Origin of the sequence: Amycolatopsis sp. NPDC051758, from assembly GCF_044453095.1 — a bacterium.
Lineage (GTDB): Bacteria > Actinomycetota > Actinomycetes > Mycobacteriales > Pseudonocardiaceae > Amycolatopsis.
On the sequence record NZ_JBITCJ010000006.1, the window covers coordinates 583,570 to 641,240 of the forward strand.

Annotated in this window: 47 protein-coding genes, 1 tRNA gene and 2 pseudogenes (2 of these 50 only partly in view); 16 read left to right on the top strand and 34 right to left on the bottom strand. The window is 69.9% G+C overall.

The window, feature by feature from the left end; genetic code table 11:
- The 4 genes from ACIA5G_RS29975 to ACIA5G_RS29990 form a co-directional block, all read right to left on the bottom strand.
- Positions 1-298 carry the 5' end (the start) of a hypothetical protein gene (locus ACIA5G_RS29975; protein WP_395929098.1) on the bottom strand. The gene continues 323 nt to the left of window position 1, outside the view, so 298 of the gene's 621 nt are visible here — the first part of the coding sequence; the start codon lies at positions 296-298; its stop codon lies beyond the left edge, outside the window.
- Between the two features lie 57 nt (positions 299-355).
- A complete protein-coding gene (locus tag ACIA5G_RS29980; RefSeq protein WP_395929100.1) occupies positions 356-1,087 on the bottom strand; it encodes an ABC transporter permease in 732 nt (243 codons plus the stop codon).
- Positions 1,084-1,992, bottom strand: coding sequence for an ABC transporter ATP-binding protein (locus ACIA5G_RS29985; RefSeq protein ID WP_395929102.1), 909 nt, complete (start codon positions 1,990-1,992; stop codon positions 1,084-1,086). Before ACIA5G_RS29985 ends, ACIA5G_RS29980 begins: the two co-directional genes overlap by 4 nt.
- A gap of 157 nt (positions 1,993-2,149) precedes the next feature.
- Positions 2,150-3,712 (bottom strand): alpha/beta hydrolase, encoded by a 1,563-nt coding sequence (locus tag ACIA5G_RS29990; protein WP_395929284.1) that lies wholly within the window; start codon positions 3,710-3,712, stop codon positions 2,150-2,152.
- A 313-nt stretch (positions 3,713-4,025) separates the two neighbouring features.
- Here ACIA5G_RS29990 and ACIA5G_RS29995 point away from each other — a divergent pair, with 313 nt between their 5' ends.
- Positions 4,026-5,198, top strand: coding sequence for a macrolide family glycosyltransferase (locus ACIA5G_RS29995; protein ID WP_395929104.1), 1,173 nt, complete (start codon positions 4,026-4,028; stop codon positions 5,196-5,198).
- Here the strand turns inward: ACIA5G_RS29995 and ACIA5G_RS30000 are convergent.
- Genes ACIA5G_RS30000 through ACIA5G_RS30025 form a run of 6 tightly spaced genes read right to left on the bottom strand, consistent with a single transcriptional unit; the run spans position 5,186 to position 11,498 of the window.
- The gene (locus ACIA5G_RS30000; RefSeq protein WP_395929106.1) at positions 5,186-6,772 is read right to left on the bottom strand and encodes a caspase family protein; all 1,587 of its coding nucleotides are present in this window, start codon (positions 6,770-6,772) and stop codon (positions 5,186-5,188) included. The two genes, ACIA5G_RS29995 and ACIA5G_RS30000, sit on opposite strands and share 13 nt — an antisense overlap.
- Before the next feature lies 1 nt (position 6,773).
- Positions 6,774-7,154: a hypothetical protein gene (locus tag ACIA5G_RS30005; protein WP_395929108.1), complete on the bottom strand. Its 381-nt coding sequence runs from the start codon at positions 7,152-7,154 to the stop codon at positions 6,774-6,776.
- 53 nt (positions 7,155-7,207) lie between these two features.
- Positions 7,208-8,926 carry an aminotransferase class V-fold PLP-dependent enzyme gene (locus tag ACIA5G_RS30010; protein WP_395929110.1) on the bottom strand — a complete coding sequence of 573 codons (1,719 nt, stop codon included), beginning with the start codon at positions 8,924-8,926 and terminating at the stop codon, positions 7,208-7,210.
- On the bottom strand, positions 8,923-9,690 hold the full coding sequence (locus tag ACIA5G_RS30015) for an amino acid ABC transporter ATP-binding protein (RefSeq protein ID WP_395929112.1): 768 nt from the start codon (positions 9,688-9,690) through the stop codon (positions 8,923-8,925). The genes ACIA5G_RS30010 and ACIA5G_RS30015 overlap by 4 nt, the downstream gene beginning before the upstream one ends.
- Positions 9,683-10,561, bottom strand: a complete 879-nt coding sequence (locus ACIA5G_RS30020) for an amino acid ABC transporter permease (RefSeq protein ID WP_395929115.1) — start codon at positions 10,559-10,561, stop codon at positions 9,683-9,685. The genes ACIA5G_RS30015 and ACIA5G_RS30020 overlap by 8 nt, the downstream gene beginning before the upstream one ends.
- Positions 10,548-11,498, bottom strand: a complete 951-nt coding sequence (locus ACIA5G_RS30025) for an ABC transporter substrate-binding protein (protein WP_395929117.1) — start codon at positions 11,496-11,498, stop codon at positions 10,548-10,550. The genes ACIA5G_RS30020 and ACIA5G_RS30025 overlap by 14 nt, the downstream gene beginning before the upstream one ends.
- A 96-nt stretch (positions 11,499-11,594) precedes the next feature.
- Here ACIA5G_RS30025 and ACIA5G_RS30030 point away from each other — a divergent pair, with 96 nt between their 5' ends.
- Complete coding sequence (locus ACIA5G_RS30030) at positions 11,595-12,581, top strand: Gfo/Idh/MocA family protein (protein WP_395929119.1); 987 nt, start codon at positions 11,595-11,597, stop codon at positions 12,579-12,581.
- Positions 12,582-12,674: 93 nt separating this feature from the next.
- Here ACIA5G_RS30030 and ACIA5G_RS30035 read toward each other — a convergent pair.
- Positions 12,675-12,776 (bottom strand): annotated as a pseudogene (locus ACIA5G_RS30035) (DUF1768 domain-containing protein); the annotation flags it as partial.
- 21 nt (positions 12,777-12,797) lie between these two features.
- Here ACIA5G_RS30035 and ACIA5G_RS30040 point away from each other — a divergent pair.
- Positions 12,798-13,034 (top strand): annotated as a pseudogene (locus tag ACIA5G_RS30040) (CocE/NonD family hydrolase C-terminal non-catalytic domain-containing protein); the annotation flags it as partial.
- Positions 13,035-13,084: 50 nt separating this feature from the next.
- Here the strand turns inward: ACIA5G_RS30040 and ACIA5G_RS30045 are convergent.
- Entirely contained in the window at positions 13,085-14,290 is a 1,206-nt protein-coding gene (locus tag ACIA5G_RS30045) for a glycosyl hydrolase family 8 (protein WP_395929121.1), read from the bottom strand.
- Between the two features lie 156 nt (positions 14,291-14,446).
- Here ACIA5G_RS30045 and ACIA5G_RS30050 point away from each other — a divergent pair, with 156 nt between their 5' ends.
- Positions 14,447-14,839, top strand: coding sequence for a TIGR03618 family F420-dependent PPOX class oxidoreductase (locus ACIA5G_RS30050; protein ID WP_395929123.1), 393 nt, complete (start codon positions 14,447-14,449; stop codon positions 14,837-14,839).
- Here ACIA5G_RS30050 and ACIA5G_RS30055 read toward each other — a convergent pair.
- Positions 14,836-15,378 (bottom strand): TetR/AcrR family transcriptional regulator, encoded by a 543-nt coding sequence (locus tag ACIA5G_RS30055; RefSeq protein WP_395929124.1) that lies wholly within the window; start codon positions 15,376-15,378, stop codon positions 14,836-14,838. The two genes, ACIA5G_RS30050 and ACIA5G_RS30055, sit on opposite strands and share 4 nt — an antisense overlap.
- Positions 15,378-16,922 carry a long-chain fatty acid--CoA ligase gene (locus ACIA5G_RS30060; protein WP_395929125.1) on the bottom strand — a complete coding sequence of 515 codons (1,545 nt, stop codon included), beginning with the start codon at positions 16,920-16,922 and terminating at the stop codon, positions 15,378-15,380. Before ACIA5G_RS30060 ends, ACIA5G_RS30055 begins: the two co-directional genes overlap by 1 nt.
- A 158-nt stretch (positions 16,923-17,080) precedes the next feature.
- Here ACIA5G_RS30060 and ACIA5G_RS30065 point away from each other — a divergent pair, with 158 nt between their 5' ends.
- Positions 17,081-18,475: a glycoside hydrolase family 28 protein gene (locus tag ACIA5G_RS30065; RefSeq protein ID WP_395929126.1), complete on the top strand. Its 1,395-nt coding sequence runs from the start codon at positions 17,081-17,083 to the stop codon at positions 18,473-18,475.
- An 8-nt stretch (positions 18,476-18,483) separates the two neighbouring features.
- On the opposite strand, the gene ACIA5G_RS30070 is transcribed toward ACIA5G_RS30065, so the two are convergent.
- The 3 genes from ACIA5G_RS30070 to ACIA5G_RS30080 form a co-directional block, all read right to left on the bottom strand.
- Entirely contained in the window at positions 18,484-19,686 is a 1,203-nt protein-coding gene (locus ACIA5G_RS30070) for a GTPase (RefSeq protein ID WP_395929127.1), read from the bottom strand.
- Complete coding sequence (locus ACIA5G_RS30075; protein ID WP_395929128.1) at positions 19,683-21,461, bottom strand: dynamin family protein; 1,779 nt, start codon at positions 21,459-21,461, stop codon at positions 19,683-19,685. The genes ACIA5G_RS30070 and ACIA5G_RS30075 overlap by 4 nt, the downstream gene beginning before the upstream one ends.
- Positions 21,462-21,562: 101 nt before the next feature.
- Positions 21,563-22,579: an IniB N-terminal domain-containing protein gene (locus ACIA5G_RS30080; protein ID WP_395929129.1), complete on the bottom strand. Its 1,017-nt coding sequence runs from the start codon at positions 22,577-22,579 to the stop codon at positions 21,563-21,565.
- Between the two features lie 302 nt (positions 22,580-22,881).
- Between ACIA5G_RS30080 and ACIA5G_RS30085 the strand changes: the two genes are divergently transcribed.
- Together ACIA5G_RS30085 and ACIA5G_RS30090 are read left to right on the top strand one after the other, a co-directional pair.
- Positions 22,882-24,012 carry a molecular chaperone DnaK gene (locus ACIA5G_RS30085; protein WP_395929130.1) on the top strand — a complete coding sequence of 377 codons (1,131 nt, stop codon included), beginning with the start codon at positions 22,882-22,884 and terminating at the stop codon, positions 24,010-24,012.
- A complete protein-coding gene (locus tag ACIA5G_RS30090) occupies positions 24,009-26,390 on the top strand; it encodes a LuxR C-terminal-related transcriptional regulator (RefSeq protein ID WP_395929131.1) in 2,382 nt (793 codons plus the stop codon). The genes ACIA5G_RS30085 and ACIA5G_RS30090 overlap by 4 nt, the downstream gene beginning before the upstream one ends.
- Before the next feature lies 1 nt (position 26,391).
- Here the strand turns inward: ACIA5G_RS30090 and ACIA5G_RS30095 are convergent, their stop codons facing one another.
- From ACIA5G_RS30095 to ACIA5G_RS30120, 6 genes are all read right to left on the bottom strand, one after another.
- Positions 26,392-27,294: an NAD-dependent epimerase/dehydratase family protein gene (locus ACIA5G_RS30095; protein WP_395929132.1), complete on the bottom strand. Its 903-nt coding sequence runs from the start codon at positions 27,292-27,294 to the stop codon at positions 26,392-26,394.
- 9 nt (positions 27,295-27,303) lie between these two features.
- A complete protein-coding gene (locus tag ACIA5G_RS30100; protein ID WP_395929133.1) occupies positions 27,304-28,569 on the bottom strand; it encodes an FAD-binding oxidoreductase in 1,266 nt (421 codons plus the stop codon).
- A gap of 509 nt (positions 28,570-29,078) precedes the next feature.
- Entirely contained in the window at positions 29,079-29,912 is an 834-nt protein-coding gene (locus ACIA5G_RS30105) for a helix-turn-helix domain-containing protein (RefSeq protein ID WP_395929134.1), read from the bottom strand.
- A gap of 38 nt (positions 29,913-29,950) precedes the next feature.
- Positions 29,951-30,694, bottom strand: a complete 744-nt coding sequence (locus ACIA5G_RS30110) for a ferredoxin reductase (protein ID WP_395929135.1) — start codon at positions 30,692-30,694, stop codon at positions 29,951-29,953.
- Positions 30,664-31,263 carry a sulfite oxidase-like oxidoreductase gene (locus ACIA5G_RS30115; RefSeq protein ID WP_395929136.1) on the bottom strand — a complete coding sequence of 200 codons (600 nt, stop codon included), beginning with the start codon at positions 31,261-31,263 and terminating at the stop codon, positions 30,664-30,666. The genes ACIA5G_RS30110 and ACIA5G_RS30115 overlap by 31 nt, the downstream gene beginning before the upstream one ends.
- A gap of 28 nt (positions 31,264-31,291) precedes the next feature.
- Positions 31,292-31,900: a pentapeptide repeat-containing protein gene (locus ACIA5G_RS30120; RefSeq protein ID WP_395929138.1), complete on the bottom strand. Its 609-nt coding sequence runs from the start codon at positions 31,898-31,900 to the stop codon at positions 31,292-31,294.
- Positions 31,901-31,945: 45 nt separating this feature from the next.
- Between ACIA5G_RS30120 and ACIA5G_RS30125 the strand changes: the two genes are divergently transcribed.
- The 3 genes from ACIA5G_RS30125 to ACIA5G_RS30135 all read left to right on the top strand — a co-directional run bounded on the left by ACIA5G_RS30125 (position 31,946) and on the right by ACIA5G_RS30135 (position 34,345).
- Complete coding sequence (locus tag ACIA5G_RS30125) at positions 31,946-32,839, top strand: ornithine cyclodeaminase family protein (protein ID WP_395929140.1); 894 nt, start codon at positions 31,946-31,948, stop codon at positions 32,837-32,839.
- A 357-nt stretch (positions 32,840-33,196) separates the two neighbouring features.
- On the top strand, positions 33,197-33,451 hold the full coding sequence (locus tag ACIA5G_RS30130; RefSeq protein ID WP_395929142.1) for a hypothetical protein: 255 nt from the start codon (positions 33,197-33,199) through the stop codon (positions 33,449-33,451).
- An 81-nt stretch (positions 33,452-33,532) separates the two neighbouring features.
- Positions 33,533-34,345, top strand: coding sequence for a hypothetical protein (locus ACIA5G_RS30135; RefSeq protein ID WP_395929144.1), 813 nt, complete (start codon positions 33,533-33,535; stop codon positions 34,343-34,345).
- 85 nt (positions 34,346-34,430) lie between these two features.
- Here the strand turns inward: ACIA5G_RS30135 and ACIA5G_RS30140 are convergent, their stop codons facing one another.
- The 10 genes from ACIA5G_RS30140 to ACIA5G_RS30185 all read right to left on the bottom strand — a co-directional run bounded on the left by ACIA5G_RS30140 (position 34,431) and on the right by ACIA5G_RS30185 (position 47,343).
- Positions 34,431-34,997, bottom strand: coding sequence for a hypothetical protein (locus ACIA5G_RS30140; RefSeq protein WP_395929146.1), 567 nt, complete (start codon positions 34,995-34,997; stop codon positions 34,431-34,433).
- Complete coding sequence (locus ACIA5G_RS30145; protein WP_395929148.1) at positions 34,994-36,607, bottom strand: substrate-binding domain-containing protein; 1,614 nt, start codon at positions 36,605-36,607, stop codon at positions 34,994-34,996. Before ACIA5G_RS30145 ends, ACIA5G_RS30140 begins: the two co-directional genes overlap by 4 nt.
- A complete protein-coding gene (locus ACIA5G_RS30150; protein WP_395929150.1) occupies positions 36,604-37,737 on the bottom strand; it encodes a toxic anion resistance protein in 1,134 nt (377 codons plus the stop codon). Before ACIA5G_RS30150 ends, ACIA5G_RS30145 begins: the two co-directional genes overlap by 4 nt.
- A 1-nt stretch (position 37,738) precedes the next feature.
- Positions 37,739-38,818: a hypothetical protein gene (locus ACIA5G_RS30155; RefSeq protein WP_395929152.1), complete on the bottom strand. Its 1,080-nt coding sequence runs from the start codon at positions 38,816-38,818 to the stop codon at positions 37,739-37,741.
- An 81-nt stretch (positions 38,819-38,899) separates the two neighbouring features.
- Positions 38,900-40,393 carry a carboxylesterase/lipase family protein gene (locus ACIA5G_RS30160; RefSeq protein ID WP_395929155.1) on the bottom strand — a complete coding sequence of 498 codons (1,494 nt, stop codon included), beginning with the start codon at positions 40,391-40,393 and terminating at the stop codon, positions 38,900-38,902.
- Positions 40,393-41,814, bottom strand: a complete 1,422-nt coding sequence (locus ACIA5G_RS30165) for an ATP-binding protein (RefSeq protein WP_395929157.1) — start codon at positions 41,812-41,814, stop codon at positions 40,393-40,395. The genes ACIA5G_RS30160 and ACIA5G_RS30165 overlap by 1 nt, the downstream gene beginning before the upstream one ends.
- Entirely contained in the window at positions 41,811-43,463 is a 1,653-nt protein-coding gene (locus tag ACIA5G_RS30170; RefSeq protein ID WP_395929159.1) for an FAD-dependent oxidoreductase, read from the bottom strand. The genes ACIA5G_RS30165 and ACIA5G_RS30170 overlap by 4 nt, the downstream gene beginning before the upstream one ends.
- 10 nt (positions 43,464-43,473) lie before the next feature.
- Positions 43,474-44,400 carry a ribonuclease Z gene (locus tag ACIA5G_RS30175; RefSeq protein WP_395929161.1) on the bottom strand — a complete coding sequence of 309 codons (927 nt, stop codon included), beginning with the start codon at positions 44,398-44,400 and terminating at the stop codon, positions 43,474-43,476.
- 13 nt (positions 44,401-44,413) lie between these two features.
- On the bottom strand, positions 44,414-44,983 hold the full coding sequence (locus ACIA5G_RS30180) for an HdeD family acid-resistance protein (protein WP_395929163.1): 570 nt from the start codon (positions 44,981-44,983) through the stop codon (positions 44,414-44,416).
- 149 nt (positions 44,984-45,132) lie between these two features.
- Entirely contained in the window at positions 45,133-47,343 is a 2,211-nt protein-coding gene (locus ACIA5G_RS30185) for an RICIN domain-containing protein (protein ID WP_395929165.1), read from the bottom strand.
- A gap of 280 nt (positions 47,344-47,623) precedes the next feature.
- On the opposite strand from ACIA5G_RS30185, the gene ACIA5G_RS30190 reads away from it, so the two are divergent.
- From ACIA5G_RS30190 to ACIA5G_RS30200, 3 genes are all read left to right on the top strand, one after another.
- A tRNA-Ala gene (locus ACIA5G_RS30190) sits at positions 47,624-47,696 on the top strand.
- Between the two features lie 776 nt (positions 47,697-48,472).
- Positions 48,473-49,075 carry a helix-turn-helix domain-containing protein gene (locus tag ACIA5G_RS30195; protein WP_395929167.1) on the top strand — a complete coding sequence of 201 codons (603 nt, stop codon included), beginning with the start codon at positions 48,473-48,475 and terminating at the stop codon, positions 49,073-49,075.
- Between the two features lie 2 nt (positions 49,076-49,077).
- Positions 49,078-49,683 (top strand): putative toxin-antitoxin system toxin component, PIN family, encoded by a 606-nt coding sequence (locus ACIA5G_RS30200; protein ID WP_395929169.1) that lies wholly within the window; start codon positions 49,078-49,080, stop codon positions 49,681-49,683.
- Between the two features lie 371 nt (positions 49,684-50,054).
- Here the strand turns inward: ACIA5G_RS30200 and ACIA5G_RS30205 are convergent, their stop codons facing one another.
- Positions 50,055-50,474, bottom strand: a complete 420-nt coding sequence (locus ACIA5G_RS30205) for a hypothetical protein (protein ID WP_395929171.1) — start codon at positions 50,472-50,474, stop codon at positions 50,055-50,057.
- Positions 50,475-51,544: 1,070 nt separating this feature from the next.
- On the opposite strand from ACIA5G_RS30205, the gene ACIA5G_RS30210 reads away from it, so the two are divergent.
- The 3 genes from ACIA5G_RS30210 to ACIA5G_RS30220 all read left to right on the top strand — a co-directional run.
- Complete coding sequence (locus ACIA5G_RS30210) at positions 51,545-54,988, top strand: tetratricopeptide repeat protein (RefSeq protein WP_395929173.1); 3,444 nt, start codon at positions 51,545-51,547, stop codon at positions 54,986-54,988.
- 391 nt (positions 54,989-55,379) lie between these two features.
- Entirely contained in the window at positions 55,380-55,733 is a 354-nt protein-coding gene (locus ACIA5G_RS30215; RefSeq protein WP_395929175.1) for a hypothetical protein, read from the top strand.
- A gap of 53 nt (positions 55,734-55,786) precedes the next feature.
- Positions 55,787-57,671: the start of a hypothetical protein gene (locus ACIA5G_RS30220; RefSeq protein ID WP_395929177.1), read on the top strand. The gene runs 2,075 nt beyond the window's last position; 1,885 of the gene's 3,960 nt are visible here — the first part of the coding sequence; it begins with the start codon at positions 55,787-55,789; the stop codon falls past the right edge of the window.

Genomic DNA, 57,671 nt, shown 5'->3' on the forward strand with positions numbered 1-57,671 from the left:
CGTACATCGCGCCGACCGTCTTGGACGGGCCGCGGATCCCCCGCCCGGCCCGGGCGCTGACGACGCCGGTGTAGACCATCGCGGCCACGAACAGCACCGCGACGACCACCCCGCCGACCCAGCCGGGCACGGTGTCGGTCTGCGTCGTGAAGTACGTGAAGCCCCAGCCCACGATCCAGGCGAAGGCCCAGGCCGCGAGCATGCGCGCCGGGCCCCCGCCCAGTTCCCGGCGCATCCGCCGGTTCTGCTGGGCGATCAGGTTCAGCGACTCCTCCGCCGACAACGGCTCGTCGTCCACCCGTCCCGCCCTTCGTCCGCGCAGACCCCTCAGTACTGCACGGAGGTTAACAAGCATTCACAGCCTGGCCGTGTCCAGCCGGAACCGGCGCACCACGATCAGCGCCGGGACGACCAGCCAGCCCGCGAGCACGAGCGCCGCCAGGCCCGTTCCGCCGGTGTGCGCCAGCGGTTCGAGACCCACCAGGCCGAGCCAGTACGTCGGGAAGAAGTGCGCCAGGGTCGCCATCCACTCCGGGAGGACGTAGAGCGGGATCCACAGGCCGCCGAGCATGCCGAGCGGCATCATCAGCGCGCCGGTGACCGCGCCGACCGTGTCCCCCTTGCCGAACAGGCCGATGGCCAGGCCCAGCACGGCGAACGGGAGCACGCCGAGCCACAGCGACACCAGCACCAGGCCCCACTGCGCGGCGCTCAGGTGGATGCCCATCGCCAGTCCGGCGAGGAACACCACCACGAGTACCGGCAGCGCCACCGCCATCGCCGAGATGACCTTGACGACCAGGTAACCGGGGCCGCGCATCGGCGTCAGCCGCAGCTGCCGCTGCCAGCCGTCGGTGCGTTCCTGCGCGACGCGGGTGCCGGTGAACAGGGCGCCGCCGCTCGCGCCGTACGCGGCGAGCTTGATCATCGTCTCGACGTCCGCCGGGATGCCGCTCGGCGTGGCGAGCTTGCCGAAGATCGAGCCGAACAGCACGAACATCGCCACCGGCATGCCGATGGTGAAGATCGTGAACTGCGGGCTGCGGACGATCCGCTTGATCTCCAGGCTCAGGTAGGTGGTGTTCACGCGGCCGCCCCTTCGGTCTCGTCTGCGGTGAGCGCCAGGAAGGCCTCTTCGAGGCCCAGCGCGGTGATTTCGATGTCGGCGGCCTGCGGGTACTCCGCCAGCAACGCACGGATCGCGGCGTCCGAGTCGGCGCAGGCAAGCTCGGCGCGACCGGCGCGCAGCTGCACGGTCGTGACGCCTGGGAGCCGCGCCAGGTCGGCTTCGGCGGCGCCGGGCACGGCGGCCTTGAGCACCCGCCCGGACACCGCGGCCCGGACCTCGGCGACCGGGCCGTCGGCGACCACGGCGCCGTGGCGCATCAGCACCACGCGGTCGGCGTAGTCCTCGGCTTCGGCGAGGTAGTGCGTCGCGAAGAGCACGGTGCGGCCGGTGGCGGCGAACTCGCGGATCGCCGTCCAGAAGGCCCGCCTGCCCTCGACGTCCATCGCGGCGGTGGGCTCGTCGAGGACGAGCAGCTGCGGGTCGCCGGCCAGGGCGAGGGCGAACCGCACCCGCTGCCGCTCACCGCCGGAAAGCTTGCCGCAGCGGCGTTTCACGAGCTTCTCGAGGCCTGCCCGGGCGATCACCTCGGCGGCGGGCAGCGGCTTCGCGTGCGTCGAGACGACCAGGTCGACGATCTCGCCGACGGTGGCGTCCGGCAGCAGCGCGCCGTTCTGCATCATCGCGCCGAGCAGGCCCTGGTCGACGGCCTCGCGCGGAGTACCCCCGGCGACCGTGACCTCCCCCGCGTCCGGCTTGGTCAGGCCCAGCAGCATGTCGACGGTGGTCGACTTGCCCGCACCGTTCGGCCCGAGCAGCGCGACGACCTCGCCGGGCGTGACCTCGACGGTCACCCCGTCGACGGCCGTGACCTGACCGAACCGCTTGGTCAGGCGGTGGAGTGTGAACGCCGGTCCCCCGGTCATGGCGCTCTCCCTTCGTTCGTGGACTTTGCATCGCAAAGTCGATACGCACTTTGTAACACAAAGTCCGCGCATCTTCAAAGCCCACGGTGCTGGAAAGCATGAAAAACGGGGTGCCGGGCACTGGGCCCGACACCCCGTCTCTCCGGGTTACTGCAGGTCAGCCGGTAAACCGCCCGGCGACCAGCCCCTGGGTGGCGCCCAGGTCGGCCTTGGCCGCGGCCGGCGCCGGGGGTGTCGGCTGCGGCAGCGGGGCGCACTCGACGTCGGACGTGCGGCCCGGCTTGCGGGCCGGGAGCGCGCCCGTCGCCAGGTAGTCCGCGATCTTGTTGTCGACACACGCGTTGCCGCGCGGGGTGATCGCGTGGCTGGTGCCGCCCGGCTCCGCGATCAGCGACGCACCCGGGAAGCGGCTGCGGACCTCGAGGCTGCCCTCGTACGGCGTCGCCGCGTCGAGCGTCTCGTCGATCATCAGGACGCTCTTGACACCACTGCCGTCGATCTTGGTGGGCTTGCCGGCCTTCGCGGGCCAGTACAGGCACGGCGCGTTGAACCACGCGTTCTGCCAGGTGAAGTACGGCGCCTTGGTGAAGGTCTTCCAGTTGTCGCGCTTCCACTGGTTCCAGCTCTGCGGCCACTGGACGTCGCTGCACTGGACGGCGAGGTAGACCGCGTAGCCGTTGTCGTCACCACGGCCGCCGAAGGCCTCGAACAGCGACTTCCAGTTCTGCCAGTCACCCTGGTTGACGAACCGGGAGAGCGCGTCGCCCAGCAGCGTCCACCGCAGCTGGTAGTAGCTCGCCTGCTGGATGACGTCGAGGATCTCGTCCGGCCCGATCACGCCGCCGGCCGGGTTGAACGATGCCTTGAGCAGCTGCTCGTTGACCACGCGCTGCACCGCGGACTGCGTCTTGCCGAGGTGGTAGACGTCGTCGTGCTGGGCGAGCCAGCCGAACCAGATCAGGATGTTCTTGTCGAACGCGACGTCCTGGTCGAGGTTGTCGCCGTACCAGACGCCCCGCGGGTCGACGGTCGAGTCGAGCACCATCCGGCGGACGTTCTGCGGGAACAGCGAGCCGTACACCTGACCGAGGTAGGTGCCGTAGGAGTAGCCGTAGAAGTTCAGCTGCTTCTGCCCGAGCGCCTTCCGGATGGAGTCCATGTCCTTGACCGTGTCGGTCGTCTTCATGTTCTCCAGCAGCGCGCGCGAGTTGTTCTTGGCGCACGCCTCGGCGTACCCCTTGGCGCGGTTGAGCCAGGTCCGCTCGAGCTGCGGGGTGAACGGCGCGTACTCCGGCCGGTCGTAGTCCATGTAGTTCGGGTCGCAGCTCAGCGCGGGCTTGCTGGCCCCGACCCCACGCGGGTCGAAACCGACCCAGTCGTAGGCGTCCCCGGCGTGGTTGGGGACCCGCGGACCGCGAGTGGCGAGCAGCAGGCCGGAGCCGCCGGGGCCGCCCGGGTTGGTCAGCATGACGCCCTGGTACTGCGCGTCCGCGACCTTGTGCTTGACGCGGCTGACCGCGAGCTGGACCTGCTCGCCGTTCGGCTTCGAGTAGTCGAGGGGGACCCCCAGGTAACCGCACTCGGCGCCGGCGGCGACCAGCGTGGGATCGGCACACGGCCCCCAGGCGATCGTCGCCTGTTTCGCGGCTGCGGCAGCTGCGGGCGCGGCGGTCGCGGCCGGCGCGGCCACGAGCGCGGACGCCACCGCGGCGGCGGCCACCGCGGCGACGGCCACCCGGGAAAAACGGGCACGTCTCACTGTTTTCTCCCTATTTCTGCTCCGACGAAGCGGGTGAACCCTAGACCCGCGCGCGCCGGGCGGGGACGGCAAACGGGGGTGTGACCGTGAATGCCCTACGAAAGGTGGAAATCGGGTGGCGCGGGCGTTCCGGGACGCCGTACGGTGTCCGTCATGATCTACTTCATCCGGATCCGCTCCGTCTGAGACGGCGTGACCGCCGGACCGCCCGCGTACCGGGCCTGGTCCCCTCTTCTGCGCGCCGTCGGTTCTTTCTCCCCTTGAAGGAGCTTTCATGCTGCGCAAACACATCGTCATGGTCGGCTGCACCGCGCCGAGCCACGTCTACCCGTCGCTGGGCGTCATCAGTGAGCTGGTGCGCCGCGGGCACCGGGTGTCCTACGTCGTCGGCGAACCGCTGGCCGGGCTCGTTTCCCCGACCGGCGCGTCGGTGGTCGCCCACCCGACGATCTTCCCGCTCGGCGAGGCCGCCGTCTGGCCGGACGACCCGGCCGACGCGATGCGCGTCTTCCTCGACGAAGCGATCGCGATCCACCCCCGGCTGACGGCGGCGTTCGACCACGACCGGCCCGACCTGCTGCTGTACGACATCGGCGGGCTGGGCGCACCCCTGCTCGGCGCGCGGTACGACGTGCCCGCCGTGCAGCTCTCGCCGACGCTGGTGGCGTGGGAGGGTTACGACGAAGACATGGCGCCGGTGATGGACCCGATCAAGGCGTCACCGTCCGGTGTGGACTATGTCGCGACGTTCACCGCTTGGCTGCGCGCGAACGGGATCGACGCGGACGCGTGGGGGTGGCTGGGGCACCCGGCGCGGATCCTGTCGCTGATCCCGCGGGCGATGCAGCCCCACGAGGACCGGGTCGGCCCGCACGTGCGGTTCGTCGGGCCGTGCCTGGATCCCGCTCGGCTGGCCGACCGTTCGTGGACCCCGCCGTCTTCGGGCCGTCCGGTGCTGCTGGTGTCGTTCGGGACGGCGTACAACGACCAGCTCGACGTCTACCGGGCGTGCATCGAGGCGTTCGCCGCGGACTGGCACGTCGTGATGGCGATCGGGAAGCACGTGTCGCCTGATTCACTGGGCCCGCTGCCGGATTCGGTGGAGGTGTTCGCTTCGGTGCCGCAGCTGGCGGTGCTCGACGCGGCCTCGGCGTTCATCACGCACGCGGGAATGGGCGGGGCGACGGAGTCGTTGTGGTTCGGCGTCCCGACGGTGGCCGTTCCCCAGGCAGCGGACCAGTTCGGGAACGCCGACCAGCTGGAGGCGCTCGGGGTGGGCCGTCATTTGCCGGCTTCGTCGGTGACGGTCTCGTCGTTGCGGTCGGCGGTCGAGGAAGTGACGTCGTCGGCTTCGGTGGCGGCGCGGCTGGCTTCGTTGAAGGCGGAGGTTCGTGGCCACGGCGGCGTTCCGGCCGCCGCGGACGCGGTCGAGTCCTATTTGGAGTGACGGAACCGGCTGAACACGCCTAGTCCGAGCATGGTCGCGAAGACGACGGCCAGCACGAGGACCGGCCAGCCGACGTGCACCGTCATCAGCACGATCAGCAGGACCAGGGTCAGCCCGGCGGTCCCGAAGTAGAACCGGGCGCTCCGGCGAGCCGCGTCCGGGTCGAGACTGTCCTCGACCGGCTGCGGCTCGGGTGCCCGCGCCGCTTTCGGTGCGGGCACCACCCGGGGTGGCGGCGCGGCAGGACGCCGGGCAGCGGACCCCGCTCGGGGGCGGTCTGCCGGCGGTGGATCGGTGGCCCGTACCGGTCTCGGCACCACGGCGGGCTTCTGCCGAAGCGGCGGCACAGCCGGATGCCCGTCGGCGGAAACCGCGCCGGGTCTCTCCCGCGGAGCTGCCTCGGGCACCTCCTGCCGCGCGGCCCCAGGCTTCATCGCTGCCGCAGGTGCCACGGTCCCCGCCGCGAGCGCATCCGCCACCGGCTCGGCAGTCACCTGCGGTTCCGGCTCGGCGACAACCGGCACCGGCTCAGCCGCGGCCCGCCGCTCGGACTCCACAACAACCGGCTCGGCAGCCGCCCGCGGTTCCAGCTCGGGTATGTGCGGCTCCGGAACCGCCGCCGCAGCCGGCCCCTCCGCCTCCGTCATCCAAGCGGCCGCCGCCCCCGACACCATCCGGCTGTCGTCGTCCACCAGCTTCCGGATCTCCCCCGCCGTCCGCTCCCGCACCACGGCGTTCCCCACCCGGTTCAGCCGCTTCAACCCCTCCAGCGCACTCAACCGGTCGGTCGCGATCGGGCTCGCCAACCCGTGCCTCAGGTACTCCGGCAACGTCCACCGAGGATTGCGCGCCAGGACGATCCGGCCCTCCACATCGGACTGGTGCTTCGGCCGCTGCCGCGGCATTTCCGCCACCACCCGCTCGTGGACGTAGCTGTACAGCTCGTCGACCGTCACGTCACCGTCACCGTCGAGGTCCGCGCTGCCGTCGCGCAGGCCCGCCACCAAGTGCCGCGTGAACAGGGAACGGGCCGCGGAACCCACGACCGCGTCACCCTCGAACGAATACTGCGTTGCGTCCGACGCCGTCAGCACCGCGCGGCCGCGGCCCTGGAACCGCTCCAGCGTGTGCACGTCGGTGGCCGCCTTCGCGAGTTTGCCCGCCGGGAACGCGCCGCTGTAACAACAATCCAGCACGAGCACCTTCTGCCGCGACGGGCAGCCGGCCAGTGCGCGGTCCACCAGCTCCGCCGCCAGCGCCGTGAACATCAGGCTGTCGCGGCGGGTGTTGGCCATCGCCAGGTACAGGCTGCCGTCGTCGTCCTTGACGCCGTGGCCGGTGAAGTACAGCAGGGTGAGCTCGTCACGACGGCGGACGCGGTAGAACTCGCCGATCGCCTCGCCCACCACGTGGTGTGGCTGGTCGATCAGCGTCGTCACCTCGAAACCGGCGATCGACGGGTCGCTCAGCACCTCTTCCAGGGCCCGCGCGTCCCCGCCGGGGGCCGTCAGCCGCCGCAGCGCCGGGTCGGCGTACGTCTCGGTCGCGATCAGCAGCGCGTGGCGGCCGGCCACGTCAGCCGTGCCGCCGGACGAAGGCGTCGATCAGCTGCTGCCGCTCGGCCGAGGTCGCCCGCTCCAGCTCGACGGTGTCACCGTCGACGGTCACCTTGATCCGGTGCTTGCCCGCCTGCCGGCCGAGCCACTCGCGCAGCGTCTCGAGCAGCCCCGGGAACACCCCGCCGGCCGCGCTGAACGCGACCACGAGCGACCCGATCGTCACCGGGTCGGCGGCCTTCGCGCCCGCTGGGAGGTCGCCGGCGACGGCGAGCACGTCGACGTCCAGCTCACCCAGTTCGGCCCGTAGCCGCCGGGCGAGCCGGTCGAGTTCCTCGTCGCCGGCTTCGTCCTCCACCTCGAGCCGCACCAGCGCGCGCTGGGTGTCCGGTTCGGTCATCGGCACATGGTCCGCCAGGGACGGCCCGCGGGACAAGGTCCGAACGGGCAGCGTCAGGCGCGGACTTCGTTGAGGTAGTTGTAGATCGTGTAGCGGGTGACGTCGAGCCGCCCGGCCAGGTGGTCGACGGCGTCCTTGATGAGGAAATAACCGGCTTCGTCGAGCTCCCGCACCACCGCGGCCTTGTGCCGCTTCTTCATGAGGTCCACCGGGATCCCGGCCTTCGTCACCGCCCGGTCGACCAGGAACCGTTGCAGGCTGTCGACGTCCGGTGGGAAAGTCTCCGGCTCCCCGTTGCCGCCCGCGGAAGCTGACGCGTCGATGCTGTTGACACACAAGCACCCGACCGCGACACCGTCGGCGTCCCGCAGGAACAACGTGGACGACCGGATCGCGCGGCCGTCCGGGCCATGGGTGCGGTAGTTCGTCAGGTCCTGGGTGGTGCCGCGCCGGACCAGGCCGAGCAGCAGGTCGGTCATCGGCCCGCCGACACTGCGGCCGGTCAGGTCGCCGGCGATGGCGACGATCGAGTCCGGCAGCCGGGCCAGGTCGTGCAGCAGCACCTCGTTGCCCGGGCCGAGCATCGCCGCGAGCCCCGGGATCGCCGGCACCAGCGCGGTCAGCACCTCGTGCGTCGTCGCCCCCGCGGCGGGGACGACCAGGGGTTCACGAGGCGCCGTCAACGTCTCCAACGCCGAACGCAGCAGGTCAGCGGCGGCGGCCGGGGTCGAGGCGTGCGGTGAAAGGCGGACGTGCTCGGGCCGGACGGTCGCCGCGATCCCGGCGTTGGCCAGCGCGGCGCCGACCTGCTCGGCGGGGTGGCCGGGCAGGGTGAACGCCAGGATTCCCGCACGCAGTTCAGTCGCCGAGACGACCTCCGCGCCGCAGGAGGCGAGCACCTCCTCGAAGGACACGATCCGCTCCGCGATCCGGGCCGCGATGGCGCCGACGCCGGCGTCTTCGACCAGCTCCAGGGCCTCGGCGAACGCGCCGGACGTGATCGGGCTGAGGTTCGAAATCGACCAGGCCTGCGCGGTGGCGTCGGGCGGGTGGATCTCGTCGTCGAACAGGCCGGGGTCGCGCGCGCCGGTCCAGCCGGACAGCACCGGGTCCATCCGCTCCAAGGCGCGGTCCGACAGCACCGCAAAGCCGGTGCCCCAGCCCGCGCGCAGCCACTTCTGGCCGCCGACGACCAGGACGTCGGCGACCTCCCACGGCGCTTCGATCACGCCGAAGCCCTGGATGCCGTCGACCACCAGCAGCCGGTCACCGACAACGTCGCGCAGCGCCGCCAGGTCGGCCCGGAAGCCGGTGCGGAAGTCGACCGCGCTGACGCTCACGGTGGTGATTTCGGGTGTCAACACCTCGGCGACCCGCTCGGGCGTCACGTATCCGCCGGTCAGACGCCGCAGCGTCAACCGGCCCGCTTGTTCGGCACGCGCCCACGGGTAGGTGTTGGCCGGGAACTCCGCGGCCGACACCAGCACCTCGCCCGCGCTGTGGAACGCGGCCTGGAACAGCCCCAGGCTCGTGTTCGGCAGCAGCACGGTGTGGTCGGTGTCCGAGCCGGACAGCCGCGCGGCGGCCGCCTTGGCCCGGATCTCCTGCCGCATCAGCTCGTCCACAGTGGACGGACCGGCCGTGGTGGCCTGGTCGAGCAGCGCGGCCGTCGTGTCGAGCACGGCGTGCGACGGCGGCCCGAACCGGGCGAAGTCGAGGTAACCGGCGGGCTCGTCGAACTGGAGCAGGTACCGGGGCGAAATCCGCGTCACGCGAGGATCCTCGCCAGGAACTGCCGGGTGCGTTCGTGCTTCGGCGCGCTCAGCACCTCCGAAGGCGGCCCGGTCTCGACGACGGCGCCGTCGGCCAGGAACACCACCTCGTCGGCGGCCTCCGCGGCGAAGCTCATCTCGTGCGTCACGACGACCATCGTCATCCCCTCCCCCGCCAACGTACTCATCACTTCGAGCACCTCCCCGACCAGCTCCGGGTCCAGCGCCGACGTCGGCTCGTCGAACAGCATCAGCTTCGGCTTCATCGCCAGTGACCGCGCGATCGCGACCCGCTGCTGCTGCCCACCGGACAGCTGCGCCGGGTACGCGTCACCGCGATGGGCCAGGCCGACACGATCGAGCAGTTCCAAGCCCTGCTTGCGTGCGTCGTCCGGTTTGAGGCCGAGCACCCGGATCGGGCCCTCGACGATGTTCTCGAGCGCCGTCCGGTGCGCGAACAGGTTGAACCGCTGGAACACCATGCCGATGTCCCGGCGCTGGCGGGCGACGTCACGTTCGCGCAGTTCGTACAGTTTGCCGCCGCGTTGCCGGAAGCCGATCGGCTCACCGTCGACCCAGATCTGACCGGCGTCGATCGTTTCGAGGTGGTTGATGCAGCGCAGGAACGTGCTCTTCCCGGCGCCGGACGGCCCGAGCAGGCAGACCACCTGGCCCTTGTGGACTTCGAGGTCGATGCCGCCGAGGACTTCGGTGTGGCCGTAGGACTTCCGGACGCCGACGGCGCGCAGCAGGGGCTCAGACACGGGCACTCCTCACCAGCGGCACACCGCGCAACGCCTTGCCGGCGCGGGCGAGCGGCCCGCGATCGGCCTGCCCGAACGAGCGTTCCAGGTAGTGCTGGCCGACCCCGGCGACGGTCACCACGACCATGTACCAGACGGCCGCGGCCAGCAGCGTCTCCATCACCAGCAGGTTGTTCGACGAGATGTTGTTGGCCGCGTGGATCAGCTCGGTCACGCCGATCACCGACGCCATCGACGTGCCCTTGAGCATGTTGATGAAGTCGTTGCCGGTCGGCGGGATGATCACGCGCATGGCCTGCGGCAGCACGACGCGGCGCAGCGTCGCGGCCGGCGTCATGCCGATCGACTTCGCCGCTTCGGTCTGTCCACTGTCGACACTGTTCAGGCCGGCCCGGACGATCTCGGCCATGTACGCGCTCTCGTTGAGCGCGAGGCCGAGGAACGCCGCGGTGAACGCGCTGATCAGCACGTTGGTCGGCGCGTTGACCAGGAACGGGATGTGGATCACCGGGAAGACCAGCGCCAGGTTGTACCAAAGCAGGATCTGGAGCAGCACCGGAAGGCCGCGGAAGATCCAGATGTAGCCGGCGGCGAACCACCGGGCGACCGGGTTGGCGCTGCGCCGCAGCAGGGCGATGACGACGCCCAGCACGATCGCGACGGCCTGCGACAGCACGGCGAGGATGACGGTGTTGAGCAGGCCCGTCGCCATCACCTTGAAGAAGACGAAGTCCGGGACCTGGCTCCACTCGATCTGCGCGTTCCCCAGGGCGATGCCCAGCAGCACCAGGAGCGCGACGATGATCGCGGCGGCGACCCACCGGCCCCAGTGGCGGAGCGGGACGATGGGAAGCGGTTCAGGAGCCGCCATTGACCGCGGCCTCCTTGATCGCGCCCTGGTCGACACCCCACGCCTGCAGGATCTTGCCGTAGGTGCCGTCGGTGATGAGCGCCTGCAGCGCCTTCTGCACGGACTCCGTCAGCGGCTTGTTCTGCTTGTTGACGCCGATGCCGTACGGCCCGCCCTCGATCGGCTCACCCGGGACGACCTCGAAGAACTTGCCGTCGCCCGCCGTCCGCGAGATGTAGACGGCGCTGGGCAGGTCGTTGAGGATCGCCGCGACGCGGCCGGTGCGCAGCTGGTTCTGGTTCTGGTTGTCGCTGTCGGTCGCGGTGACGGTGAGCGCGGGCTTGCCGGCCTGCGTGCACTTGGTGCTCTGCGCTTCGGCGAACTTCTGGTGGCTGGTGCCCTGCACCACGGCGACGTTCTTGCCGCAGAGCGTGTCCGGCCCGGTGATGCCGTCCGGGTTGCCCTTGCGGATCATGATCGTGATGCCCGAGGTGAAGTAGTCGACGAAGTCGATCTGCGCCTGGCGGGCCTTGGTGTCGTTCATGCCGGCCATCGTCAGGTCGATGCGGCCGGACTGGAGGCTGGTGATGAGCGAGCCGAACGCCATGTCCTGGTGGGCGACGGTGACGCCGAGCTTGGCGGCGATCGCCTTGGCGAGGTCGACCTCGTAGCCGATCGGGGTCTTGCCGTCGGCGGCGTAGAAGTTGTTGGGCGCGGACTGCAGGTTGGACGCCAGGTGCAGCACGCCCGCCTGCTTGACGTTCGCCGGCAAAGCGGCGTTGAGCTGGGCGTCCTTCTGCACACCTTGGACGATGGCCGCGGTGTCCGGGATGCCGGACGCGGGTGCGCCGGCGGCCTGCGAGGACCCGCCCGCGCCGTCCGGACCGCCACCGCAAGCCGTCACCAGCACGGCCAGGCTCGCGAGCAACACCGCCTGAGCGGCACGTGAACGGGACATAACGGACCTCCACTGTTCGGCTGGCCGGAACGGTACAACTCGTTGTTGAAGAGGTCAACTGGCTGTTGAAATCTAGTTCGGTGCTAGCTTCGCGCCATGAGCCTGCGGATCGGCATCCTGGGGGCGGCTCGCATCGCGCCCACCGCCCTGGTCAAGCCCGCTTCAGCCAGCTCCGACGTCGAAGTCGTGGCGGTTGCCGCGCGCTCTGCCGACCGCGCGCAAGCGTTTGCGTCCAAGCACGGCATTCCGCGGGCTTACGCCGGCTACGAAGATCTGCTGGCGGATCCGGACATCAACGCCGTCTACAACCCGCTGCCGAACGGCCTCCACGGCCGGTGGACACGAGCCGCCCTTTCCGCCGGGAAGCACGTGCTGTGCGAGAAGCCGTTCACGGCCAACGCGGCGGAGGCGCGGGAGATCGCCGACTTGGCGGCCGAATTCGACCGCGTCGTGATGGAGGCGTTCCACTACCGCTACCACCCGCTCGCGCTGCGGGTGGAGGAGATCGTGGCGTCGGGCGAGCTGGGGACGCTCGAGCGCGTCGAGACGGCGCTGTGCTTCCCGCTGCCGAAGTTCTCCGACATCCGCTACGACTACCACCTCGCCGGCGGCGCACTGATGGACGCGGGCTGCTACGCGGTCCACATGGCACGCACGTTCGGCGGCGGCGAGACCCCCACGGTGGTTTCGGCCTCCGCGAAGCTGCGTTCACCCCGCGTCGACCGGGCGATGACGGCGGAGCTGAAGTTCCCCTCGGGCCACACGGGCCGGGTGACGTGCTCGATGTGGTCGTCTTCCTTCTTGAAGATCGGCGCGAAGGTGACCGGCTCGAAGGGGTCGATCAGCGTGTTCAACCCGCTGGCCCCGCAGGCGTACCACCGCTTCTCGGTCCGGATCGGCGGCGCGCGCCGCACGGAGAAGTTCCCACGCCGCGCGTCGTACGCCTACCAGCTGGACGCCTTCGCGGCGGCAGTCCTGCACGGCGAACCGGTGAAGACCTCGGCGGCCGACGCGGTCGAGACGATGACCGTGATCGACGAGATCTACCGCGCCGCGGGACTGCCGCCGCGCGAACCGAGCTGAGCGCGGGCTTCCTCCAGGGCGAAGCCCAGCAGCTTGAGGCCCCTGCGCGAACTTCGCGAGGTTGCCGGCGGCCACGATCTCGCTGCACTGCGCAACCCAGGCGACCTCGTCGAAACGCCGCACGCGGCGGCCGAAGTCCTTGACCTGCTTCGGGTGCACTGCGGTCAGGACCTGCGCGGCCACCTCCCGCGTCATTTTCCGACTGCCATGAGGGGCACCCGCAACCCGGTGCCAGGCACGGCGGCCGTCGAGACCCTCGCCGACGACTCCGGCAAGACGATCGAGCAGCTGGCCGGCCTCGCGTCGTCCGGCAACCGGCTGCTGTACGCGACTTCGGCGGCGAAGCAGTCCGTACGCCTGTCCGGCACGGCGCGCGCCGACCTGGCGCTGTCGTTCGACCGGCCCGCGACGAACGTCTCGGCGATCCTGCTCGACCGCGCCCCGGACGGCACCTTCATGGCTTCAAAAGCCATGAAGGTGCCCCTCACGGACTTGCGACTCCCCTAAGCTGCCACGTAGTTGCCGCTCAGGATCAGGACCACCTGGACCGTGATGCCCGTCCCGTAGTAGTCCGTCGCATCCGGCGAGAACGACGCGATCTGCGTCCACAGCTTGTCCAGCCAAGCCTGGCTTCCCGAGTCAGTCATCGCCGCGACCGCGAACGGCGCGGTGAAGCACGGGTGCTGGCCGCTCTCCGTCTTGGTGCCCGACAGCGAATAGCCGCTCTGGATCTTCGACGGGTCGCCGCCCGTGGCGGACTTGATCCACGTGTTCATCTTGCGGACCTGCGCGGCCGCCGCACTGCCCGAGGCCGAGATCGCGTCCGCACCGAGGCGCCACGGGTCGCGGCAGGCGTTCCAGCTGTACTTGCCGTCGTACGGGCCCTCGAGGAAGTCCGCCGGCGCCGGCTTCGGGGTCGAGTTCGTGTTGACCACGAAGTCCGGCAGCAGCCCGGTGTTCGGCGCGTACTGCGACTGCAGCTGGCTCACCGCCGTCTCCGAGCGGGTCCGCACCGAGTCCCAGAAGCTGTCACCGGTCGCCTTCGCGAACGCGCGCAGGTGCCCGGGCATCCAGTCCGACGAGCGTGAGCTGTTCTTGTACTCCGCGTCGTTGCCCCAGTCGCCGAGCAAGGTGAACTTCGTGGTGTTGTTGACTTCGCTCTTCTTGATCGCGTTGATGATCCGGACGGCCTCGGCCTTGTAGTTGACCGACCCGGTGCTGCCCCACTTCTTGTCCGCGATCAGCAGGCCGTACGCGATTTCGAGGTCGCCGTCGGTGGCGGAGTCGCTGCCGTTGACACTCTTGCAGTTCGCGTCCTGCTCGGCCGCGTGCAGGTCCTTGTTGTTGACCGACGGGTGCGCCTTGACGAACTTGAGGATCCCGTCGACGATCGCGCGGGCCTGCGGGTCCTTGTCGGCCATCATCGCCGAGATCGTCATGCCGTACCCCTCGCCCTCGGCGACGAAGGAGTGGTCGGCGTCCTTGGACAGCACGGCGTAGGTGCCGCTGCCGCACTTGGTCGTCAGGAAGTTCTTCTTCCAGAAGTCGTAGTACTTCTGGAGCACCTGGTCCTGGGTGGCCTGCGAGACCGACGGCCGCAGGGTTCCCGGCACGTACGGGGTACCGGCCGCGGACGCGGTCGTGGGCACGCTCAGCAGCCCGGCGGCCAGCGCGGCCGCGGCCACCACCGCCCGGACGATCTTCTTCATCGCTCCTCCGTAAAGACATCGTTGGCTGCGGCGACGGCGGTTCAGAGCGTGACAGAAGGTTCAAGACCTGGTCAAGACTGTTAAGAAACTTTCCTTACAATCACCGTGAGTGGCCTCACCACCCCTCGACCACCCGGACGGACTAGCGTGAGCCGCATGAAGATCGACCGCGGCGCGGACTTCCGCGCGTTCTGGACCGAGCGCCACCTGGCCACGCTGACGACGGTCCGCCCGGACGGCACCCCGCACGTCGTCGCGGTCGGCGTCACCGTGGACTTCGACGCCGGCCTCGCCCGGGTCATCACGTTCGACTCGTCGGTCAAGGCCCGGCTCGTCCGGGCCGCGGGCGCCGACGGCATCCCCGTCGCGGTCTGCCAGCTCGACGGCCCGAAGTGGTCCACTTTGGAGGGACGAGCGGTGCTGCGCGACGACGCCGAGACCGTGCGGGACGCGGAAAACCGGTACGCCGCCCGGTATCGGCAGCCCAAGCCGAACCCCCAGCGGGTGGTCCTGGAGATCACCGTGAACCGGGTGCTCGGCAACGCCTAACCGGCGCGGGAGTGCACCAGCTGCGTGTACTCCGCGAGCAGGGCCGCCAGCTCGCTGTGCTCCCCCGCCGACGCCAGCTGCTGGTGCCCGACGAGCATCGCCATCCCGAGCGACGTCAACGTCCGCGCCAGTTCGCGGTCGCCGACGATGCCCTTGACCGCCCGGCCCACCGTCCGCAGCCGGGCCTCGTCGACGCGTTTCTGCGCGGCCCGCACACCCTCGTCGTTCATCGCCCACGCCCGGATCGCCGCCTCGGCCTCGTGGTGCAGCCCGAGCGTCAGGTCCATCAGCGCGGCGAAGTCCGCCGCCGGCCCACCGGCGCCGAAGTCCCGCTCGCGCAGGATCCGCACCTGCCGGTTCTCCCAGTGCTCCAGGAGCTGCTCCACGAACCCGGGCCAGCCGCCGAAGTGGTGGTAGAACGAGCCGCTCGTGACACCGAGGGCACGGCAGAGCGTGCCGACGTTCAGCTCGGTGAACCCGTGCTCCGCCAGCACCTTCAGCGCGCTGGCGAAGTAGGCCTGCCGGTTCGCCGCCGGCATCAGACGTTCCGGTCCCGGTCCCGCCAGTACGGCTCCCGCAGCGATCGCTTCAGGATCTTGCCGGTCGCGTTGCGCGGCAGAGCTTCCACGACGTCGACACTGCGCGGGCACTTGTAGTGGGCCAGGTGCTCGCGACAGAACTCCATGAGCTTGTCGACGTCGAGCTGGTCGCCGGCGACGACAGCCTTGACCTGCTCACCCCACCGGTCGTCCGGCACGCCGATCACGGCTACTTCGGCAACACCGGGGTACTCCGCGACCACCCGCTCGACCTCCGGCGAGTAGACGTTCTCACCGCCGGTGATGATCATGTCCTTGACGCGGTCCTCGAGGTACAGGAACCCGCCGTCGTCGAGGCGCCCGACGTCGCCGGTGCGCACCCAGCCGTCCACGATGGTCTCCGCGGTCGCCTCGGGCTTGCCCAGGTAGCCCGCCATCCGCTGCTCGGTGCGGATCCAGACCTCCCCGACCTCGGTGTCCTCGGCCGTGACCGGGTCGACGATCCGGATGTCCACTCCGGACAGTGCGGTCCCCGCCGAGGCGAGCCGCTCGGGCCGGGAGTCGTCCCGGTGCGCCTCCGGGTCCAGCGCGGTGACCGCGCCGGACAGCTCGGTCATGCCGTAGACCTGCGCGAACCGGACGTCCGGCCAGGCGGCGAGCACCGCGCGCAGCAACGGCAGCGGCATCGGCGAAGCACCGTAGCAGAGGTACTTCAGCCGGGAGAACGCCTTGAGCGCCGCCTCCCCGGCCTGCGCGATCCCGGCGACCACCGCGGGCACCAGGAAGGCGTGCGTGATCCCGGCCTGCAGCGCGGCGAACAGCGACGCCGCGTCCGGCTCGCGTGTCAGGTACGACGGTTCGCCGTAGAGGAACCCGGAAACCGCGTAACAGCTGCCGCCGACGTGGAACAGCGGCATCGCGACCAGGTTGACGTCGCCGCGGCCGATCGGGAACGCGGTGCCCGCGGCCAGGCCGTGGGCCAGGATGCTGCGGTGGGTCAGCACCGCGCCCTTAGGGAAGCCGGTGGTGCCGCTGGTGTACATGACCAGCACACCGTCGTCCTCGTCGAGTTCGCTGCCGGGGTGCGGCGCGGCGGAGGCGAGGAGCGGTTCGTATTCGTCGGCGTCCCCGCCCACGACGACCACACGTTCCAGCGCGGGCAGCCGGTCGCGGACCGCGTCGAGCGCGGGCCGCAGCTCGGCGCCGACGAAGACCACCTTCGCCCCCGCGTCCGCGAGCACGTACGCGAGTTCGTCGCCGGAAAGCCGCCAGTTGACCACGGCGTTCGCGGCGCCGATCCCGGCCGCCGCGAAGGTCGTTTCCAGGCAGGCGGGGTGGTTCTTGTCGACGAACGCGACGCGGTCACCCTGGCCGACACCGGCGGCCACGAGGGCGCCCGAGAGCCGGCGAACCCGTTCGTCGAACTCCGTCCAGGTCCACGATCGATCTCCGAAGAGGAGCGCGGTCTCGTCCGGGCGTTCGCGCGCCCAGTGCGCCAGGAGGTCACCGAACAGCCGGACCCGGGGGCGGAGGTCTTCGGGCATGGGGGTTCCCTTCGGCCGGCGCTGGACCATAGACCGCTCTATGGTGCGCCGCCGCCCGCCAGGCGTCAATACCGGTCATCGGCACACTTTTTGACCGCCGTGTCGGAATATCGCATCCTGTGCATGATGTATGACCGCGGTTCGCGAGGAGGCTTCGGATGAGGGACAGCACCCGGCGTGAGTTCCTGAAGGCCGCGGGCGCGGCGGGCGGGCTGCTGGCCGCCGGCGCGGTGTTCGGCCCGGCGAGCGCGGCCGCCGCCGAAGACCCGTGGACGCGGGTTCCGGTCATCCTCGGCCGGATCAGGCCACCGGCGTTCCCGCCCCGCGTCTTCGACATCCGCTCCTACGGCGCGGTCGGGGACAACACGACCGACTGCACCCCCGCGTTCAAGGCCGCGATCACCGCGTGCCACGCCGCGGGCGGCGGGCGTGTCCTGGTGCCCGCCGGGAAGTTCCGCACCGGCAAGATCCACCTGAAGTCCCGGGTGGACCTGCACGTGGTGGGGACCATCCGGTTCCGCAGCGACGCCGCGTCCTACCTGCCGGTGGTGTTCACCCGCTGGCAGGGCATCGAATGCCTCAACTATTCGCCGTTCATCTACGCGATCGACCAGACCGACGTCGCGATCACCGGGCCGGGCACGATCGACGGGAACGCCGCGGCCGGGCCGTGGTTCGACTTCGACGGCAAGCGCGGCCCGGACTGGGAACTGCTGCAGCAGCAGGCGGCCGACGGTGTGCCGGTGCAGCAGCGGGTGTTCGGCGACCAGCACTTCCTCAAGCCGAACATGATCCAGTTCTACCGCTGCCGCAACGTCCTCGTGGAAGACGTCGCCCTGCGGGACCCGGCGATGTGGACGGTGCACCCGGTGCTGTGCCGCAACGTCACGGTCCGGAACGTGACGATCTACTCCCGCGGCGCGATGGTCGACGGTGTGGACCCGGAGAGCTGCGCGGACGTGCACGTCCACGGCTGCTCCTTCGACACCGGCGACGACGGCACGGTGATCAAGTCCGGCCGCGACACCGACGGCCGCCGCGTCGGCGTGCCGAGCGAGGACATCGTCATCGAGGGCAACGACTACTACGGCCGCTGGGGCGCGATCACCGTCGGCAGCGAGATGTCCGGCGGGGTGCGCAACGTCTTCGCGCAGGACAACCGGATCCACGCCGGATCGTCGTACAAGTCGTTCTACGGCGTGTACGTCAAGACGAACCCGCGCCGCGGCGGTGTCGTTTCGGACCTCCACGTGCGCCGGCTGACCGGCGGGCCGGTCGACCGCGGCGCGATCTTCGTCGACATGAACTACAGCCTCACCGGACCGGGCCACGGCCCGATCGTGCAGCCGGTGATCCGGGACATCCACATCAGCGACGTCCACCTCGACGACTCGCCGTTCGCGCTGAAGATCAGCGGCGCCGCGGAGAGCCCGCTGACCGGGTTCCGCTTGGCGGACAGCACGTTCACGAACATCGACACACCGGCGCCGCAGATCAGCAACGCGCGGGACGTGACGCTGACGAACGTCACCGTGAACGGCGAGCCGGTTTAGGAGCCGGCCTATCCGAACAACGCCAGCAGCCCCTCGGTGGACCGCACCACCACGTGCGCCGCCGTCCGCTCCGCGTGCGGACGGTCCGGGCGCTCCGCCTCGTGACGCCAGCGCCGCAACGCATCCAGGCTCGCGTCGTAGATGTCACCCGGGTCCGCGTCCGGCTCCAGGCCCAGGCGGTCGGCCGGGGCCGTGCCCTGGGCGCCCAGCAGCCGGACCGCTTCCTCGGCGGGCTCGCCGGACAACGCCGTGCGGCCGCCGCGGATGTCGGCGATCAGCCGCAGCTCGCGGAAGTCGTGCGCGGCCGCGGCGAACCGCTCCACTCTGGACACCAGGCGGTCACCGCCCGGACGCGGGTGCGCCGCCAGCAGTGCTTCCAGCCGGATGATCGCCGTGCGGGCCTTCAACGCCTCCGCCCGCGCGACAAAACAGCCGGCGAGGGTGTCCCTCAGTTCGCCGAGACCGCTGCGGCGGACCAGCTCGGCCGAGAGCTTGACGCGGTCGTCGCAGCCGGTGCGGATCAGCGTCAGCGCCAGGCGGACGCCGAACATCCCGAACCGCACGACCAGCGACCGGCGGGTCTCCACCGTGATCGGGCCGGGGAACGCCGGGTCGGTGAACGAGTCCACCGAAAGCACGTGCCGTTCGAGCTCTTCGCGCGGCACCGCGGCGAACGCCGCCAGGAGGTCGAACTCGTCGTCACGCAGGGACCGGCCGCCGTACGCCAGCTGCCCGGCAACCGCGATCACGCCCAGGAACCCGGTGCACAGCGGGTCTTCGCGCCACGCGCGGCGCGCCAGCTGCTTCGCCGTCAGCAACGCGTCGATGCGGCCCGCGCCGACCTCGTCGGCCCGCGCCAGCACCAGGACCGAGTTGACCGCGCTCTGCCGCGCGAACGCCGAGCCGCCCGGCGCGTGCGCCGCCGCGAGCTCGTCCGGTTCGAGGTGACGCACCAATCGGACCGTCGCGTCCGGGACGTCGTCGGCCGGGCCGGGGTCGTCCAGCAGCACGAGGTCACGCAGCGCGCGGGTCGGCCATTCGCCCAGCGCGGCGGCCAGCGTCGTCTTCCCCGAGGACGGCGCTCCGGTGAACGCGACGCGAAGGGGTTGCTCCAGCCGGTCCAGGCAGTCGTGCAGGACCGCCGAAACCCGCGGATCGTCCCGGTAGAGCCCGGCCGCGGCGGCCAGCAGGTCGCGGACGTCCTGGGTCACGCCGAAAGCTCCCGCCGCTGCCTCCCGGCGAGCGTGCCGAGCTCACCCGCGCGCTGGTGCAGGCCGGCGAGCCGGTCGATCTCGCGGCGGATGTGCCCGGTCCGCCGCTCCCGCTCGGCGGTGCCGGCCAGGATCGTCTCCCGTTCGCGGGTCAGCTCGTCGGCGAGCTCTTCGGCCAGTCCGGTGAAGTGGTCGCGCAGCCGCCGCTGGACCACGCGGATCGAGTCCCGGCATTCCTTGCTGAACCGGATGAAGACGTCGTCGACGTGCCGCTGCGCCGCCTGCTTGGCGACGGCCTGGCGGCGCTGCAGCCGCATCCCGCCCTCGTCCTTGATCGTCTTGAAGGCGAACGCCGCACCCGCGCCGATCGAGACCGGGTTGATCAGCGGCAGCCCGGCGAGGCTCGTCACCAGGCCGAACATCAGGACACCGCCGTAGGACCCGCGCAGCCCGGTGAACGCCTGCTGGCCGATCTTGAACTTCTCGATCTTGGGCCGCCGGACGTCGTCGAGGCTTTCCACCCCCGAGCCGTCGAGCCGCAGGTCGGGCAGCGCGTGCTCGTACTGGGCGCCGAAGCACGCCGCGGTGGCCTGCGCGATCCACTCCGCCCGGTCGGCCAGCCACGAGTAGTTGGTTTCGACGGCGTCGGCGAGCGAGTCGTCCAGCCACGCCGAGAAGTCTTCCCACACCTTCGCCGGGTCGCCCTCGTCGAAGGTCTGGTCGATGGTGGTGACGATCTTGCGGGTCCGCTCGCGCAGGTCGTACTCGGCGTCGGACAACAGGTCGGTGACCTCGTCGGAAAGCAGGTTCTGCCACCGGGTGTTCTGCCGGCGCAGGTCGTCGGCCCGGCGTTGCGCCCGCTGCAGCAGCGCGGCCTGGCCGAGCCCGGCGTCCTGCCCGGCGGCGTCGACGCGGTCGCGCAACGACTCCACGAGTTCGGCGGCGGCGGCGCGCACGCCCACCGCGGCGAGCAGCGCGCGGGACTGCTCCTGCGGCCGCGCGGCTTGCTCGGCGATCCAGGTGAGCAGCTCCGGGAAACCCGAGCGGGCGTTGAGATCCGCGTCTCCCGCCTTCGCGGCGGCTTGGCGCACCACGGCCGAAACGGGCAGGACAGGCGCGTCGATCCCGGCCTCGGCGAGCATCGCGCGGTCGCGCTCGGCAACCGCGCGCCAGCCGGGACAGGAGTCGATCTTGGTGAGCGTTAACACGACATGCGGGCACCAAGTACGCACATGCCGCGCGAGGGCGAGTTCGGCGGCGCTGAGCGGCGCGGTCGCGTCGGAGACGAGGATCACCGCGTCCGCTTCGTCGAGCAGGTCGAGCGCAGCGGCCGTCCGAGGTGACCGCGGGTCACCGACCGGCGGTGTGTCGATCAGGACGAGCCCGGCCGAGAGGAGCTCCCGCGGCACCCCGACCTCGACGCGGCTGAGCGTGCCGGCGGGGCGGGCGCCGAGCTCACCGGTGAGCTGTTCGACCGCGACGGGGATCCGTTCGCGAGAGCGGCCGACCAGGGTGGCGGCGGGTTCGGCGGCGTAGGCGATTTCCGTGGGCACGGCCGGGGTCGCGGCGTCGCCGACCGCGCACACCGGCGCGTTCAGCACGGCGTTGAGCAGGTAGCCCTTGCCCTGTTTGGGAAAGCCGAGAACGCCGAGCCGGATCTGCCCGGCCGGGGCGTCCCGGCGTCTGCGCAGGCGCTCGGCGAGATCGGCGCGGCCGTGCGTGCGGCACGCGTCCAGGGTCTCGTTGAGCACTTCGAGCCATGCCGGGGGTGTCACGAGGGACGAGTGTCCCCGGTTCACTCCCGGTACGCACACCGGGTGCCCGTCCCGCGGCTGCACCCAGACCGCGGGACGGGCACCGGTGACCGGTTCGGGGATCAGTGCCCGAGGTGGATGTCGTTCGACGCGATGTCACCGATGTGCAGGTTGCCCAGCGCGTTGTGGCTGACGTCCGACACGTCGGAGACCACGTCGTGCACGGCCGAGCCGTTGCCGCTGGCGATCTCGCCGACGGCGCCGGTGACGTTGTGCTCGACGTTGATGCCGGTGGCGTTCGTCACGACGTTGGTGACCTCGCCCAGCGGGCCGTGGCCGCCGCTGTGGTGCTCGCCACCCGCGGAGTGCGTGGACGCGAGGTCGCCGGCGCCCTGGAGGATGCCGGAGAAGTCGCCGATGTGGCCGGTCAGGCCGCTCACGGTGTCGCTGACGCCGAGGCTGTCGGTGACGCCGGCGACGTTGGCGGTGACGTCGTGGACCTCGGCGTTGGAGAGGGCGAGGACCTGGTGCGCCTCGGCGGTGCCGAAGGCGGCGACGTGGGTGGCCTGGTCGACGGCGCCGGCGACCACGCCGGACTCGTTGTCGGTCAGGTAACCCGGGGCCGCGGTCAGGTTGCCCAGCGCGGCGGAGTCGAGGCCACCGGCCAGGTCGCCACCGATGATCACGCTGGTCACGTTGCCCGCGAGCGCGGTGACGTTGCCGGCGTTGGTGATGTCGTTCACGCCCGGCAGCGTGTCGAGGCCCGGGACGGTGGGCAGCTCGCCCACGACGGGGAGCTCGCCGACACCGAGGTCGCCGACACCCGGCAGCGTGGTGGCCGGCAGGCCGAGGCCCGCGGTGAGGGCGGTGAGCTGGTCGATCGCACCCTGGATGCCGGAGGCGTCGGTGCCCACCGGGGACAGGTCGCCGACGACCGGGAGGCCGCCGACGGCGGGGAGGCTGTCGACCGGCACGTAGTCGAGCACCAGCGGGATGACCTCGTGCACGTCGGCGGCGCTGACGTCGCCGAGCCCGGCGGCGGAGAGGGCGCCCTGCGGGTCCGTCCCGAAGGCCGCGAGGGCGGTCGGGTCGTTGAGCAGGTTCAGGGCGAAGTCGTGCAACGTCTGCACGGAGTCCATGGGGTTTTCTCCTGGTCCGGTGGTTCGGGGGACGGCATCGGCTGCAAGAACCGGTGCTCCGACATCAAGGTAGGGAGACCGTCCCCCACCGCACATCGGGGATCACTCCGAGTTGCAACCCAGTCAGCCGATAGGGGATCGATATGTCATCGTTAGGGAGTTAGGGGCTCATCCGAGACGCACACAGTTGGGTTAAATCCCTCCAACCACTTGCTTGACTAACCCGTTTGGGTGAGGATGCCCCGAGCCCTAGGGGGATTTTGATCCCCTGATCGGCCCCGCGAGGTGAGGAGGATGCGCCGTTGCCCTACGTCCTCGGGATCGATGTGGCACAGGGGCGGACCCACGCCGCGACCTGCCGCCGTCAAGGCCCCGGCTGGGGCGAGCCCGAACCCCTCTGGCTGGGCGAGCGGTCCCCCGCCGCGGCGTCCGCGCTCTTCTTGGACGACGAGGGGTACCTGCTCACCGGGGACGCCGCCGCGCAGGCGGGCGCCCAGGTGCCGTCGCGGCTGCTCACCGGCTTCCACCGGCGGATCGGCGACGACGTGCCGATGGTCGTCGAAGGGGAGTCGTTCCCGCCCGAAACGCTCACCACCGTGCTCGTCGAAGGCATCGCCGAGCACGCCGCGAACCTGTTCGGCGGGCCCCCGCACCACCTGGTGCTGACCCACCCCGGGGACTGGGGCGGTTACCGCCGTGACGTGCTGCGGCGGGCGCTGGCCGAGGCCGGGTTCACCGCGGTCACGCTGGTCCCCGGCTCGATCGCCGCACTCGGCGCGCACCTGCCCGTCCCCGGTCCCGGCGCGCAGGTCGCCGGGGTGTGCGAGTTCAGCTCCGACGGGGTGAACGTCACGCTGGCCACGGCCGCCGGCGCGAGCGGCTGGCTGCCGGGCGCGACCGCGGAAGGGGTCGCCCCGGCCGCGGCGCTCAGCACGCTGTTCGCCCTCGCCGGCGCGGCCTCGACCTCCCCCAAGGGACTCGCCGGAGTGGTGTTCTGCGGCGAGGTCCCGCCGCACGCGCTGCCGGCCCGCCCGCCGTGCCCGGTGTTCGCGGGACCGGTTCCGCCGGCGACCACCGCACTCGGCGCCGCCGCCGTCGCGACGCTGCGCGCGGACCACCGCATGGCCCCGCAGGAACCCCCCGCCGTCGAAACCACCTTGCTCCCCAAGGTGGACACGCTCGGTGAGCTCGGCGAGCGCCCGCCCCGGCCCCCGGTCGACATCGCGCCGTTCGAACTGCCCGAGCGCACCGGCCCGATGAACCTGTTCCGGCGGCGGCGCCCCCTCGCCGCCGCGATCCTGGTGCTCGCCGCGGCCGTTTCGGCCGTGCTGATCACCGTCACCGCCCGCGAAGCCACCGCCGGCCCCGACCAGCCCCCCGCCCCGAGTCACTGCGCCGCCCCCGGCGCCCCCTCCGGTGAAGGTCACTGTTGAACACACTGCTCACGCAGGTCTCCCCGGCTCGCTCCGTCCCCGTGCACCCGGCGGCCCGGCAGCTGCTCGACCAGGTCGCCGCCGACCCGGCCGCGCCGCTGCGGCTCGCCGTCGTCGCCCCCGGCGGGTACGGCAAGAGCGTGCTGCTCGCCGCGCTCGACCGCGGCTTCCGCGAGGCCGGCGTCCACGCCCTGCTCGTCGACGACGCCGACCGGCTCGGCCCCGAACAGCTCGAGGAGCTGCTCGCCGGCGCGGACGGCCCGATCGTCGTCGCGCACCGGCCGGCCGCGGTCGCGGCGGGCTGGACGCTGCTGCAGCTCGGCCCGCTCGGTGTTGAGGAAGTCGCGCAGCTGATGTCGTCGCTGACGGGTTCGCCCGCCGACCCGGCGACCGCGGCCGAGCTGCACACCGCCAGCGGCGGGGTGCCGCGGCTGGCCGAGCGCGCGATCCTCGGGCGGCTGGAGGAGTTCCGGCCCGAGCTCGACGAGCTCGACGACGACGTGCTGCGCTACCTGATCGCGGCCGAAGCCGGCGCCGGGCGCAACCTCGACCTGCTGTGCGCGCTGCTGGACCGCGGCCCCGACGAGCTGCCCGCGATCGTCGACGGCGCCCGCGCGACCGGCCTGCTCGCCCCGGACGACACGCTGCTGCCGCTGGCCGAGGCCGCCGTCCGCGACTTCGGGCCGCCCGCCCGCCGGCTGACCACGGTGCAGCGGCTGGTCGAGCTGCAGCTGGCGAACGGCCTCCCGGTGCTCGACCTGGCCCGGTCGCTGCTCGGCACCGGCAGCTCCGGCGCGTCCGCGGCGGCCGCGTTCGCCGCGGCGGCGGGTGAAGCGCTGCCGGTCGACGCGCGGCTGGCGACCCAGCTCTTCGAGGCCGCCGCCGAAGCGGGCGACCGCTCTTCCGCCGTCACGGCGGGGTGGGCGCGCGCGGCCGCGTTGTCCGGCGACCTCGACACCGCACTGCGGCTGGGTGACGGGATGCTCGGCGCGGACGACCCCGAAACCCGCGCGGCCGGCGCGGAAATCGCCGCGACCGTGCTGGCGCACCGCGGCGAGCTCGCTCGAAGTGCGGAGCTCTACCACTGGGCCGGGCGCGGCGGCGCCGACGCGTTCGCCGCGACCGCGCTGGTCGGCACCGGCGACCTCGACGGCGCCCGCCGGCTCCTCGACTCCCCCTCCCCCGGCGTCGCGCCGACGCTGTTCGCCGGCGCGGCGACCCGGATGGCCCGCGGCATCACCGACTCGGTGGCCGGCTGCGCGACCGAGACGTTGTCCACCCTGCTCGGCGCGGCCACGATGCTGGAACCCGCGCTGGGCGGCACGCTGCTGCCGGACAGCCCCGCCGCGCTGGCCGCGCTCGCCGCCCTGCACACCGGGGAGCTGGCGCTGGCGGAGTCCGTGCTGAGCCGGGCCCTGGACGGCCGCACCGGCGGCGATCTGCTGGCCGTGCGGCACCAGCTCCTGCTGGGCTGGGTGGCGATGACGGCGGGGGACCTCGCCAAAGCGGCGGAACATCGCGACGCCGTCGCCGGGCAGACCCTGGAAGCCCGCGACGAGCTGTTCTTCGCGACGCTGGAGCTCGGCCTGGCGCGGCGCGCCAGCGACCTCGTCGGGCTGCAGCGGTCGTGGAACCGCGCGTACCAGGCGTCGATGCGGCAGCAGGTCGACCTGTTCACGCTGCTACCGCTGGGCGAGCTGGCGATCGCGGCGGCCCGCACCGGCACGTTCCCGAAGCTCGCCGGCCAGCTCGAACGCGCCCACGGCCTGCTGGCCCGCCTCGGCGAGCCTCCACTGTGGACGGTCTCACTGGTCTGGCACGAGCTGCACGCGGCGATCACGCTGGAAGACACCGAGGCGGCGAAGGCGCACCTGGCGACGTTGACCACGCACGCCCACTGCGGCCGCCACCCGAGCGCGCTGGCGACGGCCGCCCAGGGCTGGCTCGCGGTGCTGGGCGGCACGTTCGACCCGGACACGATCTCCGCGGCGGCGGCCGAGCTGCACGACCTCGGGCTGCGCTGGGACGCGTCACGGCTGGCCGGCCAGGCGGCGATCCGCACGTCCGACCGCAAGGCGATGGTCCAGCTCCTGGAGGCGGCCCGCCAGTTCCAGGGCACGGCCGCCCGCCGCGACCCGGGCACCACCGAGCCGGCGGCGGGCGGCACCGGCCTGGCGGCGCTGAGCGAGCGTGAGCTCGAAGTGGCGCGGCTGGTCGTCGACGGGCTGACGTACAAGCAGGCCGGCAGCAAGCTGTTCATCTCGGGCAAGACGGTGGAGCACCACATGGCCCGGATCCGCGGGAAGCTCGGCGCGTCGGACCGGAGGGAGCTGCTTTCGACGTTGCGAGAGCTGCTGTCGCGGCCCGACGCCCCCTAGGTCAGCGGGCGTTTTCGGCGCGCCACGCGAGGTAGTCGGCGACCGCCGCGGCGACGTCGAAGGCCGGCGCGAAGCCGGTGTCCTCGACGAGCCGCGTGATGTCGAGGTAAGGGTCTTCACCGGGGCCGCCCTGGCGTCCGGGCAGCGCGTCGAGCCGCAGGGCGTCCGCGAACTCCCGGAAGGTGAACGGGCGGCCGCTGGAGACGTTGTAAGTGTTGTGCCGCAGGGTTTCCGTGGTCATCAGGAGCGAGATCGCACGCCCGGCGTCGGGGGCGTAGCAGCAGTCACCGCCGTCGTCGGCGTACAGCGGCTTCGGCTCCTCACCGCGGAGGACGGCGCTGATGTAGCGCGGAATCGGGAAGAACGGCGACTCCGGGTCGATCACCGGTCCCCAGATCGTCCCGATCCGGAGCACGACCGGCTGGACGCCGCTGCCCGCGAGGCTGTGCGTGGTCAGCGGTTCGACGGCCTTCTTGAAGGCGATGATCAGGTGCGGCAGGTCCGCGGTGGGCAGCGCGAGCTCCTCGTGCCAAGGGATCTCGGACCGTCCGATGTAGACGCCGACACTGCTGGCGACGGCGAACCGGCGAACACCCCAGGCGCGCGCGGCGTCCAGCGCGTTGAGCAGGCCTGCGGTGTCCGTGCGGAAGAAGCCGACCGGATCCTCGCCGGGGATGGTGCCGGCGAGGTGGACGATGTCGCCGATGTCGTGCCGGGCGCCGAGGGCGAGGAAGGCGTCCCGGTCGGTGACGTCGAGGGTTTCCACGGTGACCCGCCCGTCGAGGAACGAGGGGACCTCGGTCCGCCGGTGCCCGGTGACGACCACCTCCCGCCCGAGGTCGGCGAGCGCGCGGGCGGTGTGGGCGCCGATCATGCCCAGCCCGCCGGTGACGAGGATCTTCATGGTGCTCCTTCAGATGGCTTGGGGGAAGTCGAAAAACCGGTGCGGGTCGTAGGCGGCCTTGATCTCTGCCAGCCGCCGGAGGTTGCCCGCGTGATAGGCCGCCGGCGCGTCGTCCAGCGCGAGGTCGGGAAAGTTGGGATAAACGCGTCCCGACCCGTCGGCGTGGGCGATCGCCCAGGACCGCTCGACCCACGGGGCGGCGCCGACGTGCTCGAGCAGGAAACGCTCGTTGCGGTGCGCGAAGGCGGTGGCGTCCTCGGCGACCCGGTTGTAGGCGCCGCCCATCGCGGTGAAGGCGAGCTGGCGCGGGCCGGTCGTTTCGGCCAGGAGCGCGGCGAGGGTGTCGCCGGACATCGTGCGGGAGAAGAACTCCGACCGGATCCGGCGTCCGGGCTGTTCGATGCCTTCAAAAGTCTGCTTCAGCTGGTGGTACGGCAGCCCGGCGCGGACTTCGACGGGCAGTTCGGTGAGCTCGCTGAGCAACTCGCGGGTCGCCGCTTCGTCGAGGATGGACGCGCCGAAAAGCGTGGCCCGGAGAGGCTCGGTGTCGATCGTGAGGTTCACGGTCAGCTCGTCCGGGGCGTCCGGCGCCCAGTCTTGCCATGCCTTGACCAGGTCCTGGACTCCGGCTTCGCCGACGTGCGCCTCGATCCGGACGGCGACCGGCTCTGGGACGGTGGCGAACCGCAGCTCGGTCACGACCCCGAACTGCCCGCCACCCGCCCCGCGAAGAGCCCAGAACAGGTCCGGTTCACGGTCGGCGTCGCAGTCCACGATGGTGCCGCTGGCGAGCACCAACTGGGCGCCGACGAGACGGTCGCAGGTCAGTCCGTATTTCCGGCCGAGCAGGCCGATCCCGCCGCCCAGGGTGAGCCCGGCGATGCCAACGGTAGGCCCGCACCCGGCGGGCAGCGTCCGCCCGCGTGCGTGCAGAGCGGCGTACACCTGCTTCAGGCGAGCGCCGGCGCCGATCGTGGCGATGTGGTCGTCCACGGAGATGCGGTCGAGGCCGGACAGGTCGAGCACGATCCCGTCGGTGGAGGAGCGGCCCGCGAAGCAGTGTCCACCGCTTCGTAGGGCGACGCGATCTCCGGCGGCGTGCGCGTATGCGACGGTGGCAGCGACGTCGTCAACCGAGCAGCACCGGACGACAAGCCGGGGGCGGACGTCCCAGTAGGCGACGTTGATCGGCCGCCGGATCGCTTCGTAGCCCGGTGAGCCGGGGGTGAAAACGTCTCCGTCGAGCGAGGCGCGGAAGGCGGCCAGGTCGGGCACGGGCTCGACCCTAGGAGCGGTGCCGATGGCGGGTCTTGAACGAATCGCGCAGATCAGCCCCGAGCGGCTGTCGGCTTCGCGGCTTCGCCGCTTCGCGCGCGGTTGGGAGGGCTTCGCGGGTGTTGGGAAGGGCATCACACGTGATTGGACGGGCATCGCGCGTGTTTGAAGGGGCATCACACGTGATCGGGCGGTCGACTCGCGTGATCGAAGGGTCGATTCGCGTACCTGGAAGGTCGGTTCGCATACCTGGACGGTCGGCTCGCGTACCCAGACGGTCGGCTCGCGTACCCAGACGGTCGGCTCGCGTACCCAGACGGTCAACTCGCGTACCTGGACGGTCGGCTCGCGTACCCAGACGGTCAACTCGCGTACCTGGACGGTCGGCTCGCGTACCCAGACGGTCGGCTCGCGTACCTGGAGGGTCGGCTCGCGTACTCAGGTGGACGACTCGCGTCGCGGGACCGCGCGGGGTCAGGGTTGGCGGCGGGGGTGGGAACTGAGTGGGGTCAGGCTTGGAGGGGTTGGTGGCGGCGGGTGGCGAGGAAAGGCCCGTAGGAAGCTGAGTGGTCGTGGCCGCAGGCGCAGCGGTCGAGGGTGCCGCCGAGTAGCCGGCTTGGGGTGAGGCCGGTCAGGCGGAGGCACTCGCGGCTCAGGTGGGCCTGGTCGGCGTAGCCCGTGTCGACCGCCAGGCCCGCCATGCCGTCCGCGCCTCGCCGGCCCGAGGCGGTGGCGCCCGCCTGGGCGAGGGCCAGGAAGCCCTGGAAGCGCAGCGTGCGCTGCAGGACCTTCGGGCTCAGCCCCACCGTCTGCAGGCAACGGCGGCGCAGCTGGCTCGCGGACAGGCCCAGGTGCCCGGCCAGGCTGTCGATGTCGACCGGGTTCCAGGGCATCAGCGCCTGTACGGCCGCACCCACCAGCGGATCGAAGCCGGCCGTGGTGCGGAACTCGCGTACGAGGTGGGTTTGCAGGAGCATGAGCGCGCGCTCGGGTGTAGCGGCCAGTGCCATCGTCTCCACCAGGCGGTCGGCCGGGCTTCCCCACAGCTCCGCCAGGCCCGGACGCTCGTCCACCAGGTCGTCGAGCACCGTCGGCAGGGGCGGGGCGGCGCCCGGGTGGAACCGCACGCCGACGAGGGTGGTGTGCGCCGGGATGACCTCGACCACCGGGCCGGTCAGCGGACCCAGCAGCTGCGGACGGCCGCCGAGCGGGAAGTGGATCTCGATCCCGCCCGTCGGCAGGTGCCGCTGCACGTACGCGGTCGCGCCGGTGCGCTGGATCCAGACGGTGCGCACCAACGCCGCCAGTTCCGGCAGCGGCGGACGCTCGACGTAGGACTCCACCCCCGCACTGAAGCGTCCGGGCGGAACGGCGTCAAGGTTCAGTCGCGGCTGGGGCCGAAGCGTTCGGTGCGGATGCGGTGCGGGTCGTGGCCGAGGGCGACCAGGATGTCCGCGACCGTCTCCACGAAGCCCGTCGGGCCGCAGACGAAGCACGACGCGCCGAACTCCGCCGGCCAGCCCGCCGTGTTCAGCGTCGCGACGTCGATGCGCCGCGGGATGCCCGGGCGGCCTTCGGGCTGCTCGCGCGTGTAGACGTACGTGACGTCCAGGCCCGCCACCGGCGTCCGCAGCTCCTCGGCGTAGTACAGCTCGGCCGGGGTGCGCAGCGAGTAGATCAGCTTGAACGGCGTGCGGACGCCGGCCGCACGGCGGGCGCGGACCATCGCCATCAGCGGCACGATGCCCGAACCGCCGGCGACGAGCAGCACCGGCGCCGGATCGGCGGGCCGCCAGACGAACCAGCCGCCGACCGGCCCGCGGATCTCGACCGGGTCCCCGACCGAGTACGGCCCGGCGAGGTGCTCGGACACCTCACCGTCGGCGACACGCTGCACTGTCAGCTCGATGCGATCACCGTCGGCGGGCGCGGCGAGTGAATAACTGCGCTGCGCGCGGTAGCCGTCGGCGGCGGTGAGCCGGACGTCGACGTGCTGCCCCGCGAGGTGCCCAGGCCAGCCGGGCAGGTCGAAGACGAGCGTGCGGGCCGTCGGCGTCTCGTCGCGGTACTCGGCCAGGCGGGCGACCCGCCAGGCTAGTCGCCCTGATACCGCTGTTCGCGCCATGGATCCCCGTAGTCGTGGTAGCCGACGTTCTCCCAGAAGCCCGGCTCGTCCCGGGTCTTCAGCTCCAGCCCGCGCACCCACTTCGCGGACTTCCAGAAGTACAGGTGCGGCACGAGCAGCCGCGCCGGACCGCCGTGCTCGGGGGTGAGCGGCTTGCCGCCGTACTCGTAGGCGATCCAGGCCTGGCCGTCGAGCAGGTCGGCCAGCGGCAGGTTCGTCGTGTAGCCGCCGTAGGAGTGCACCATGACGTAGTCGGCCGCGGTGTCGAGCCCACCGACCAGCGTGTCCACCGCGACGCCGCGCCACCGGGTGTCCAGTTTGGACCACTGGGTGACGCAGTGGATGTCCACAGTGGGCTTCTCGCTGGGCAGGGCCATCAGCTCGGCCCAGCTCCAGGCGTGCTTCTCGCCGGTCTCGGTGGTGACCGTGAACTCCCACGTCTCGGTGCGCACCCGCGGAGTCGGGCCCGCGGAGAGCACGGGGAAGTCCTCGGCCAGGTACTGCCCGGGTGGCAGACGCGGGTTACCGCTGCGCGCGCGGCCCTCGAATCCCGGTGTCACGACGCCCATGCAGCCTCCCTCCGGCCTTTTCGGCAGCCTACGCCCGGACCCGCAGCCCGAGCGACGTGACGAGCACCGCAGCCTGTTCGGGTGACACGATCGCGCCGGCCAGCTCGGCGTTCACCGGATCGAGCGCCGAGAGGTCACTGCCCCGCAGATCGGCGCGCGGCAGTTTGACCGCGTGCAGCATCGCGCCGGACAGGTCGACGTCGGCGAACACCGCGTCGGCGCAGTTCGCCCCGGTCAGGTCGGCCTCCCGCATCCGCACCTGGTGGAAGGCGACCGACCGCAGGTCGGCGCCCGGCAGCCCGGCGAACGACCAGTCGCCGCCAGTGACCCGAAGCGGACGCAGCTCGCACTCGCTGAACGTGGCGCCGACGAGCTTGCACCCGGTGAACTCGGCGTCGAAGAAGTTGCACCGCTTGAAGGCGCAGCCGGTGAAAGCCGAGTCCAGATGCCGGGACGCGTTGAAGCGCACGTTGCCGAACACGCAGTCGGTGAACACCGAGTTCCGGGTGACCGCCTCCGAGAAGTCGACCTCGAGGAACTCGCACCGCACGTAGTGCCGCCCGGTGATCTCCTCCCCGTACCAGTCGTCACGGGCGAACCGCTGCTCCTCGACGGGATCTTGCGTGCCATCGGACATCCGGTCAGGCTAGCGGCAGTTTCCCGCTCCCGAAGGGACCCACGCATGCTCGATGCCCAAGCCGTCCGGGCCGCCGTCCCGATGGCCGCCGCCGTCGACGCGGTGCGGGAGGCGTTCCTCGACCTCGCCGCCGGCCGTTTTGTGGTGCCGCAACGGTTGTCCTTCGGCGGCGGCACGACGCTGGTGATGAGCGCCTGCCACACCCCGACGTCGACGACGGTCGTCAAGACGCTCAGCCTGGTCACCGGCCGCACGCCGACGATCCTGGGCACGCTGGTGTGGAACACGGCCGAGGGCCAGATCGTCGCCGACGCGATCGAGGCGACGACGTTGCGCACCGGCGCGGTGTCCGGCGTCGCAACGGACCTGCTCGCCCCACCCGACGCCCACCGGCTCGCCCTGCTGGGCACCGGCGCCCAGGCCGCCGACCAGGTGCGCGCGGTGGCAGCTGTCCGCCCGGTGGACCGGCTGGCCGTGTTCGGCCGCGACCCGTCCCGTGCTTCGGCGTTTGCGGACCGCCTCGGCCGGGAGTTCCCGGCGATGTCGGTGCGCGTGGCCGCTTCCGCCGCGGATGCGGTGTCGGACGCGGAGATCGTTTGTTGTGCTACTTCATCCGAGACTCCTCTCTTCGCTGTGGATGCGTTGCCGGAACGGGTTCACGTCAACGCGATCGGGTCGTACCTTCCGTCCATGCGGGAGCTTCCCGCCGAGCTGCTGGCCACCGCGGGGTGCGTGGTGGTGGATCAGGTGGAGGCGGTGCTCGAGGAGGCCGGCGAGGTGATCCATGCGGTGGAAACCGGGCTCGTCGATCGTGCGTCGCTCGTGGAGCTGGGTGACGCCTTGCGCACGCCGCCGGAGGTGACCGGGCGGACGGTGTTCAAGTCCGTCGGGCTGGCGGTGCAGGACTGGGCGGTTGCCCGGCTGCTCGGCGGTGCGTGACCCGCGCCTCCGGTTCGCGTGCCCGAACGGTCGGCTCGCGTACCCAGAGGGTCGGCTCGCGTACCCAGAGAGTCGGCTCGCGTACCCAGACGGTCGGTTCGCGTGATTGGGCGGGCATCTTGCGTGATTGGGCGGGCTTCATTCGTGATTTGGCGGGTCTTACGCGTGATTGAGCGGGTATCCGGCCGGTTTGCAGGGGGCTGTGGCGGGCTTACTGGCTGTGCCGAGGGGCCAGCGGAGAGCAACGGTAGCGGCCGAACGGCGCAATCTCGGCCCTGAAGCGTTTGATCGGTCACCCGATCCGGGAATTTTGCGTGCATGTCTCCTTGGCGAACCACCACCAGACGGAACACGGCCGTGCGCGTCATCACGGCGATCGGCGCGATCTTCGCGGGGATCGAAGTCCTCTACATGATCATGGTGCTCGCCGGTGCCAACGCCGGCAACGCCTTCTTCGCTTTCATCAAGTCACTGGCAGTTCCTCTCGCCTTGTTCTGGCCGGGCCTGTTCCCGGTGAACAGCCCCAGCTTGGCTGTGATCCTGGACTTCGGCCTGGCCGCGGTGTTCTGGCTGGTCGTGACCGGCATCATCGCCCGCTTCGCGGGCCGGTGACCGGCGGCGACCCGCTGTTCCACCCGGTCGGCGGACCACCCGCCGTCGCCATCGGCGGTGTCCTTCAGCGACACTGGACGGATGAGCGACGGCAGGTGGTTCGACGGCTGGTCGCCCTGGCCTGAGCTGGCCGGGCTGGCCGCGGCCGGGCGTTCACTGCTTCCGAACGTCCCGGTCACGCCGGCTTCCTTGGTGCGCACCGTCACCGAGCAGCTCGTCGGCCGCAGGCTGACCACGAAGGTCGACAACCGCGAGGTCGGTCTCACGCTGACCGAACTCGACTACCCGGCCGACAGCCTCCGGCTGGCCACCGGCCGCATCGGCGACGTCCGGATCGTCGCCGAGGACGTCGACTGGCCCGAGCCCGACGGCGGCAGCATCCCGCTGCGCCGGGTCACCGTGCTCGCCGAAGACGTCCGCCTCCGCTCGCTGCCCACGCCGGCCGCCAAGCCCGCCCGCGTGGAGCTGCTGATCGCGGTCTCCGCGGACGTCCTGCGCGAACGGGTGGCGAAGGTCCGCCCCGGGATCGTCGCGGCCCCGGCGGAAAGCGGGCTGCTGCAGATCCACTGGGCCAAACGGCCGCACTGGGGCCATCTGACACTCGAGGCCCAGGTGGCCGACGACGCCGTGGTGCTCGTGCCCCGGATTCTCCACATCGGACAGAAAGAGCTCCGGCCACCGAAGCGCTTCCAGCCCATCGTGCTTCCCCTGCCGGAGCTCCCGCAGGGCATAAAGCTGACGAAGGTCGAACCACGGCATGACGAGCTCGTACTGCACACAGTGGCGGAGGAATGGCCGGAACGGCTTTCCCGCATCCCCCTGCCGGATCTGTTGAGCTGGCTGACCACCGCCGCGATGACCCTGACCCTGCCGAAGCTCGGCGCGCGTTCATGACTTCCCCTCCCTGGTGAGCCGGACACCATCGAAGTTACTCGAACGCGCGTTCGAACGTCATCACTCACAAGGGTAGAGCCGGAACTCAGCCGTCCCGATCCCGCAAGTACCGGGTGTGATCGGCCTGCCGGTCGACGTCGGCCGAATAGAACCGCTCGGCCACCCGGTGCGCCTCGGCCTCCAGCAAACCCAGCTGTGCCACCAGTTCCTCCTCCGCACCCGCCCGCCGAGCCGCGAACCACCACGGAAGGTTCAGGTAAGTTTCCAGCGACAGCGGCAAATCCGTCCCCGCCAGCCGAATCACGGCGTGGTGCAGATCAGGATCGGCCGCGAGCCGCGCGGGCCGGGAAAGCAGGTCCGCCAGCACTTCGGCGATCCGCCGTACGGTGTCCACAGTAGACGCAGGCATCCGCGACGACTGCGCGGAAACCGAAGCCACCAAGCCGGCCAAGGACGACCGCAGCTCGGCCGAAGTGTCCGGCACCAGCCGGACCTTCTCCCCCGGCGCGAGCAGCGCACCCGCGGCGTACAGGGCCACGACGACGAAGGGCCAGAACCAGCCGACGACCCCGGTCAGGTACAGCACAACACCGAGCAGCCCGCCGACGCAGCCGGCGAGGTTCTTCGTCGAGCCCAGATAACGCAGCATCATTGGTACCCGCGGATCTCCTGGAACACCTCGGACAGCTGGACGTTCCGCGCGTCGAACACCTTCCCGCCGGTCTGCGCCGCGACCTGGGTCAGCTCGTCGCTGCTGCCCTCCCCGAACAGCACGGTGAACACCGGCACCTGCTTCATCGCCGGCGGCAGCGAGCCGAAGGAGGCCTGGAAGTCCGCCAGCGAAGAGCCGTTCGCATTCTCGCCGTCGGTCATCAGGACGATCGAGGTGAACCGGTCGGGATCACGCGCCGCCAAGGGTTCCAGCACCCGGTAGGCCTCGGACAGGCTGTCGTAGATCGCCGTTCCGCCCCGAGCGTCCAGCCCTTCGGCGAACGCCTTGATCTTCGCCAGCTCACCCGCAGGGTTCTGCTCGGGGACGGTGAACGTCGAAGCCGCCGAGGGCCTGGTGCTGAACGGCAGCATCGTCACCTCCTCCCGGCTCCGGAACCGCCGGTACCGCCCGGTCAGTGAGTTGTCCGCACCGGTGAGCCCGGCCAAGGCACTGCGCAGCGAGGCGATCCGGTCACCTTCCATCGAACCGGACGTGTCCAGCACGTACAAGGTCCGGGACGGCCGGCGGATCTTGTCGAAATAAGCGGACAGCAGCGCGTCCACCGCCTGTTGCGTCGCCGGGAACGGCAGTTCGACGAGGTCGCGCTGCGCGAACTGCGATCCCAGCGCAACCCCGGGAACGACCGGGCGCCGCTGCGTCGTGTCCATGATCTTCTTCTGGACGTCCGGGGTGCGCAGGTAGTCCGAAAGGCGCTGGTGCGCCGAACGCGCGTCGTCGCCGGCGGCAGCCAGCAGCGTCAAGGGGTAGTCCGCGGTGATGACACCGTCGCTCGGGTAGATCAGCTTCAGCGGCTCCGGCAGCTTCCCGGACGCGTTCGCCGACAGCAGCACGGACTCGTAGTTGATCAGCCCGTCGACCTTCTGCCCGGGGTCCTGGCCGGTCGCGCGCCGTGTGTAAGCGTCCGACAGCCAGCCCGACGACCCGGCGGAAAGGGCCTGCGCGCTGAAGAACTGCGTCAGCTGCGGGGTCACCGCGGTGATCTGCTGGGCGTCGATCGCGTTGCCGGCGCCCGCGAGTGCCGACGCCACGCCGACCAGCGCCGAGAACCCCGAGTTCGACGCCGACGGGTCGGTCATCCCGTAGCTGAACGCCTTCTTGCCGGCCTGCGCGGCGATCTCGCCCCAGCCGACCGGCTTCCCGGTCCAGCCGAGCCGTTGCGCCGACGACGCCGACAGCCCCAGCACCACCGGCGAACTCATGATCTTGACCTGATTCCCGAGCCGCTTCGCCGCTTCCGGAATGCCCGCCGGGTAACGGTTCGAAGAGAACCAGACAGCGTCGTACTTGCCGTCGACACTGCCGTTGGCCAGCGACTCCGCGCCTTCGAGGGTGCCGGTGAAGGTGAACTTGACCTTGACACCGGTGGCCTTCTCGGCCTCGTCGAGCACCGGCTGCATATCGGCCAGCTCGCTGCCCGCGAGGATCCTGAGCGTGCCCGGCTCGGGATCCCCCAGCGGCGCCGAAGGCGAGGAGTCGGAACAGCCCGCCAGCAACACCGCGCTCAAGGCCACCAAAAAGAGCTTCTTCATACTTCCCCCTCGTGCGAACGCCGCAGGTGGTCCTCGGCGCGGCGGATCTCGCCGGACAGGGACTCGACCGTGGTCGCCATGGTGCGGACGGCGTCGGCGCGGAAGCCGTCGATCGCGTCGATCGAGGCGTAGATCCGGTCGAACGACGCGCGGATCGTCTCGGTCGCGACCGCCGAGTCGCTGCTCGCCTTGCGGATCTCCGCGGACTGCAGGTCCAGCAGTTCGGTGTTGGCGCGGATCAGCCCGTCGGTGGTCGCCTGCAGCGCGGCCACCTCGTCCAGGACGTCGCGCTGGCTCGCCAGGGCGCCACTGACCAGCAACGCGACGCGCAGCGCGGACACGGTCGTCGACACCGCCCGCTCGACCCCGCGGATCAGTTCGTCGTTGTTCTTGCGCACCAGGTCCAGCGCGAGGTAACCCTGCGCGCTGACCGCGAGCTGGGTCAGCAGGTCCTGGTGCCGTTGCCGGATCGGGTACAGCACGTCTCCGCGCAACGCGTTGGCGCGCGCGGGATCCGTGAAGTCGAAGACGCCGGCCTGCGTCTCGACCGCGCCGTCGACGGCCTCGGCGAAGGCGGCCGCCTCGGCGAGCTTCCCCATCACCTTCCACAGCCGCTCGCGCTCACCCTTGATCGCGGCGTTGTCGCGGCGCAGGACGTCTTGCCGGCCGCGGAGGTCCACGACCAGCGCGTTGACGGGCTCGTTCGCCGCGCGGTAGCGGTCCAGCGCGCGCTTCGCGCCGGCGGCGACCGGGAACATCCCGAGCAGCTTCCGCCCGGTGAGCGGGAGCTTCGCCGGGTCCAGCTCGGCGACCGTGCGGCGCAGGCTGGTCAGACTGGTCGTCACGTGTTCCTGGGGTGACGCCGTGAGCGCCCGGCTCGTGCGGTCCAGCATCGATCCGGCGACCCCGGCGGCGGCCCGCATGTCGGCCTCGCCGACGGCCAGCAGCTCGTCCAGCAGGTCGGTGAACTCCGGTGACTTGACGTCCAGCGCTTCGAGCCGCTCGGTGAACTTCCCAGCGCGAACGGTGATTTCCGACCGTGTGTCGTCGCCGAGCGTGATGAGCCCGGCCGCGCGTTCGGCCGGGATCGGCGCGACCGGCTCGGGCGGGGTGAGGGTGAATTCGTCCATGTCAGTACTGCTTGCCGACGGCGTCGAGCAGGCGCTCGAGCGTTTCGAACGACGGCGGTTCGACGGCGTCCACGAGGTCGGCCGGCGCGTGGGCCTTCGCGGCGACGTCGGCGAACAGCTTCGGGTCGGTGGTGCGGAACCCGAACGTCGCCGCGAGCTTCCCCAGCTCGGGGTCGGTCGCGAGCAGCTGGCCGACCTTGTCGCCGTCCCCCGACAGCGGGACGAGCGTGTGCTTCGAGTACACCGTCGGCGCCGTGTAGACCATGCGCATGTCGGACCGGATCGACCCGTCACCGCGAACGACGCGGTCGACGAACTGCGACTCGTAGATCAAGGCCAGCGGCGTCTTGCCCATCCCCGCGGACAGGTAGTCCTCGAACGGTCCTTCGGTGCTGTTCTGCGTGTACCCCTGGTCGAGGAACAGCTTCGACACCGACGGCAGCACCTTCGCCTCCTGCTCCGGCGAGGTGACGACGGTGTTCCCGTTGGCCACGAAGGAAACGATCGACAGGTACATCGCCGCGGAGTTCGACTCCCGCGGGTCGGTGGTGGTGACCAGGACGTTCTTGCGCGCCGGGTAGGCGGTGTTGCCGGGCAGCTGATCCCAGCGCGTGCCTGCCTTCGCGAGGTCGAGGTACTTCGTGACGTCGAGGACGTCGTAATCGCCGGCCCCCTTGTGCACCACGCCGTTCGCCTTCAAGAGCGACACGATCGGCTCGAAGGTGGCGATCGCCATCGGCGACTGGAACGGCGTGTACACCGTGGTCACCTTGCGGTCGCGCTGGATCTTCTGCGCCGCGGGTGAGGACGACGGGAACGCGAACGCGTACTTCCCGAGGTCGACGGTGGTCGCGATCTGCCGCGAGCCCGCGGTGTCGACCTCGACCTTCAAACCATGGCGAGCGAAGGCGTCGACAACCCGCTGGTCGGTGAAGAACGCTTGCTTCTCCGAACCGATCACACCGCGCACCGTGGTCAGGTCGCCGCCCTGCGCGCTGTTGTCGCCGCGCCCCCAGAAGATCACCGCCACGACCGCGAGCAGCAGCACCACGGCCAGTCCGATCGACACCCGGCGTTTCACGAGCCACTCCCCTCAGCCGCCTTCGCCCATTTGACGCGGGAGGCAGCCGGTTCGAAGTGAACAGCAGGTGAAGGAACGGTCTCAGGTCACGGGAAACCAGGTCCCGGACGCCCATTCCGTGTCGCCCCAGGCTTTTCGCTCTTCAGCACGTGGGTCGAGCACCAGGTCCGTGTCTTCCCGGAAAACCAGCACCGGCCGCAGTTCGGGCCCGTACGGCGGCCAGTCGGGGCCGTCGGCGGACGCGACACCGTCGTGCACGAACCGCACCCAGCACCGGTGAATGAGCAACGCCGCTCGCTCGCGGGCCGGGTTCACGTCGGTCGCCTCCGCGTACAACGGCAGCGGGGTCTTCCACGCCATCGTCGTCTCGGTGCCGTGCCCGCCGTCGAGCTGTTCGGGCACACCGGGCGCCGCGATGTCGATGCGGTAGCGGTAAACGGGGGCGTGCGCGGACTGCGCGTCGGCGAGCCGCTGCGTCGGGATGCCGTAACGCTCGTCGCCCATCGCGGCGATCTTGGCGGACTTGAGGTCCGGGACGCGGCGGAGGTACGTCTCGAGAAGCTGCGAAGCGCCTTCGTCGCCGAGGATCTCGGAGAGGACGTCGTTCGCGGGCGCCGTCGCGATCTCGTCACCGAGCATCAGCGCGTAGGTGCTGCCTTCGTTGCTGTTGCAGCCGACCAGGAGCGGGATCCCGGCCGCGCTGCCGCGGCGGATCGGCTCGATCGGGACCTCGGGCAGCACGCGGGGGTGCAGCGTCGGGCGCCACAGCCACAGCGCCTGGAAGCCGGTGAGGATCCGTTCCTGCGCCTCGACGAACTCCTTGGCCGGCAAGGCACGCAACGATTCGGCTTCGTGGCAGCCGACCTCGTCGAGCAGCCGGCGGGCCAGCGCCGTCCCGGCATCGGGCGTCGCGACGTGGTCCGCGCCGCCGCTGCTGCTGATCGCCTGCGCGAACAACCCCTCACCCAGCGGGCTGCCCATCAGGTTCCCGATGCTCTTCGCCCCGGCCGAAACGCCGTAGACGGTGATCCGCGCGGGGTCACCGCCGAACGCGGAAACGTTGCGCCGCACCCACTTCAGCGCCTCGATCTGGTCGAGCAGGCCGCACACCCCGGCGTCCGCTTCGGCCTCGCCGAAGATCCCGGCGAGGTGCAGGAAGCCGAGTGAGCCGAGCCGGTAGTTGATCGTGACGACCACGATCCCGGCGCGGGCGAACTCCTCGCCGTCGCCGAGCTGCTCGCCGTGGCCGACGCGGTACCCGCCGCCGTGCAGCCAGAACAGCACCGGCCAGCCGCCCTCGGGAGCCGGGCCTTCCGGGGTGCAGACGTTGAGGTACAGGCAGTCCTCGTCACAGACCGCCGAGGGATTCATCGGGTCCGGCGACTGCATCGCGTGCGGCCCGTACTCGGTCGCCACGTGCACCCCGCGGGGCAGGTCGGGCGGCTGTGGCGCCTTCCACCGCAGCGGCCCGACCGGCGGCCGGGCGTACGGGATCCCGCGCCACCGCCGGACGCCGTCACCCGCCAGCCCCACCAGTGCCCCGAGCTCGGTCGTGACCGTCGGGACCGAGGCCATCAGAGGGAGGCCTGCTCTTCGGTCGGGAGGCACACCTCGAACCGTGTGTTCCCGGGCTCGGACTCGACGCGCAGGTCACCCTGGTGCCGCTCGACGACGATCTTGAACGAGATGTCCAGCCCCAGCCCGGTGCCTTCGCCGACCGGCTTCGTGGTGAAGAACGGCTCGAAGATCCGCGGCTTGATGTCGTCGGGGATGCCGGGGCCGGTGTCGCCGATTTCGATGCGCACCTGGTCGTTCTCGCCCCAGGTGCGCAGCGTCAGTGTGCCCTCGCCGCCCATCGCGCCCAGGGCGTTGTCGATGATGTTCGTCCAGACCTGGTTCAGCTCGGCCGGGTACGCCGGGATCTTCGGCAGGCCGCGGTCGTACTCCTTCACGACGCGGACGCCGTCGCCGATCTTGCCGGCGAGCATCACGAGCGTGGAGTCGAGGCCGTCGTGGACGTCGACCCACTGGTGCGGCGACCGGTCCATCTGCGAGTACTGCTTGGCCTTGCCGACCAGCGCGGAGATGCGGGTGGTCGAGTCCTCGATCTCGCCCATCAGCATCTCGGTCTCGAGCGCGTAGGCGAGCCAGCGGACAGCGCCGTCCATGAAGGTGTCGCCGACCTGCTCCAGGACGTTGTCCAGGTCGGCCGTGGTGAGCCCGGCCCGGACGTAGATGTCGGCGAGGTCCCAGCCACCGTCGATGCCGTGGTCGTCGAACCAGTCGCCGATCTCGTCCTCGCGGTCGGCCTGCTGCATCGCGGTCAGCTTCTCCGCCTGCACGACCTGCTTGACCAGGCGTTCCTGGACGTCGATGAGCTGGTCGAGCAGCTCGGGGTCGATGTCCTTCTTCGCCAGGTAGGCGAGCTTGTGCCGCATCCCGGCGACCCGTTCGCGCAGCGCGGACGTCGCCCGCACGGCGGCTGCGGCCGGGTTGTTCAGCTCGTGCGTCAGGCCGGCGGACAGCTCGCCGAGCGCCAGGAGACGGCGGCGTGAGCCGATCACCGTGTCGCTGTTGCGCCAGCCGAGGTACATGCCTTCGAGCAGGTGCGTCGCCATCGGGAACCACCTGCGGAACTCGACGGAGAACTCCTGCGACGGCAGCGCCAGGAACGTGACGTCGGACAGCGCGCGCACCGAAGCGCCGTAGCGGTGGTCGGTGTCCTGGTGCACGAAGAACTGCGTCGCGCCGAAGTAGGCGCCGCGCTGATCGGACCGGTTGGTCTCCACCTCGGTGCCGCTGACCAGCCGCGTCATCCGGATGGCGCCGGTGAGCAGGACGTAGAAGCAGGTGGCCTCGTCGCCTTCGCGGATGACGACGGAGTCGCCTTCGTACTCTTCGAGCACGGCGTTGGCGGCGATCCAGTCCAGCTGGGCCTCGGAAAGGTGTTCGAACAGGAAGAGGCCGCGAAGCTCTTCCCGCGGCAGTGCGCTCATTGTTCCTCCAGGTACCGGTGTACCAGCGTCACGGCCATCGCGCCTTCGCCGACCGCGGACGCCACCCGCTTGACCGACTGGGACCGCACGTCACCGGCCACGAACACACCAGGGATCGACGACTCGAGGTAGTGCGGGTCACGGTCGAGCGTCCACCCCCGCGGGCGCTGCTCGTTCGCCGTCAGGTCCGGGCCGGTGCAGACGAAGCCGTGGTCGTCGCGGTGGATGTCGTCGCCGAGCCAGTCGGTGCGCGGGGCGGCTCCGATGAAGATGAACAGGTGCCCGCTCTCGACCGTCTCGGTGACGCCGTTTTCGCACAGCGTGAGCCGCTCGAGGTGGTCGTCGCCGTGGGCCTGCTTGACCGTGGTCCGGGTGCGGACGTGGATGTTCTCGATGCCGGCGATCTGCTCGATCAGGTAGTGCGACATCGACGCTTCCAGGGACTCGCCGCGCACCAGGATCGTGACGTCGCTGGCGTGCCGGGAGAAGAACACCGCGGCCTGGCCGGCGGAGTTCGCGCCGCCGACGATGTAGACGTGCTCACCCTTGCACTCGGGCGCCTCGGTCGCGGCCGAGCCGTAGTAGACGCCGCGGCCGCTCAGCTCTTCGATGCCCTCGGCGTCCAGTGCGCGGTAGGTGACACCGCTGGCCAGGATCACCGAGTGCGCGGCGATCTCGCTGCCGTCGCCGAAGGTGATCACCCGTGACGAGCCGCGCGCCTCCAGGCCGACGACGTCGCGTGCGGTCAGCACCTCGGCGCCGAACTTCTGCGCCTGGCGCCGCGCCCGGTCGGTCAGCTGCGCGCCCGAGACGCCGTCGGGGAAACCGAGGTAGTTCTCGATGCGCGAACTGGTCCCGGCCTGGCCGCCGGTGGCCTTCTTCTCGACGAGGACCGTGCGCAGGCCCTCGGACGCGCCGTACACCGCGGCGCCGAGGCCCGCGGGCCCGCCGCCGATCACGACGAGGTCGTAGAACTCCTGCGCCGGCCGGGTCGACAAGCCGACCGCGTCCGCGATCTCGCCGCCGGTGGGCTGCTTGAGCGCGGTGCCGTCGGGGGTGACGATCACCGGGATGTCGGCCTCCACGGCGTCCGCGGCCTGCAGGATCCGGCGGCCTTCGTCGTCCTCGACCGAGTACCAGCGGTACGGCACGGCGTTGCGCGCGAGGAAGTCGCGCAGGTGGAACGACGGCGAGTTGTAGCGGTGGCCGATCAGCTTGACCTCTTCGACCGGCTTGTCGCCGACCGCCTTCCAGGTCTCGACCAGCGCGTCGATCACCGGGTAGAGCTTCTCCTCCGGCGGGTCCCACGGCTTGAGCAGGTAGTGGTCGACGTCGACGACGTTGATCGCCTGGATCGCGGCGTCGGTGTCGGCGTAGGCGGTCAGCAGGGCGCGGCGGGCGTGCGGGAACAGGTCCATCGCCTTCTCGAGGAAGGCGATCCCGTCCATCTGCGGCATCCGGTAGTCGGCGAGGATCGCCGCGACGGCGTCACCGCGCAGCTTGATCTCGCGCAGCGCTTCGAGGGCGTCCTGGCCGGAGTCGGCGCGGATGACGCGGTAGTCCTTCCCGTAGCGCCGCCGCAGGTCGCGGGCGACCGAACGGGACACGGCGGGATCGTCGTCGACGGTCATCAGGATCGGCTGGCTCACGAAGTGCAGCCTACGGCGCTGGGTGCCCGGCTGGGGAGGACCGCCGTTTCGGGACCTGGACCCGCTCCAGGTCCTCGGCGACGACGATCTCGCCGTCGAACTCGGCCTTCGCTTCGTCGAGGAACCGCTCCGGCTCGGGGTAGCGCTGGGAAAAGTGCGTCAGCACGAGCTGCCGGACGCCGGACTCGGCGGCGACGCGGGCGGCCTGCCGCGCGGTCAGGTGGCCGAAGTCACGGGCGAGCCGGGTGTCTTCGGCGAGGAAGGTCGACTCGATCACGAGCATGTCGGTGTCCTCGGCGAGCGCGTAGACGGCGTCGCAGAGCCGGGTGTCCATGACGAACGCGAACCGCTGGCCGCGGCGGGGCACGCTGACGTCGTCGAGGCTGGTGTCCCTGAGCCGGCCCTCCCGCTGCAACCTGCCGACGTCCGGGCCTTCGATGCCGTGCTCGCGCAGCCGTTCGGGCAGCATGGTCCGGCCGTCCGGCTCGACCAGCCGGTAGCCGAACGCCTCGACGGGGTGGCTCAGCCGCCGGGCCTCCAAGGTGAGCTTCCCGATGGTGAAGGACCCGTCCTCGGCGATCGGGTGTTCGCGCAGGTCAGCCTGCTCGTAGAACGACGTCGCGTGCCGCAGCCGTTCGAAGTAGTGCGCGCCGGAGGCCGGGAAGTGGGCGTGGACCGGGTGCTTCACCGCGTCCAGCGACAGCCGCTGGATGACGCCGGGGAGGCCGAGGGTGTGGTCGCCGTGGAAGTGGGTGATGCAGATCCGCGTGATGTCGGTGGCCGCGACGCCCGCGCGCAGCATCTGGCGCTGGGTGCCTTCGCCGGGGTCGAAGAGGAAACCCTCGCCGTCCCAGCGCAGGAGGTAGCCGTTCTGGTTGCGGTGGCGCGTGGGCACCTGGCTCGCGGTGCCCAGCACCACCAGTTCGCGGGTCGACACCCCCGCACGCTACTCAGGCGGCGGGGGTGGTGTCCCCCAGTTTCCGCAGCCGGAAGGCCAGCACGAGCAGCATGATCCCGTAGAGCAACGCGTAGATGCCGACGAGCAGCGCGACGCCGTACGCGCCGGCGATCGGGTTGATCACGATGAGGACGCCCGCGATCACCGACAGCGCACCCGCCGCGATGAGGAACGCCTCACCTTGGATCTGCTTGCGCAGCCGGATGGCCGCGGCGATCTCGGCGACGCCCGTGACGATCGCCCAGAGGCCGACCAGCAGGGCCAGGAGCAGCACCGTGATGCCCGGCCAGACCAGCACGAGGATCCCGGCGACGATGCCGAGCGCGCCGAGGATGCCGTAGGCGGCGCGGTGGGCGGCGTCGCCCGGGCGGAAGGCCTGCACCAGGCCGCCGATGCCGTCGACGATCGCGTACACGCCGTACAGGATGGCCAGGACGAGCACGGTGGCGCCCGGCCAGATCAGTGCGAAGAGCCCGAAGAGCACGGCGAACACGCCGCGGACGGCGGCGATCGGCCAGGCCTGACGGGGTTGGACGACGGTGAAAGCTGCGAAGGAGGCCATGAGCCGCTCCTCGGGTGTGGGGCACCCAGTATCGCGGCAAAAAGCCTGGTTGGCGCGATTCACCACCCGTTCGGGCCACATCGTCCACTGTGGCCGGACACATAGGACCGGCGTGCGCCGCGGCCGCCACCACGGCGCACGCCGGTTGCTCAGGGGTAGCTGACCAGGTTGACCGGCTTCGTGCCGGTCGGGGTCGTGGCACCCGTGGTGTTGATGACGTGCGTGATCGTGCCCTGGTAGTTGAGCGACACGGTCACCATGTCGTGGAACTTCACGCCCGGCGTGTTCGGCGCCTCGTAGGCGTGGGCGCTGGCGACCGAGGGGTTGGTGCTGAAGTAGCAGTAGCTGCCCAGCCCCCACGCCTCGTGGCTGGTCACGTTCGGGCCCACCTTGTAGGCGGAGTAGCCGTTCGTGGAGCCGTTCATCCAGCTCGCCTGGTTCGGCACGTCGTAGGGCATCTCGTTCTGGAAGAAGTACGTCCGGCCGCCGTTGCCGTTCCAGACGACCTGCGTCTTCTGGTAGTGCTCGACGAACAGGCCGTACATCGTCACGTTGTTCCCGTTGACGATCAGCCCGGTGTCGGCGGTGTTGGTGTTCCAGCCGACGTTGTTGCCGTTGTCGGCGTGGTCGGCGCGCCAGATCCACATGTGGTCGCCGATCACGTTGCTGCTGTTCACCACCAGGCTGTTCGTCGCCTTGCCGACGGCCGGGCCGCCGATCCGGAAGAACACGTCGTGCAGCGACGTCGGGTTCGCCGCGTGGTCGGCGGTCGAGCCGGCCTGGCCGACCTGCATGAGCGTGTTCGAGTTGGTCGTGCCGGCGTCGATCAGCAGGCCGGCGACCTTCACGCCGTCGACGTCGTCGACGTTCATCGCGGTGACGCCGTTGTCGGGCACGACCGTGGCGACGCCGAGGCCGAGCACGACGGTGTTGGGCCGGGTCACGTGCAGCGCCTGGTTGAGGTGGTAGACACCCGGCGTGACCAGCAGGTTCTTGCCCGCGGCCAGCGCCGCGTTCATGTCCGCGGCGGTGGCGCCCGGCTTGGCGATGTAGAACTGGTCGATCGGCAGCGAGCTGCCCGGCGCGGTGCCGTTCGCCCAGCTCGTGCCCGCGGCGTTGGTCTTCACGCCGGGGACGAACACCTGGTAGTTGCCGGCGTTGTCGATGTAGAGGAACGGCTTCTCGCGCACGACCGGCGTCTGGCCGACCGTGGTGTACGGCGGGGCCGGGAACGTGTTCGCCGGGGCGCCCTGGACACCCGCGAAGACCATGTTCCAGTTCGAGCCGGACCAGCTGCCGAACTGCGAGTTGCGCGAGATCCACTGCTGCTGCGAGCCGGAGCGGACCTGGCCGTCGACCTTCGTGTCGGAGATCCAGCCGCCGCTGGCCCAGCCGCCGTCGTCGAGCTGCAGGTCGCCGCGGACGTGCATGCGGCGGTACGGCGCGGCCTGGCTGACCGCCCAGCGGTCGGTGCCGCCGGTCGGGTTCACGGACAGGTTCTCGGCGCCGCGCCAGAAGTTCTGCGTGGCGTTCTGCGGCGGGAACCAGTCGGCCTCGACGTGCACGGCGCCGTTGATCGTCACGGCGTCCGGGCTCAGCCCGAGGCCGAGCACCTGCGTGTAGAAGCCGACGTTGACGTCGTTGGAGTACGTCCCCGGCTTGAACATCACGGCGTAGCGCTGGCTGCCGAACTGGTTGCGTTCCTGCTGGCTGAAGATGCTGTTGAGCCGGCTCTGGATGCTGGAACTCGACATCGACGGATCGAAGATCACCACGTTCGGGCCGAGGTCCGGCTGGCCGGAGGTCGGAGGAGTCGTGCCACCCACGGGGTTCAGTGTGAACGATTGGGCCGTGGTGCCGTTGCACGAGTACTGCTGGAGCTGGACGGAGTCGGCGGCGGAGGCGCTCGGGACGTCGAGGCACTTCCCGCTGTTGCGGCTCACGAAGTGGTACCGCCCGTTCCCTTCGTCGACGGCCTGCCACTGCTGGTTGGCGCCGTTCGAGTAGGTCCACAGCTGGATGAGGCCACCATCGGCGGTGGAGACGTTGCTGACGTCCCACGCCGCGGCGGCGTTGTTTCGGGTGTTGACCCGGAAGTAGCCGTCACCGGTCGACTGGAACTGCCACTCCTGGGAAGCCGACTGGTTGCAGGAGTACTGCTGCACGACGGTGCCGTTCGCGGTGCCCGCGGCCCGCGCGTCGACACACTTCCCGCTGTTGGCGGCGGTCACCGTGTACCACCCGTCAGGGGTGATCGCGGCCTGGGCCGCCGGCGCCGCCACGACGGTGATCAAGCCCGCGACCAGGGCAGACGCTGCGGAGAGCACCGTCATCACCCGCCGTCTCACCGGACTCTTCATCGAAACCTCCTCTGCCGCGCACGCGGCGTTCTTCGAGCAGGAAACGGCAGAGGCAGGCCCGGTGAAGACGCGGCGTAACGGGCGGGGACCTCGGCGTCACAACCGCGCAAAATGTAACGGCGGCCACACCCGTAGTCAATACACGACTAAAAATAAGGTATAAAGCTGCAGGTCAGAGCCCTCGGTGTTGCTGGGCGTAGCCGCTGGGACCCCCGTGCAGAGGCGGTCCCAGCGGGGTGTAACGTATGGACACACGAGATGCGGAGTTCACCTTCGCTTCGGGGCTATGGCGCAGCTGGTAGCGCACCTCACTGGCAGTGAGGGGGTCAGGGGTTCGAGTCCCCTTAGCTCCACCCTGACGAGACACCGCCCACTGGGTCTAGAGATCCAGGTAGGGCGGTTTTTTCGGTCCACCGGATCTTGAGTTTCGTCAAGAGCAACTTCAGCTACCGACAGGTAGCTGGAGCAAACCTGGAGCAGGCTGTGACCCCATTTCGCTTCACCCGGCAGGGACTGCTCCAGCCGGCGGTCCCAACGGATGAATGCGCGTATGCATTTGCCTCCGGGGCGGCCGTCCGATCCGATACGTCGCTGCTTACCTGAAATGCAGCGTCTGGCCACGTCGTGCCGGCGAGCGCGTTAGTGGGGCGCAGGACCGTAGCCGCCCGCCCACTCCGGGGCGCGCTGATGCCGGATGGCGTCGTTCAGGTGCCGGGTCAGCTCACAGATCGCGGCCGCGGCCGCGATCACGGCGTCCTCGAGCGCAGCCCGCCATAGGAAAAGCAGTCCTCCACCCAGCCGTCCAGGTCAGACATACTCGGCTCCAATCTCAGAATTCCTCGCGCGGCGCGACCTGCAGCCGCCAGGTGGCCGCCGGGCCGCCGTGTTCGGCGAACCAGTCCCGCAGCGGCTGTTCGAGGTCCACGCGGCCCGGCGGGCTGCCGAGCAACCCGCTCTGGGTTGACCAATACTCGCCGTTGCACAGGAAGTCGATTGTCCACCAGTACGCGGAGCCGTCCCCGGGCTGGCGGGCACCACAGAGATCGTCTCTACGTTGCCGCCGCACCCGAATCGAACAGCAGTTCTATCGCCTACGCAAGCGACGACATCTCCGACCTGGGAGTCCGCCGTGATCTTCGTGACCTGGGTCGCACCTCATCGCTATTTTCGTTTCTTTCGATTACTGTTTTGTCATGAGGTCGCATACGCGACTGAGCAGCGGAAACCAGGAGACGCGATGACTTCGGCGCTTGAGCAGCACACCGTGCTTCCGCCGGCCGATGCGGACGCAGGCTTTCGGGAGGCCCTTCGCGCCTTGCGGTCGGTGCTGGGCAACCAGACGTCGGAAGAAGCTCATACCCGGGTCGTCGGGCCGAATGGAGCCGCGGAGCTGCCGGCTGCGGTCTTTGAAGTGCTGCGCCAGGTGGTGGTCGCGATGTCGCAGGGCTTGGCGATCAACATCGCGCCGCGGCACGCCGTGCTGACCACCCAGGAAGCCGCGGACATGCTGAACATCTCCCGGCCGACGCTGGTGAAGCTGCTGGAGTCGGGCGAAATCCCCTTCGAGCAGCCAGGCCGGCATCGCAAGGTCCGTCTGGAGGACGTGCTCGACTATCAGCAGCGGGCACGGCACCGGCGCCGGGCATCGCTGAACGAGATGACGGCGCGGGCCATAGAGGACGAATCCGACGTCGAGGCTGACAACGTCGACAGGATCATCCAGACTCGCTAGTCGTGCCGTTCCCCGCGCTGCTCGACGCCAACGTCCTGATTCCGCTCAACACCGCGGACCTGCTGCTGCGCCTGGCCGAAGCCGACACGTTCTGCATGCTGTGGTCCGAGCAGATCCTCGACGAGATCGAACGCAACTTAGTCAGCCAGCTCGGCAGAACACCGGAGCAGGCGCAGCGGCGGGTGGCGACGATGCGCGTAGTGTTCCCGGATGCCATGGTCACCGGCTACGAGCCGCTGATCGGCGCGATGACCAACGACGAGAAGGACCGGCACGTCCTGGCTGCGGCGGTTCGGGCCAACGCCGACGTCATCGTCACGTTCAACCTCAAGGACTCCCCGTCGGCGGCGCTGGCGCCCTACGACATCACCGCAGTAGCGCCCGACGACTTCCTGCTCGACCAGCTTGAGCTCTACCCGCACCGCACCCTCGACTGCCTGTACGGTCTCGTCTTCGCCCGGCAACGCCCCCCTCTTCAGCTGGCAGAGTTCCTCGCCCGCTTCGCGGGTGTGGCGCCACGTTTCGTCGCCGAAGTTCATGAGCGACTTCGACAAGCGGAAGAAGCCACGAAATCGCTCATGATTCCTCCGAGATCACCCAGCGAATGAGAGCGCAACGGGGTCGGAGGTGACGCGGCAGCATCCGCATGCACCACGATGCGCGAGCATGCGACAAATGACTGGCAGCCTGTTCGCATGGAGTGCGGCGTCGCGCACGTTGTGCGAATCGCAAGGCCAGGTGACCTGGGGCATGACCGGGAGCCTGGCCTTACGCATGTCCGGGGCCAGGTGGGGTGTCGACCTGGACCTCATGGACGCAGCTAACCAGCGGTTCGAAGAAGTCCGGGGTGCCGTTGATCCGGGCGTGGACGGCAGCGGCAACGACGTCGGAGATCCACAGCAGCGGCGCGCGGCTACTCGGACCGGATCAGCAGCCCGATGTCGAGCGTCTTCTCGATGCCTTCGAGGCGATCGGCGATCTAGACTTGAGCGGCCAGCATGCCGAGTTGCAGCAGCTGCTCCGGCGAGGCGTCCTCGCCGAGCTTGCTGCGGAGGGCATAGAACGCGTCGCGGGCGATAATGGCAGGAGTCGGCGTAATGGACATGGCGTCGATCATGGCAGCCCACCGGCCGGCCACGCTCGCGCCTTCGACAGGCACCCGAACACGAGGCGTCGCCCGGGCGCTTCCTACACCCTCGAATGTGAAGAGCCAGATTGCCTCCCACAGCTGGTTGCCGGGTTCGTCGTCGGTGGCGGCCGCCGCCAGGGCGGCCTGGGCAATGGGACTGGTCTCGTTGTAGTGAATGCCGAGGGCCGCGCGCAGCAGCGCGGTGTGGGTGAACGACGGGCCGCCGCCGCTGTAGCCGCGGGCGAAGGCGTCGGGCGAGGACCGTATCATCGGTCTAGGTCCACGACGTCCAGCGCAGCCGGCCCGACCTCGCTCGAGGATCGCCCGGCCCAGGTCGTCGCCGGGCTGCAGGGGCTACAGCCGGGCTCGGGACCCCGAACAGAGCGTCGCCGGCGAGACGGCGGGGTCAGCGGGGGCAACGAAGTGCGGGCTGGGCGCCAGCGCGAAGCCGGAACCGCAGGGTAGAGCTCATCAACTTCCCGATCGGCAGCTTCAGCCACGCCTGATCCGCGATCACCACGCGAACAACCCGCCAGGCGCTGAACGAAGGGCCGGCGGGCCGTTCGGCATCCGGCTCGACGGGCTACGCGGGGCTGCCAAGGGCAACCACGGCGGGAACGCCAGCGAACAACGTGGAAGCTTCAGCGCTGGACCCGGCTGCGGATCGCCAGTACAGCCAGGGCGAGCACCTGCGCCCATCACTCTCATCACGCCACGACACATCAATCCGCGAGGTTCAATCACACGAAAGAGTGGTCGCAGGGGCCGAGCGCGACTTCGGCGCGGCGGGTAGTCCGTACACCGACCGACGGCCACGTAGTGATCCTTGGCCGGCCGACGCCTAGGCAGCGGGCCGTCGCAACGACCGTTAGGCCAACCGGGTGGTCGACAGTCCGTACCGCAACGACGCAGTCCCGGTACACGATCACCAGTCAACGCGCACCTATGTGCTTCGTCTTGGAGGTGTCGTTCAAACAGATTGTGGGCCGGAGGGCATCGGGCAGCAGATCGCACAAGCGCAGTCGCTTCTGATTAACTCGCTTAAGCGGGCATCTGATCCGGCCAACCAGCGACTGAGCACGGAAGAGATGAGACGCGCTTGCCGGCGGAAATCTCCAAAGCAGGGATCCATCGGCGCCGTCCGCGTAGGCAGACAGCCCCCGAAGTGAGACGAATGGAGCCCGGTGAAGGCACGCGGGAAACGGCGACAGTCGGCTGCGGAGGTAACCAACAGCGGGGAGGCCCAGGCGGCCGCAGGCGCGGTCGCAGTCAGCGGCATCGTCCATGGCGACGTAGCCGTATACGCTCCGCCTGCAGCCCGCACTGGATATCGACAGCAGGTGCTGCGCATCGCACCGCCCGACCTGGTCGGTCGCCATCAGGAACTGGCTGAACTGGCCGAGTTCTGCACCACGTCAGGCCAAGGCACCTATGTCTGGTGGCGGGCACGTGCCTGGACCGGGAAGTCCGCGCTGATGTCTTGGTTCGCACTGCACCCTCCGCCGTCGGTGACGATCGTGTCCTTCTTCGTCACCGCGCGCTTCGCCGGGCAAAGCGACCGAACCGCATTCACTGACGTTGTCGGCGAGCAGCTCGCTGCATTGCTGGGGCAGCCAGCGCTTACCCAGCTCTCCGAAGCCACCCGTGAAGGCCATCTGCTCGCCATGCTGGACGAGGCAGCCCACCAGTGCCAGAAACGCAGTGAGCGCCTGGTGCTGCTGGTCGACGGTCTGGACGAGGACCGGGGGGTAACCACTGGACCGGACGCCTACAGCATCGCCGCGCTCCTGCCGAGCCGCCCGGCTGCTGGACTGCGGGTGATTGTGGCCGGCAGACCCCACCCTCCGATACCGGCCGACGTGCCAGAACATCATCCGCTACGCGACCCTGACATCGTCCGGAATCTGGAACAATCCCCCTACGCGGCAGCGGTCCAAGCCGACTGTGAACGAGAGTTATTGCGGCTTCTCCGCGGCACACTGGAGCAACAGAACCTGCTGGGACTCGTGGCCGCCGCCGGGGGTGGCCTGAGCAGGTTCGACCTTGCCGAGCTCACCAGCTGCGAGCCCTGGGACGTGGCTCAACATCTCCGAGCAGTCACGGGACGAACCTTCGCCGCCCGGGTAAGCCGCGAACAGCACGCGGTCGGATCCGAGGTACATCCCACCGAGGTTTACGTCCTCGGTCACGAAGAACTGCAGAAAGCAGCCATTACTATGCTGGGCCGCGACAGACTGTCCGGCTACCGTGTACGACTGCACGCCTGGGCCGAGAACTACCGCGACCAGGAGTGGCCATCGGGCACGCCGGAGTATCTCCTGCGGGGCTACTCCCTTCTGCTGCGCGACACCGGCGACCAGACCCGTTCTGTCCTCTATGCCACCGATTCCGCCCGCCACGCCCGGCTACGCGCCCTAACCGGAGGGGACGCTGCCGCCCTCACGGAAATCGACCATGCGGAATCCCTTGTGCTGGCAGACGAAAATCCCGAGCTGGCGAAGATGGTCCTGCTAGCCGCTCACCGGCAACGACTCCGGGATCGGAACTCCTATCCATATGGGTTGCCCGCTGTCTGGGCCGCCGTCGGCCAACCAGACCGCGCGGAAGCGCTGGCCAGCGGAATGTACGACCAGGACGAGGTGGGTCTCGCACTAGCGGAGGTCGCCGTCGTGGCCGGCCTCACGGGTGACCGTTCACGTGCCGCCCGGCTAGCGGACGTGATCGAAAGTATCGGCGACCCTTACCACAGCGCCGTTTGGCGGGCGCGCCGGGTCGCCGCTGTAGCTGAGGCGGCCGGCGCCGCAGGGAACTATGATCGTGCCGCCAAACTCGAGCGCGTCGCGGAAGCCATCCAAGCGCATTCCGGAAGCTACGAGAAGACCGGAGTCTTAGCGGCCCAAGCGAGGGTGGCGGCCGCGAGTGGGAACCGCGGCCGGGCGGGCGAGTTGGCCGACGCGATCGAGGACGTTGCCCGTAGCGGCAGCGAAAACTGGCTGATGAGCGATATAAAATGGGCCACGGAATCAAAAGATCCCGAACGTGTAAGCACTTCGCTCGCAGGACTCCGCACCATCGCATCTACTGTTCGCTCGGCCCCAATCCGGGCAAACATCGAGGCGACGCTGGCGACAGCCGCTGCCGCTCGCATTGGCAAGCACGGCGCCCCACTCCGTGAAGCCGCCGCACAGTTGATTCAATGGTCGGAACCACCAGTCTGGATCCTGACCTCTATCGACTCGCTCGTCGAGGCGGTGATTGCCGCACGAGACATCCCGCGCGCAGCGCGGCTGGTAGATCTGATCGAACAGGTAGCGGCTGTCCCCGACCATCCGTGCTGGCACGACGCAGCGACGGCTCCAGGCCTGATTCGGGCCTTGGTGGAGGCGATGACGCTGTGCGCTGATCCGGATCGTGCAGCGGCTCTGTCCCGAACGCTGGAGGCCGCAGCGCGTACATCCACAGTCGGCCCTGGCGGTGGCGCACGAGAGAACGGCGAATTGCTGGCGGCCGCGGCGGCAGCAGCGGCGCACGCCTGCGACGACCCACGCTCGGATGCGTTGTTGGCTCGACTTCCTCCAGAAGGTCGGCCAGACGTGCTGGTTTGGATGGCCAAGGCCTCGATCGGCCGCGGAGACCACCAGCGTGCAGCGGCGTTGGCCGTCACCGCTGAGGATCTCTGTCGCGACAACGCCTCGCCAACAGCACAAGCGCGGGCACTGACTGAACTCGCCAAGGCCACGGCCACTGCCGGTACCCCAGATGTAGCGGCGCGCCTGCACGATGCTCTCTCCCGTCTTGCTGATGCCACCGCCTCGCCGTACCGGAAAGTTGAGATACAGGCAAATCAAGTAATTGCACTCGCGGCCACACAAAACACCGAACAAGCAGCGGCAATTCTGCGAAAGATCACCAATTCATGGGATAGGCAACCGGTCAACAGAGAGCTAGTGTGGGCCTTGGCCAGCCGAGGGCAGTTTGACCGAGCTGAAACTTTCGTCAACGGTATCAGCGAAAGGGAGGAACAAGACGTGGCCGGCAGGGTGCTGGTAGACTCGTTAATCGAGCACGGCGCGCTCGACAACGCCGGACGACTTCTCCACGCGTTTCCAACCCTGCAGAGTCGAGCCTTCTTGCTGGCCTCACGCGCAAGGGCAGCGGCCACGGGAGGCGCCCGGCAACGCACCGCTGAACTTGCCACCTCCGCGCAGGAGCTTCTCCAAACGACCCAAAGGGATGACCTCACAGCTAAAGCCGCTGTAGCTCGGCACACCGCGGAGGCATTGGCCTGGGACCGGCAATTTGACACCGCGGAGAAGTTGGCCCGCAGCATCACTCATCCGTACTGGCGCGGGTCAGCGATGGCGGCTTTGATCCAGACCGCGATGGAGTCGGGCGAGCCGGGGCTGGCGACTGCCTGGATTCACAAAGCGCTAAAAATGTCGCCAACGGACCCGCATGCCCGATCCACGTGGATGCGACATCTGGTCAGTGCAGCTACCTCAACAGGGTATCTCGCCACCGCACTAGACATAGCAGAACGCATCCCCACTACCTACGGAAGGGCGTACGCCCTAGCGACGTTGGCCCAATTTGTAGAGCCTGCCCACGGCCGCCGGCTCATGGCACGCGCGCTCAGCCTAGCCGACCTGAACAATCTGATCGCCGACGTCGTCCGGCTTGCCCCCGACGTAGTCCCGATCCTCACCGACACGCTACTCCGCTGGGACAGCTCACCGTCCCGGCCGAACTCCGAACCACAGGTGGGCATTAGTCGACCGTTCTGAAGAATCACCTCCACTGTGTGCGGTTGGGCTGCCGCCCACCGGAGATGTCTCGCCATAAAAGCCGCGGAGTGAGTGGCTCGCCCCGGCTCAGCAGCTTTAGAGCCTCGAAGGCGCGCGACGCGACTCCGCGCCGAACCATGCCCTACGCAGCGTCGCATGGCCGAGTGGCAGCGCCGACGTGTCAGAGACCGCGAGGCCAGGCACCGACGTCAGTGCGTGTCTGCACTGCCGTGATGGTGTTCCGCGCAAGCTCACGGCGGAAAGTCGACACTCTGCGACGACACTTCCCGCCCGCTCACACCGGAGGGCGAGACGTCTGCGGGAGCCCCGGCTGGCAGCGCAAGTACGCTTGTCCTGTTGCATTTCGGCGGTGTATGGCGATTGAACTGGCATGACTGCCGGACGTGTCACATTGATCGTTACCTGCGTGCTGGTGGCGGGGTTGGCTGGGTGGCTCGCGCTCGCGCGCTGGGATGACGCCAACAAGGTCGCCACCGCGGTGTCGGCCCTGGGTGCCGTTGCCGCGGTCGGCGTCGCGGTGTGGGCGGTCATACGCGCACCGAAAGCCGGACGATCGATGGCGGTGTCCGATACGGGACGGGCTACCGCAACCTCCGGCGGCAAAGCGGTCACCGGCTTCTCGGGCAAGGCCGATAGCACCACCGGGTCGGTGCAGGTGGAACGTACCGGCGATGCCCAGGCCTCCGGCGACGGCAACGCCGTCAGCGGAGTACAGCTGGACTGACGCGCATCGATGGGTGTAGGCGTCCGGCGTAGTGGGTGAGGGATGACAGGTCGATGCAACGGATCACGGTGACCGAGAGCGGCACTGCGACCGCGACCCACGGCTACGCGAACGCCGGTGTTCACATCGGCGACGTCAACTTGCTGACCGGCGTTCCTGTCCGGACTCGGTACCGACAGCAAGTCCAGCGAATCGCGCCTCCCCAACTGCTGGGCCGGCATGCCGAATTGGACAAACTGGCAGAGTTTTGCACCTCGTCAACGACGGCAGGTACCTACGTGTTGTTGCGCGCGGGACCGTGGTCAGGCAAGTCGGCGTTGGTGTCCTGGTTTGTGCTGCATCCCCCTGAGGGGGTGCGGATGGTGTCGTTCTTCATCACCGCCCGGCTGGCAGCCCAGAACGATCGCGGCGCGTTCATCGACAACGTGATGGAGCAGCTGCTGGCGCTGCTGGGTGATGCGCTCCCGCCCCTGTTGACCGAGTCGAACCGGGAGGCGCACCTACTGGGGCTGCTCACCGAGGCCGCCGAAGCCTGCGATCGCCGCGGTGAGCAGTTCGTCTTGCTGGTGGACGGTCTGGACGAAGATCGCGGAGTCCACGACGGTCCGGACTCCCACAGCATCGCGGCGCTGCTGCCCGCCGAGCTACCCGCGGGGATGCGGGTCATTGTGACCGGCCGGCCGAACCCACCGATCCCGTCCGATGTGCCCGTCCACCACCCGCTGAGGGCCGAAAGAACGATCCAATCGTTGAGTCCCTCGGCACAAGCACGGGCGATCCAGGAAGAGACGCAACGCGAGCTGAAGAGGCTGCTGCGCGGCACGGTCGCCGAACAAGATCTGCTGGGCTTGGTAGCCACCGCTGGCGGTGGTTTGTCCGCGTCCGATCTGGCGGAGTTGACTGGCTGGTCACAGTGGGAGATTAACGACAGGTTGCGCACTGTGACGGGGCGGAGCTTCACTGCCCGCGACGGTCATTTCCATCCCGACGGACCAGAAGTCTTCCTCCTCGGGCACGAGGAGCTGCAGGTCGCGGCGTTGACGATGCTCGGTCCCGCTCGTGTCGCCGGCTACCGCGATCGCCTGCTCACCTGGGCTGAGCAGTACCAGGCAGGCCGCTGGGCAGCCGACACTCCTGAGTATCTGCTGCGTGGGTACTTCCGGATGCTTCAAGCTGCCGGCGAGTGGGAGCGCATGACCGATCTCGCCACGGATCCTGCCCGTCAAGATCGCCTTCTCGACGTTTCCGGAGGCGACGCCGCCGTTTTATCCGAGATCACAAGAACGCAAGACACCATCGCTGCACACGAGGAGCCGGACGTGATCGCCATGGTCCGCCTGGCCATCCACCGTGACCACCTCGTCGCACGCAACAGCAACATCCCCACCGACCTACCTGCAGCGTGGGCGACGCTGGGCCATCTCAACAGAGCCGAATCGCTGGCCAACTCGATTCCTGATCTGCAATATCGCGCGAAGGCGTGGACACTCATCGCACAGGCACTGTCGACGATCGGAGACCATCAGCGAGGGCGTGAATTCCTCGGTCATGCTGAGGCGATCGCCCGCTCCATCACTCAGCCCCACCCGCAAGCGTGGGCGATGTTGTGGCTGTCTGAGGTGGTGGCCAAGTCCGGTGATCACGCGCACGCCGAAGCGATCGCTCACTCCATCACCCAACCCGCGCAACAAGCACTGGCATTGATGTCGCTGGCTTCGGCGGTGGGCAGAGCCGGTGATCACGCGCACGCCGAAGCGATCGCCCGCTCTATCACCCAACCCGAGCAACAGGCGCGTTCGCTGATCATGTTGGCTGTGGCAGCGGTTGGCGGTGGCCGCGAGCACGCCTCCGAGCTTCGTCACCACGCTGAGGCGATCACCCGCTTGATCACACATCCCGACAAACAGGGATCGACTCTGGTTTCGCTAGCTTGGGCAG

Bases quoted from the DNA above. Each gene is read 5' to 3' on its own strand.
- ACIA5G_RS30150 (WP_395929150.1), bottom strand. From the start codon at position 37,737: ATGGACGAATTCACCCTCACCCCGCCCGAGCCGGTCGCGCCGATCCCG.
- ACIA5G_RS30215 (WP_395929175.1), top strand. From the start codon at position 55,380: ATGACTGCCGGACGTGTCACATTGATCGTTACCTGCGTGCTGGTGGCG.
- ACIA5G_RS30055 (WP_395929124.1), bottom strand. From the start codon at position 15,378: ATGCCGGCGGCGAACCGGCAGGCCTACTTCGCCAGCGCGCTGAAGGTG.
- ACIA5G_RS30145 (WP_395929148.1), bottom strand. From the start codon at position 36,607: ATGAAGAAGCTCTTTTTGGTGGCCTTGAGCGCGGTGTTGCTGGCGGGC.
- ACIA5G_RS30025 (WP_395929117.1), bottom strand. From the start codon at position 11,498: ATGTCCCGTTCACGTGCCGCTCAGGCGGTGTTGCTCGCGAGCCTGGCC.
- ACIA5G_RS30020 (WP_395929115.1), bottom strand. From the start codon at position 10,561: ATGGCGGCTCCTGAACCGCTTCCCATCGTCCCGCTCCGCCACTGGGGC.
- ACIA5G_RS30125 (WP_395929140.1), top strand. From the start codon at position 31,946: ATGCTCGATGCCCAAGCCGTCCGGGCCGCCGTCCCGATGGCCGCCGCC.
- ACIA5G_RS30205 (WP_395929171.1), bottom strand. From the start codon at position 50,474: ATGATACGGTCCTCGCCCGACGCCTTCGCCCGCGGCTACAGCGGCGGC.
- ACIA5G_RS30185 (WP_395929165.1), bottom strand. From the start codon at position 47,343: ATGAAGAGTCCGGTGAGACGGCGGGTGATGACGGTGCTCTCCGCAGCG.
- ACIA5G_RS30165 (WP_395929157.1), bottom strand. From the start codon at position 41,814: ATGAGCGCACTGCCGCGGGAAGAGCTTCGCGGCCTCTTCCTGTTCGAA.
- ACIA5G_RS30120 (WP_395929138.1), bottom strand. From the start codon at position 31,900: ATGTCCGATGGCACGCAAGATCCCGTCGAGGAGCAGCGGTTCGCCCGT.
- ACIA5G_RS30095 (WP_395929132.1), bottom strand. From the start codon at position 27,294: ATGAAGATCCTCGTCACCGGCGGGCTGGGCATGATCGGCGCCCACACC.
- ACIA5G_RS30115 (WP_395929136.1), bottom strand. From the start codon at position 31,263: ATGGGCGTCGTGACACCGGGATTCGAGGGCCGCGCGCGCAGCGGTAAC.
- ACIA5G_RS29985 (WP_395929102.1), bottom strand. From the start codon at position 1,992: ATGACCGGGGGACCGGCGTTCACACTCCACCGCCTGACCAAGCGGTTC.
- ACIA5G_RS30050 (WP_395929123.1), top strand. From the start codon at position 14,447: ATGAAGATCGACCGCGGCGCGGACTTCCGCGCGTTCTGGACCGAGCGC.
- ACIA5G_RS30180 (WP_395929163.1), bottom strand. From the start codon at position 44,983: ATGGCCTCCTTCGCAGCTTTCACCGTCGTCCAACCCCGTCAGGCCTGG.
- ACIA5G_RS30030 (WP_395929119.1), top strand. From the start codon at position 11,595: ATGAGCCTGCGGATCGGCATCCTGGGGGCGGCTCGCATCGCGCCCACC.
- ACIA5G_RS30160 (WP_395929155.1), bottom strand. From the start codon at position 40,393: ATGGCCTCGGTCCCGACGGTCACGACCGAGCTCGGGGCACTGGTGGGG.
- ACIA5G_RS30080 (WP_395929129.1), bottom strand. From the start codon at position 22,579: ATGGACTCCGTGCAGACGTTGCACGACTTCGCCCTGAACCTGCTCAAC.
- ACIA5G_RS29995 (WP_395929104.1), top strand. From the start codon at position 4,026: ATGCTGCGCAAACACATCGTCATGGTCGGCTGCACCGCGCCGAGCCAC.
- ACIA5G_RS30135 (WP_395929144.1), top strand. From the start codon at position 33,533: ATGAGCGACGGCAGGTGGTTCGACGGCTGGTCGCCCTGGCCTGAGCTG.
- ACIA5G_RS30065 (WP_395929126.1), top strand. From the start codon at position 17,081: ATGAGGGACAGCACCCGGCGTGAGTTCCTGAAGGCCGCGGGCGCGGCG.
- ACIA5G_RS30140 (WP_395929146.1), bottom strand. From the start codon at position 34,997: ATGATGCTGCGTTATCTGGGCTCGACGAAGAACCTCGCCGGCTGCGTC.
- ACIA5G_RS30110 (WP_395929135.1), bottom strand. From the start codon at position 30,694: ATGGCGCGAACAGCGGTATCAGGGCGACTAGCCTGGCGGGTCGCCCGC.
- ACIA5G_RS30005 (WP_395929108.1), bottom strand. From the start codon at position 7,154: ATGACCGAACCGGACACCCAGCGCGCGCTGGTGCGGCTCGAGGTGGAG.
- ACIA5G_RS30045 (WP_395929121.1), bottom strand. From the start codon at position 14,290: ATGAAGAAGATCGTCCGGGCGGTGGTGGCCGCGGCCGCGCTGGCCGCC.
- ACIA5G_RS30060 (WP_395929125.1), bottom strand. From the start codon at position 16,922: ATGCCCGAAGACCTCCGCCCCCGGGTCCGGCTGTTCGGTGACCTCCTG.